Source organism: Streptomyces sp. NPDC057428 (assembly GCF_042803195.1).
Taxonomy (GTDB): domain Bacteria; phylum Actinomycetota; class Actinomycetes; order Streptomycetales; family Streptomycetaceae; genus Streptomyces.
This window is the reverse complement of the sequence record NZ_JBHVCT010000027.1, coordinates 1-56632: the sequence shown is the minus strand read 5'-3', so window position 1 is coordinate 56632 and position 56632 is coordinate 1. Positions and strand designations below refer to the sequence as shown.

Sequence of the window (56632 nt, the reverse complement as noted above, 5' to 3'; positions counted from 1 at the left end):
GTAGTCCTTGAAGGTCTGCTCGATGACCGGGTCGTCGTCGTAGACGAAGTAGCCCGGGTTGGGCGACCCGATCATGTCGAAGTTGAGATAGCCGGCGAGCTTGGAACGCTCGGTGGAGGCCAGGTTGTTGACGTAGTACTTCGATCCGACGAGGCCCAGCTCCTCGGCTCCCCACCAGGCGAAGCGCAGGTGCTTGTCGGGCGCGAGCTGCGCCCGGGAGACCGCGAGGGCGGTCTCCAGCACGGCCGCCGATCCGGAACCGTTGTCGTTGATCCCGGCTCCGGAGGTCACCGAGTCGAGGTGCGAGCCGGCCATGAGGATGTTGTCCGGGTCACCGCCCGGCCAGTCGGCGATGAGGTTGTACCCGGTGGCGCCGCCGGAGGTGAACTGCTGGAGGGCCGTGGTGTATCCGGCCGCGTCCAGCTTGGCCTTCACGTAGTCGACGGACGCCTTGTAACCGGTGCGCCCGTGGGCCCGGTTGCCGCCGTTGGCGGTGGCGATCGACTGGAGCTGGGTGAGGTGCGCCTTGACGTTGGCCAGGGGTATGTCGGGGGCGGCGGCGACCGCGGGGGCGGCCGGTTCCGCGTGGACCGCGGGGGCCGCGGCTGCCAGTAGGGCGGTCGCGGCGAGCGCGACGGCGGGCAGGGATCTGAGGCGGTGAGGTCTCATGTCAGGCTCCGGATTCCGTTGGGGAGTGACGGAACGTGCGGGGGTCCCCGTCCGTGCACGGCCCGGGGCCTGGAGCTGGCGGTGCGAAGTGCGCCCCCGATGCTCAATCAATGTCCGCGTACAGTCAAGAGCAGGATTCGGGCAGCACTGTCCGGTATACGGACATACGAGGTGAGCGTCCCGCCGCCGCGGGGCTGTACGAGGACGAGGAGCTCGTCCGGAAGGCGCTCACGCGATCCGCGTCTTCGCGGAGGAGCTCACCCCGGAACTCCTCATCGCCCTCGGCATACCGGACCCCGACCGATCCCGGGCCGCCGGCCCGATCCGTCAGGGGCGCGGATCCGTCAGGGTGGCAGCCCTCAGGGGCGCAGCGCCCTCAGCAGCAGGTCCGCCAGGTGGTCGGCGACCTCCTGCTGACTGAGCGGGCCGTCCGGGCGGTACCACGTGGAGAGGTGGTGCACCGAGCCGAAGTGGTAGTCGACGACCAGGTCGGCCGGGGTCGCCGAGGAGAACACGCCGGCCCTCTGCCCCTCCTCGATCAGGGCCCGGAAGCGTTCGTGGTAGCGGCGGCGCTCGATCCGCACCTGCTTGTTCTTCTCCGGGCTCAGGTGGTGCATGGAGCGGAAGAAGATGGAGGCGTCGTCGAGGTTGTCGATGGTCGTGACGACGACGTCGGCCGCGGCGTCCCGTAGTCGCTCCTCGACGGGCGCCTCGGCGTCGGCGAAGGCGTCCAGCCGCTCCTGCTGGAGCCGCAGCACCCGGGCGTAGACCTCCTGGAGGAGGTCCTCCTTGGAGCCGAAGTAGTGGTAGAGGGCCCCCTTGGTGACCCCCGCCGCCTCGACGATCTCCTGGACGGACGTGCGGTCGTAACCACGCTCCGCGAAGAGCCGGGTCGCGGCGGCCAGCAGCCTCTGGGGAACGGGCACACCGTTCCCCTCCGTCGCCTTGGCCATTGCCGCCACCTGTCCTCTCGTACCGTGCGTGAACCGCTCTACCGGGGGGAACGCAGTTCCCGCCTCAGGATCTTCCCACTGGCCGTCTTGGGAAGTTCCGTCAGGATCTCCACTTCGCGCGGGTACTTGTACGCCGCCGGCCGCTCCTTGCGGTGAGTGCGGTGCGGTCCGGGGCCCGCTACGGCGGCGCGGAAGGCGTGCACCACGGTCTCGGCCGGGTGGACGAGGGCGAGCTGGGCCTCGCCGAGCAGCGCTGTCCAGGGCTTCGCCGCGTAGATCGACTCGGTCATGCGCCGGTCGCCTCCCACTTCTGCTGCAGGTGGTTCATGTTGCCGATCCAATGGTCGGGGTCCTTGGCGCGGGCGCGGTAGTAGCCGGCGACCTCGGGGTGCGGCAGCACCAGGAAGCGGTCCTGCTCCATGGCCTCGAACAGTGCGTCGGCGACCGCTTCCGGTTCGATCGCGGTGGGGGCGAGGACGAGGTCGCCCGCCGATCCGGCGGCCGTGAGCATGTCCGTTCGCACCCCCTGGGGGCAGATCGTGTGGACCTTGACGCCGCGGTGCCGGTAGGTCAGGGAGAGCCATTCGGCGAAGGCGACGGCACCGTGCTTGGAAACGCTGTACGGGGCCGCCCCGATCATCGTGAGCAGTCCCGCCGCCGACGCGGTGGAGACGAAACGGCCGCTGCCACGCTCCAGCCAGTCGGGCAGCAACGCCTTGGCCGCGCGGACGTGCGCCATCACGTTGACGTCCCAGGCCGCGGCCCACACGTCCTCGTCGGCGAAGGCGTCGCCCCCCGACGCGAGACCGGCGTTGGCGCAGTAGACGTCCACGGTGCCGCCGAGTGCCTCACGCGCGGCGTCCACGACGGTGGAGGCGTCGCCGGCCACGACGGTGCCGCCGATCTCCTCGGCGAGCGCCTCGACCCGGTCCGCCGCGAGGTCGTTGACGACGACCCGTGCACCCTCCGCGGCGAATCTGCGGGCCAGAGCGGCTCCGATACCGCCTCCGGCTCCGGTCACCACTACGCCAGCGCCCTGCACCGTACTCATCGGTCCCGCCTTTCCCGTCCGTCCTACCCGGCAGACTAACCAGTCGGTATGTGATGGGGGAAGGGGCCCGGGGCAGGACTGGGAATCTGCCCAGTCCTGGGCGTTCCGTGTAGACCACACCCGCGCTAGCGTGCGTGACCATGGCAGTCGTCGCGATCATGGAGGTAGTGCAATGACCCTGTCCAGGCGTGGTGTGCTGGCAGTCGGCGGAGCGATCGGGGCCCTCGCGGCCACCGCCGCCGGGCCAGGGACGGCCGCGGCGGCGGGCCGGGGGCCAGGCGCCGGGCACGGCCGTGTCCGCACCGGTTTCGACCGGCTGGCCGCCGGCGGTTACCGGATGCTGGCCGGGGAGAAGGTCGGCATCGTCACCAACCCCACCGGGATCACTTCGGACGTCCGGCACATCGTCGATGTGATGCATCCCGACGACCGGGTGAATCTGACCGCGGTCTTCGGACCCGAGCACGGCTTCCGGGGGACGGCGCAGGCGGGCGGCTCGGAGGGGCGCTACGACGACCCCGCGACCGGGCTCCCGGTCTACGACACGTATCTGAAGAGCGGGCAGGCCCTCGCCGGCATCTTCACGGCGTCGGGCGTCGACACGGTGGTCTTCGACATCCAGGACGCGGGTGCCCGCTTCTACACGTACATCTGGACGCTGTACGACTGCATGGAGGCGGCGGCGCTCGCGGGCAAGCGGTTCGTCGTGCTGGACCGGCCGAACCCGGTCACCGGCCGCGCCGCCCTGGGTCCCGTGCTCGACCGGGCCTTCGCGTCGTTCGTGGGCCGCCGGGAGATCTCCCAGGCGCACGGCATGACGGTCGCTGAGCTGGCCCTGCTCTTCAACTCCGAGTTCCTGGCGGACCGCCCCGTGGAGCTGGACGTCGTGAAGATGTCGGGGTGGCGGCGCGGCGACTTCTTCGACGCGACGGGTCTTCCGTGGGTCCCGCCGAGCCCCAACATGCCGACCCCGGACACGGCGCTGGTCTACTCGGGTACGTGCCTGTTCGAAGGCACGCTCCTGTCCGAGGGCCGGGGCACGACGCGGCCCTTCGAGCTGCTGGGCGCGGAAGGCGTCGACCACCGCTGGGCGGCAGCCGCCAACGCGCTGGACCTGCCAGGGGTGGCGTTGCGCGAGGCCTATTTCACGCCGACGTTCTCCAAGTTCCAGGGGAAGACGGTGGGCGGGGTGCAGGTGCACGTCCAGGACCGGGAGGTCTTCGACCCGGTACGCACCGGGATCGCGCTGCTGGTGACGGCCAAGCGGACCTGGAGCGGGTTCGGCTGGCGGCCCGACAACGCCATCGACCGGCTCTCGGGCAACACCCGGGTACGCACCATGATCGACGCGGGAGCGGACACGGACGAGGTGGTGGGGGCCTGGCAGGCCGACCTCGCCGCGTTCCGGAAGATGCGGCGGGAGTACCTGCTGTACAGGTGAGTCGCCGGCGTACGGACGCGGAGGCGGGGTGGTACGGGCCGGGCCCGTACCACCCCGCCTCCGTCTCAGCTCGTTTGCGGAGCTGTCAGGAAGTTGCGGCAGAGGTCCTGTCCGGTACTGCGGGTGCTCACTCAGCGGTGCGAGGGGAACTCCACGACCTGCTGGTACGTCGGCCGGTTCTGCCAGTGGATCGACTTCTGCGAGATCCCGCCCAGCGGACGGTGGACGATCGCGTCGGTGCACCACTGCTCGCCGGCCTTGCAGCTGTCGTCACCCGGGTAGACCGTGGCCGCGGGTACGGCCGCCGCCTCCTTCAGGGTGCTGAGCAGCGCGGAACGGCAGGCGCCGAGGTCGCCGCCACCGCAGTACGTCTTCGCCAGCGGCCCCTTGACGGGCTGCCCGAGGACCTGACGCAGGTCCTTGTCCGCGAAGCCCCACCAGCCGTACTGGAACGCGGAGCCGCTGTGCGCACCGCTGGGGCCGTGGCTCGCCGCCGGGGACTCGTCCGTGGCCAGGCTCGCGGTGAGCGCGCCGTAGAGGCCGTCGCCCAGCCCCGGACGGAACTCCGCCTCGATCAGCTTCGGCCACCACGCGTCCATGATCCGTACGGCGTCCGCGTGCGTGTACGTGTGCGATCCGGGGCCGGTCTCCTTGCGCTGGGCCCCGGCGGCCCGCCAGGAGTCGAGTTGCTGCACCGCCGTGTTGAGCGCCGGGTCGGTGACCGGCTGGGAACGCAGGACCTTCAGGAGCTCGGGCAGCAGCTGCTCGCCGCGCAGGTCGGTGAGTGCTGCTTCCGCCATGGCGCGGGTGAGGGAGGCGCGGGTCACGCCGCCGTCCTCCACGAGTGCGGAGACCCGGTCGTCGAGGAGGTCGCCCCGGTGCACGGCGCCGAATCCGAACGCCGCGGTGGAGTAGTCCTTGGCCTGCCGGTTGTTCCACGAGATGTAGTAGTCCTGGCCGCTGGACTGCGGGTGTTCGGCGAACGGGGTGTAGTCGGTGGTGTTGGCCGCCGGGTCGTAGCCCCGCCACTCGTACGCCTGCTCGGCCTTGACCGGCAGGGCGGCGTCGACGCCGGCCGCGCGCACCGGGTTCATGCCGCTGTTGTAGTACGCCGCCGTGCGCGAGTCCGCATAGAACCAGTTGAAGGCGTAGTCGATGTGGCTCGCCGCCCGCTGGAAGGAGGCCGCGTCCGTCACGTACGCCGGGTCGTTGAGCAGTTGGAAACCGATGATCGAGTCGGCCTCGTGACGGTAGGTGGTGCGCAGCGAGGTGTAGGCGACGGGCTTGCCGCCGACCGTGGCGCGGTGGGTGACGATGCCGTAGTCCGTGCGCCACACCTGCATCCGGTAGGAGCCCTTGGCGGTGGAGTCGGCGACGGTGGGCTTCCAGGAGTTGCCGCGTTCGAGCTTCTCCATCGCCGCGCAGGCGCCCCGGAAGCGGTAGTGCGCGGAGTCCTTGGTGGGCGTGGAGCCGTCGGGTTCGCAGAGTTCGACGGCGTAGGTGTCCGTGATGTCCTGGGCGGCGGAGGTGGCGCTCCAGGCGTAGTCCTGGCCCCGGCCCATCTGGATGTACATGCCGACACCGGCGAAGGAGACGCCCCGGGCGCTGATGCCCGGCCCCTGGAGCTCCTGCAGCATCATCAGCTGCGGGGCGAAGTAGCCGGTCTGGGGGCCCATGACGGCGATCGGGTTGCCGCTCGCGGTGTGCTTGCCTGACACCAGCAGGGCGTTGGACATGCCCCGCTTCTGGGCGCCGTCGCCGGATCCGGGGAGCGAGCCCTCGGGTATCACGCCGTCGTCGAACACACCCTGCAGCGGTTTCAGCGAGGCCGGCGCGTCGACGGGTGCCTTGCGGTTGCTGCCCGCCGAACCGGTGCGGTCGTGGATGAGCGGTTCGGGGGTGACGGAGCCCGGGTCGGGCAGCGCGGTGCCACGGGCGTTGTCGGGCTTGCCCGCGTACGGGAACGAGGTGCCGTCGTGCACGGTGAGGACGGCCTCGGGGTCGTTGCGCTGGCGGAAGGACTCCCAGACCCGGGTGCCCTCCTCGACGCCGTACTTCTGCTGGGCGGCGAGCAGCGAGAGCGCGGCCTGGACCTCGCCGCCCCCTCCCCCGCCGAACTGCCCTCCGACGACGGAGGCGATCGAGATCAGGTCGGTCAGCTTGAACGGCTGGATCTCGCCGATGTTCGTGATCGCGTCGATCTTGCCGGTGAGGACGTACTCACCGGGGAAGTAGCGGCCGTTCTTCGACTTGACCCGGTAGGCGTTGATGCCGTCGACGTAGGCCTGCGCGTCGTCCATCGCCTGCTCGCCGAGCGCGCCCTCGGTGGTCCTGATGCGCTCGACCTGGGCTTCGAGATCCGCCTCGGTGTACGGGGCCTGCGGCCAGAACTGCTGCTCCAGGCCCTGGTTGGCCAGGGCTCCGCCGGCGAACGAGGTCAGCTCGCCGCGGCCGATGTGCCGGAAGAGGTCCATCAGCCACAGCCGGTCCTGCCCGGCGGCGAATCCCGCGCCGAACTCCGTGCCGTAGCGGGTGGTGCCCTTGATGTGCGGAACGCCGCTCTTCCTGTCGCGGGTGATGGTGACGTCCTCGCGCGGCGAGGTGACGGATTCCACCTGGTTCGCGGCGACGCCGAAGGAGGCGTCGTTGAAGAAGTCGGTGAGCTTCTGGTCGGTGAGGCCGGTGTGGCCCGCGACCAGGCCGTTGTAGCGGTCGAGTTGGTCGTCGCTGTGCGCGGGATGGGTGCCGAACGCCTTGTTGCCGAGGATCTCGACGAGCGTGGCGTTGCCGTTCTCGCCGGGCGGCAGGATGTCCGCGCACTGGCTCGCGCAGTGGTCGGTGACGGCGAGGGGCTTAGGTTGTGCCGCTCCGGCGACGGGTGCCGAGGCGAGAAGGGACGTGCCGAGAGCGAGAACGGCCGCGACTGCGGCGGCTCCGAGCGTGCGGGTGCGTGGGGGCATGCCTGCTCCTCCGGGTGGCCGATGCGCCGGAGGTTACTGGCGGTACGCCACGCCGGTAAGATGAACATCAGTCACTTTTTCCGAATCGCCACACGCCTGTGCACGGTCTCACACGGGCCGTCTCGATCCGTGGACGCATTTCACCTTTCGATGGAGCCGAATCGGGCAGTCGTACGTCCATCCCTTGACGCCGAAGTACGAGCGACGGAGGTGGCAGTGCCATGGCCGGTTTCCGGAGTCTTGCGAGACAGGTCCGCGATCCGCAGGGCGATCTGGCTTTGCGGCGGTACTCGCTGCGCAAATGCCTGGAACGATTCGCCCCGTACGGTCATCGGGCGACCTGGGATCACCTGTGCGCCCGGCACGGGATCGGGCCCGAGGACCGAGCCCCCGACCCGGCGCGACTGATCCACGCGCTGGAAGAGCTGGAAGAAGCGCGGGCCGTGTGGCTCGTGTACGAGACAGGGTTCGCCGAGCGGCGGCGACGCGAGAAGCACGACGGGCTGCGCAGGCCCGGCACATTCGACGACTGGCACCGCAGGACCTGGGGCGGCTACGGGATCGCGCACTGCGACGATCCGGGCGTCCACCCGAGCGCGCCCCTGGCCGAGGTCCTGGGACGGCTGATCTCGGCCCTCGGCTCCGAACCCGGCACGGCGTGTCCAGTCTGCACCGGGACCGGCATCGTCTGGCGGCATGACCTGGACCGCGAACCCGGGGCAGGCCCGGTCTGCACACGGTGCGGGATCGTGGTCCCCCGGCCCGTCCTGACGGCGGGCGCGCTGGCCAGGGCCCGGGGGGTGCGGTCCAGGGACCTGGCAGCGTCGGCGGCCTGAGTGCCCTCCCCGAGACAACGGCCGGCCGTGGTGCGGGCGCGTGGACAGCCCCGCGCGGGGACGTCGCGCACGCGCACCGAACACGCCCGGACGGAGAACGGTACGCTCAGGGGCGCTTCGCCGTGCCCCTTTCCGGCATGAGGCGCGACCCGGTCAGCCGGTCGCCGAACACGTCGTCGGGGTTGGACAGCACGCAGGTCTCCAGCGACAGGCACCCGCAGCCGATGCAGTCGGTGAGATGGTCGCGCAGCCGCCCCAGCTGCTTGATGCGCTCGTCGAGTTCCGAGCGCCACGCCCGGGAGAGCCGCGCCCAGTCCTCGCGGTTCGGCGTGCGCTCCTCGGGCAGTTCGGCCAGCGCGTCCCTGATGGTGGCCAGCGGGATGCCCACCCGCTGGGCCGCCCGGACGAAGGCCACCCTGCGCAGGGCGTCCCTGGTGTAACGGCGCTGGTTGCCGCTGGTCCGGGTGCTGCTGATCAGGCCCTTGGACTCGTAGAAGTGCAGGGCGGACACCGCGGCGCCGCTACGGGCGGAGAGCTGGCCGACGGTGAGTTCTTGGTAGGTCTGCGGGATCTGTGGCACTCCCCCCACGCTAGTGGCCACGCGTCCCCGCCCGCCCGTCACTTGCGGAACCCGGCCGGTTCGTCGTTGACAGGGAAGCGCGGCCCGACCATGCTGAGCAAGCGCTTAGACATTGCCCGGGCATGGCGAAGGACAGCCGGAAGGCAGGGACCAGGAACATGGCAGAGCCGAAGATCTTCACGTCCGCTCAGGAGCTGCGGGACGGCGTGGGCGAGGAACTCGGTCACAGCGACTGGCTGGAGATCGAGCAGAAGCGGATCGACCAGTTCGCGGAGGCCACCGGCGACCACCAGTGGATCCACGTGGACCCGGAGCGCGCCGCGGGCGGCCCCTTCGGCACGACGATCGCGCACGGCTACCTGACGCTGTCGCTGCTGCCGGTGTTCGTCCCGCAGATCCTGCGGGTCGAGGGCGCGAAGATGGGCATCAACTACGGGACCAACAAGGTCCGTTTCCCGTCGATCGTCCCCGTCGGTTCACGGCTGCGCGCCACGGCGGTGCTCAAGAGCGTCGAGGAGGCGGGCGGCGGCGTACAGGTGACCGCCCTCGTCACCGTCGAGCGCGAGGGCAGCGACAAGCCCGCCTGCGTCGCGGAGTCGGTGTCGCGCTACTACTTCTGAGCGGTGGGAGGCGCCGGGCCCCCGCGGGAGCCCGGCGTCACCTCTGTGCGCCCACCATCCGCAGGACCAGGTCCGCGTAGAGCGTACCGACCTCCTCGGGGGTGCGGCTGCCCTGCGCGTTGAACCAGCGCGCGACGTCGATGCAGAGGGAGAGCACGGCCAGCGTGGTGCCCGGCACGTCGGGGACGTCGAACTCGCCGGCCTCGACGCCCTCGCCGATGATGCGGCGCACCACGGCGTCGGTCCGCCGGCGCAGGGCGACGATCTCCGTGCGGTGCTCCTCGGCCAGGGCCTCCAGCTCGTACTGCACGACGCGCGCCGTGGTGTGCCGCTCGGCGTGCCAGCTGACGAAGGACCGCACCGCGTCGGCGAGCCGCTCGGACGCCGTACCACCACTGCCTGCGGCCGTCTCCAGGAGGAGCAGCGCGCGGTCGTGGCCGATCCGGCTGATGCGGTGGAGCAGCTCCTCCTTCGTCTTGTAGTGGATGTAGAGGGCGGCCGGGCTCATCCCGGCCCGGCCGGCGATGTCCCGGGTGGTGGTGGCGTGGTAGCCACGCTCGGCGAATGCCTCGACGGCCGCGACGAGCAGTCGCCTGGCCGCCTCGGGCGTGACCTCGCTCCACGGCATGTTCTCGCCGTCGGTCCCCTGCGCCGTACTCATCGCCACGTGCCCCTTTCCGCTGGCAGGACGAACACCATACCGCGAACCTGAGCAAGCGCTTAGATCGTCGGCGGACGGAGGACGGGGAGAGACCGTCAGAGCTTCTGGAAAGGATCGTGCTCGGCGAGGATCTTCTCCAGCAGGGCCTGGTCGACCCGGCTGATGATCTGGCCCGCCTCCTGCCGGTCCCTGATCACCTTGGCGAGGGTGAAGCACGAGGTGACCAGATACAGGACGCCGATGGCGAGGAAGGCCCACACCCAGGCGTCGACGTCGAGGAAGTAGATGCCGAGGGCCACGGCCCCCATCGCCACGCCGAAGGAGAGGACGGCCTGGCCATGGGGACAGCATCCGCCGCGCCACAGGGCCCCCGGTATCCGTCGGCGTACTCATCCGGTACTCAACGGGCCGGGGCGCCGGCCCCGGCCCAGGTCCGGTTCAGAATGCGGAGACGCCCGTCAGGGCGCGGCCGATGATGAGCTTCTGGATCTGGCTGGTGCCTTCGTAGAGGGTCATCACGCGGGCGTCCCTGACCAGCTTGCCCACGGGGTACTCGTCGATGTAGCCGTAACCGCCGAAGACCTGGAGGGCGTTGTTGGCGGCGCGCACCGCGGCCTCGGAGGCGAAGAGCTTGGCCGTGGACGCCGCGGTGGCGAATTCCTGACCCCGGTCGACGAGGTCGGCCACCCGCCAGGTCAGCATCCGGGCGGCGTCGACGTCCACGGAGATGTCGCTGATGAGCTCCTGGACCAGCTGGTAGCTCGCGATGGGCTTGCCGAACTGCTCGCGTTCGCCCGCGTAGCGCACCGCCGCGTCCAGTGCGGCCTGGGCGATCCCGACGCAGCCGGCCGCGACCGACATCCGCCCCTTGGCGAGGGCCGACATGGCGACGGAGAAGCCCTTCCCTTCGGGGCCCATCATGGCCGAGGCGGGGACGCGGACGTCCTCCAGCACGAGTTCGGCGGTGGCCTGGCCGCGCAGCCCGAGTTTGCCGTGGACCGTACGCCGGGTCAGGCCCGGGGAGTCGGCCGGCACCAGGAACGTGGAGATCCCCCGGTGCCCCGGGGTGTCGCCGGTGCGGGCGAAGAGCAGGACCACGTCGGCCCAGGTGCCGTTGGTGATGAACATCTTGCTGCCGTTGATGACGTATTCTCCGCCGTCGCGCACGGCCCGGGTCGTGAGGTTGCCGGCGTCGGAGCCTGTGCCCGGTTCGGTGAGACCGAAGCAGCCCACGGCGTCGCCCGCGGTGAGCGGCGGCAGCCACCGCCGCTTCTGCTCCTCGCTCCCCCAGGACGCGATCGTCTTGGCGACGAGTCCGAGCGATACGGACACGATGCCGCGCACGGAGGAGTCACCGCGCCCGAGCTCCTCGGTGACCAGGCAGTACGCGAGGTGGTCACCGCCGGAGCCGCCGTACTCCTCGGGAACGGTCAGCCCCAGGAAGCCCAGGGCACCGAGCTTCTTCACGATCGACTTGTCGACACTTTCGGCACGGTCCCACTCGACGACGTGCGGGGTGATCTCCCGCGCGACGAAGTCCTCGGCGAGCTGCCGGACGGCGTCCTGCTCCTCACTCAGCTCCAGGTTCATCCTGCGACACCCCACTTTTAATTAGCACTGCTAGTTTTTGATTCGCAGGCCCTACTATGTGCCGCATGGCCCGACCGCGCAAGCCCCTCCTGAGCAGAGACCGCATCGTCGAGGCGGCGGGCGCGCTCGTGGACGCCGAGGGACTGGGCGCGGTCTCGACCCGGCGTCTCGCGGCGGAGCTCGGGGTCAGCGGGCCCTCGCTCTACAACCACTTCCGGAACAAGGACGAGATCCTCGACGCGGTCGCCGACGCCGTCTCGGCGCAGGTCGACCTGTCGATGTTCGAGGAGTCCGACCCGCGCGACTGGCCCGCCGCCCTGCACGACTGGGCCGTCTCCTACCGGGCGGCGCTCGCCGCGCACCCGCACATCGTCCCGGTGCTCGCCCAGGGCCCGGGCCGCAGGCCGGCCGGCCTGCGGGTCGCAGACGCCGTCTTCGGCGCCATGGTCCGGGCCGGCTGGCCGCCCGCGCAGGCCACCTACATCGGCGCGCTGATGCGCTACTTCATCACCGGCTCGGCCCTCGGCTCCTTCGCGCGCGGATTCGTCGACGACGAGACCGCGTACGACCCCGCCGACTACCCCCACCTCGGCCAGGCCCACCTGCTGGCCGACCGCCGCCAGCAGGTCGACGAGGGCGCGTTCGAGACAGGGCTGCGCGCCCTGCTGGACGGCCTGGAACTGCAGTACGAGCAGGCAGCGGCCGGCCGTGCGGTTCGGCCGTCGCCGAACGGTTCCTGACGCATCCTGGACGCATGGCCCGTACGACGCACGACCCGATCGCGCCCCGGCTGGACTCCGGGTGGTGCGAGCGGGGTCGGGACCGGGAGAGCGGTGCGGGCGACTTCCCCGGGGAGGGAGGCGCTGTACCGGCTCCTGGGCGTCCAGGCGGCGTCACTTGACGCTCCCTGACAATTCGGTGGGCCCCGAAGCGTGACGGCCCTACGGTCGTCGTCATGACCTCGACACCGCCACCACCCGTGGCCTCCTCACCGGTACGCGACTGGCGCGCCCCGGCCGCAGCCTGCACCACCGTGCTCCTCTGGGCCTCGGCCTTCGTCTCCATCCGCAGCGCCGGCGAGGCCTACTCCCCCGGGGCGCTGGCCCTGGGCCGGCTGCTCGCGGGCACGCTGACCCTCGGCGCGATCCTCCTGCTGCGCCGCGAGGGGCTGCCGTCGCGGGCGGCGTGGCCCGGCGTCATCGGATCCGGGCTGCTGTGGTTCGGGCTCTACATGGTGGTGCTCAACTGGGGTGAGCAGCAGGTCGACGCGGGTACGGCGGCCATGGTCGTGAACATCGGGCCGATCCTGATGGCGCTGCTGGGCGCCAAGCTCCTCGGGGAGAGCCTGCCGCGCCGGCTCCTGACGGGGATGGGCGTCTCGTTCGCGGGCGCCGTCGTCGTCGGTCTGTCGATGTCGGGCCACGGCGGTTCCTCGGTGCTGGGCGTGCTCCTGTGCCTGCTGGCCGCGGTGGCGTACGCGGGAGGGGTGGTCATCCAGAAGCCTGCGCTCCGGCACGGATCCCCTTTGCAGATCACCACGTTCGGCTGCCTGATCGGTACGGTCGCCTGCCTGCCCTTCAGCGGCGTACTCGTCTCCGAGGCGGCCCACGCGCCGCTGTCCGCCACTCTGAACATGGTCTACCTCGGCGTGTTCCCGACGGCTCTGGCCTTCACGACGTGGGCGTACGCCCTGGCGAGGACCACAGCGGGGCGGATGGGCGCGACGACGTACGCGGTACCTGCCCTGGTGGTGCTGATGTCGTGGGTCCTGCTCGACGAGGTTCCCGCGCTGCTCACTGTGGGGGGCGGGCTGCTGTGCCTGGCCGGGGTGGCGGTGTCACGGACCCGTGGGCGGCGCGGCGGCGCGTCCGGCGGCATGGCGGTGGCGGCGGAGCAGGTGGCGGTGGAGCCGCCCGCCGAGGCCGGGCAGGTGGCGGTGGACCGGCCCTGAGGACCGGCGCCGGGAGGACCGGAGTCCTTCCCGCAGGTGCGCCCCGAGGCGTGCGGCGGGAGCTGGGCGGCGGATCGCGGCCCCGCTCCCGGATCCCGGCTAGTGCCCCTCCCGGCAAGCTTTGCCCCGTCGCGCCGCCCAGCACGCACGCTCCTACCGGGCAAACATTGCCGGTCGCGGCACTAGAAGACCACCAGCGCGCGGCCGCCCTTGCCCGCGACCATGTTCTCGAAGGCCGCCGGGATGCCCTCCAGCGCGATCCGCTCGGTGACCATCATCGAGAGGTCGAAACGGCCCGCGCGGATGTGCTCGGCCAGCACCGGCAGGTCGCGCTCGGGAACGCTGTCGCCGTAGACACAGCCGGTCAGCGAGCGGCCCCAGTGGAAGATCTCCAGGGCGTTGAACGACACCGCCTGGTCCTTGCCGCCGATCCCGACGACCGTGGTCCGTCCGCCCCTGCGGGTCGACTCCCAGGCACCCCGGATCGTGGTGGGCCGCCCCACGCATTCCACGGCCACGTCCGCACCCTGGCCCCCGGTGAGCTTGCGTACGGCGCGGGGGGTGGTGTCGGAGGCGACGACGTAATCGGTGGCGCCGGCCCGGCGGGCCAGTTCCTCCTTCTCCGGCGACACGTCGACGGCGATGATCCTGGACGCTCCGGCGATCCGGGCCGCCTGCAGGACCGCGAGGCCGACGCCGCCGATGCCGAAGACGACGACGCTCTCGCCCTCGCGCACCCGCGCGGAGTGGTGCACCGCGCCGTATCCGGTCAGGACGGCGCAGCCGAGCAGGGCGGCGTCGTCGAGCGGGATGCCGGCCGGGGCGGGCAGCACGCAGTTTCCGGCGACGACCGTTTCCTGCGCGAACGCGGCGACGTTGAGCCCCGGGTGGAGTTCGGTGCCGTCCGCCGTACGGGCGTGGACGCGGGCCGCGCCCTTCAGCGCGTCGGCGCAGAGCCAGACCTCGCCGATCCCGCAGTGGAAGCAGACCCCGCAGGACGGGGCCCAGTTGAGGACCACGGGGTCGCCCGCGGCAACGTGGGTGACACCCTCGCCGACGGCGAGCACCGTGCCGGCGCCCTCGTGGCCGAGGACCGCGGGGACCGGCAGCCGCATGGTGCCGTCGGACAGGGACAGGTCGGAGTGGCAGACCCCGGCGGCGGTGAGCCTGACGCTCACCTGGCCGGGGCCGGGCTCCGGGAGTTCGATGTCGGCGATCTCCAGGGGAGATCCGACGGCTGGCAGTACGGCGGCGCGGACCACGAAATGACTCCTCGGCGGATCGGCGTGGGACTCAGAACTGGAGGGACTTGGTCTGGAGGTACTCGGAGAGGCCGTGCGGGCCGAGCTCACGCCCCACCCCCGACTGCTTGTAGCCGCCGAAGGGGGCGAGGGGGTTGAAGCGCCCGCCGTTGATGTCGACCTGCCCGGTGTCCATGCGGCGGGCGAAAGCCACCGCCTCTTCGTCGTCAGCGCCCCAGACCGCGCCGGCGAGCCCGTACACGGTGTCGTTGGCGATCCGCAGGGCGTCGTCCACGTCCTCGTACCGCAGGATCGAGAGCACCGGGCCGAAGATCTCCTCCTGCGCGATGGTCATGTCCGGGGTGACGTCGGCGAAGACGGTGGGGCTGACGTAGTAGCCCCGCTCCTTGGGTGCCTCTGGGCCGCCCGCCACCAGGCGGGCCCCTTCCTCGACACCCTTCTCGATGTAACCCCGCACCCTGGCTTGCTGCTTGGCGTTGACGACGGGGCCGACGCGCTCACCGGGCACGTACTTGGCCACGGCCGCCGCAGCGAGGGCCACGGCCTCCTCGTAACGCTCCGCGTCGACCAGCATCCGGGCCCAGGCGCTGCACGTCTGGCCGGAGTTGGACATCACGTTGGCGACGCCGACGTTGACGGCCTTGGCGAGGTCGGCGCCGGGCAGGATCACGTTGGCCGACTTGCCGCCCAGCTCCAGGGCGACGCGCTTCACGGCGGCTCCCGCGGCGGCTCCGATCTGCCTGCCGACCGCGGTGGACCCGGTGAACGACACGAGGTCGACGTCCTCGTGCCCGGCGAGCGCCTGGCCCGCGACGGCGCCGGTCCCGGTGACCAGGTTGAAGACACCGGCTGGCAGGCCGGCCTCCTGAGTCACCTCGGCGAAGAGCTGCGCGGTGAGCGGGGTGTCCTCGGCGGGCTTCAGGACGACGGTGCAGCCTGCGGCGAGCGCGGGGGCCACCTTGGCGACGATCTGGTGCAGCGGGTAGTTCCAGGGCGTGATCGCCCCGACGACGCCGACGGGCTCCAGCAGGACGGTGGAGTTGCCCAGCTTCTCCTCGAAGACGTGGGAGGCGGCCAGTTCGGCGTACGAACCCGCCACGAGCACCGGGACGCCCGCGTGCACTGTGCGGGACAGCGGGAGCGGTGAGCCGAGTTCGGCGGTGACGGTCTCGGCGAACTCGTCCGTGCGGGCAACGAGCGCGTCACGCAGGGCCGTGAGCCGGGCGGCGCGCTCGGCGGGCGGGGTGGCGGCCCAGCCGGGGAAGGCCGCGCGGGCGGCGCCCACCGCGGCGTCGACGTCCGCGGCGGTGCCCGCAGGGACGTGCCCGATGACCTGCTCGTCCGCCGGGTTCACGACCGCGATCGTGTCCCGTCCGGCGGCGGGCCGCCACTCCCCGCCGATGTACATCCCGTCATGCGCCTTCATGGCTGATCCTCCCGGGCTCGCTGTGCCTGCCGCCGAAGCCTTGCGTCGTACGGACGGATGCCGTCCCGGGCCCAAACTAGCGCTGTTAGTTTTTCGGCGCCAGGGAACGGCCGGAGACGCAGATCACGCGCGACCGTGCCAACGGTCGCACGGCTCACCGCGAATGTCCCGGGGCCGTGCTCCGCCGAACGCCCACGCGGGTGCGGGCACCCGCGGGGCCGTGCGTCAGCCGGAGCTCCGCCCGGCCCGCGCCCGCCCGCCGGGTGCGGGCGCCACGGGGCCGGGCACGTCCCTGGCCCCGCCGCCCCGCAGACCGAGCCCCGCGGCCACGACGAGCAGGGCGCCCAGCATCACGAACGGCGCCGCCGTGCCCGCGAGTCCGGCGACCAGGCCGGCCGACGCGGGGGCGGCTACCTGGCCCAGCCGGTTGCCGGTCAGCCTGAGCGCGAGCGCGGTTGAACGGGCCGCCGCGGGAGCCGACCGGACGACTGTGGTCATGGACAGCGGCTGACCGACGCCGAGGCAGAAACCCAGGGCGCCGAGTATGACGGCGAGCGCCCACACGGGGACGGGCAGTGCGACGGCGGCGCAGAGGAGCCCGCCCGCCAGACAGGTCGCGAAGAGCAGGGCCGGGCGCCCGACCAGACGCAGCATCGGTGTCATGACCAGCCTGCAGGCGATGGTCGCGGCGGCCCGCAGGCTGAGCAGCAGCCCCACGGTGGCCGGTGCGATGTGGCGGGTCTCGCCGACGACCGGCAGGTAGGCGGTGAGGATGTCGGTGGCACTCAGCACGGCGAGGCTGATGAAGATGCCCGCCGGGACGCCTCGGGTCCGCAGGATGCCGCCGACCGGCACCTTCGCGGACGCGCGCCGCGGTGAACCCGTGGCCCGTACATGCTCGATACGCCACAGCGAGGTGAAGGAGACCGCGGCCACGGCCGCCGAGACGAGCAGCGCGAGAGCGCTCGTAGGGGCCATGGCCCCGTCACGCTCGGAGACGAGGTGGCCGGCGGCGATCGGCCCGATGAGCTGGCCCAGCGAGGCGCCGATGGTGAAGTGGCCGAAATTGCGGTCCTGTTCGGCTGGAGCCGACTGCCGGGCGACGAGCGACTGGGCGCCGATGACGAAGCAGAGGTGACCGAGGCCCATGACCCCGCTCCAGGCGGCCAGGACCGGGAGCGAGCCCGCGGTGCCGCTCAGGGCGCAGCCGCCGCCGATCAGGGCGACGCCGAGGGGCAGCAGGGGTGCGCGGCGGCCGTGGTCGGTCCGCCGGCCGAGCGGTACGGCGGCGAAGAGCGGCAGCAGCGCGTACACGCCCGCGATGACGCCGACGGCGCGTTCGTCGGCGCCGAGTGAGAGGGCCCGGTAGGAGACGGCGGGCCGCGCCATGGACACCGCCCCCTGCGCGAAGGCGAAGGCGATGACGAGGCGCAGCAGCCAGCCCCTGCCGGGCCGTGGTTGGTCGGGCATCAGATGATTCCGAAGAGGATTCCCGAGCCGAGGACCACGAGCGAGGTCAGCGCGGCCCACTTGACGGTGAAGCGGGTGTGGTCGCCGAACTCCACCTTGGCCATGCCGACCAGGACGAAGACGGCGGGTACGAGCGGGGACGACATGTGCAGGGGCTGGCCCGTGATCGACGCACGGGCGATCTCCAGGGAGGAGACGCCGTGGGAGGCCCCGGCCTCCGCCAGCACGGGCAGGACTCCGAAGTAGAAACCGTCGTTGGACATGAAGTAGGTGAGCGGGACGCTCAGGAGGCCGGTGACGAGGGCCATGTGCGGGCCCATCGCGTCGGGGATCGCGCCCACCAGCCAGTCCGCCATGTGGTCGACCATGCCGGTGCCGGTGAGCACGCCGGTGAAGACGGCCGCGGCGAAGACCATGCCCGAGACGTTGAGGACGTTGTCGGCGTGCGCGGCGACCCGTGCCCGCTGGTCCGGCATGTGCGGGAAGTTGACCGTGAGGGCGAGGGCCGCGCCGAGCAGGAAGAGCACCGGGATCGGCATGAGCTCCATGATCATCGCGGTCAGCAGGGCCACCGTGAGACCGGCGTTGAACCAGTAGAGCCTGGGCCTCAGGGTGGGCCTGTGGGGGTCCAGCCCCTGGAACTCCTCCTCCTCGGCAGCGGGTTCGGAGCCACCCGCGTCCCTCGTTCCGGCTTCGGCGCCCCGCACGTCTCCCGTACCTCCGGTGCGCGTCGGGGTGGCACCGCTCTTCGTGAGCCGGTCGCCTCCGGCCCCGGCGAGGACGGTCCCGGGTTCGCCGACGAGCACCTCGTCGAGGGTGAGGGTCCCGAGCCGCTCGCGTTCGCGGCGGCCCAGGACGCAGGCCAGCAGGATGACGGCGAGTAGGCCGACGGCGAGAGCCGGGATCATCGGGACGAAGATGTCGGCCGCGTCCACCTTGAGCGCGGTGGCGGCCCGGGCGGTGGGGCCGCCCCAGGGCAGGGTGTTCATGACCCCGTTGGCGGTGGCGGCGACGCCGGTCATCACGACCAGGCTCATCTTCAGCCGCTTGTAGAGCGGGTACATCGCCGAGACCGTGATCATGAACGTGGTGGAACCGTCGCCGTCCAGCGACACGACCGCGGCGAGCAGCGCCGTACCGATGACGATCCGCATCGGGTCGGCCTTGCAGAAGCGCAGGATGGCCCGGACGATCGGGTCGAACAGGCCGACGTCGATCATCACGCCGAAGTAGACGATGGCGAACATCAGCATCGCCGCGGTCGGCGCGAGGGTGCCGACCCCTTCGATGACGTAGTCGCCGAGCTTGGCGCCCTGTCCTACGGCTACGCAGAACAGGGCGGGGATCAGGACCAGCGCCGCGATGGGCGACATCTTCTTCATCATGATCAGGACCAGGAAGGTCGCGATCATGGCAAAGCCGAGGATTGTCAGCATGTGGGATACCTAACGTTCACCTTTGAACTCTCACCGGTACCGGCGGTCCGGATGACGTTAGGGGCCCCGAAGTAGCGTTAACAAGATGTTGACGTATGAGCAATACGAGCAAAACCCCAGGTCAACGACTTGGCGTGACGGACACCGGGACGGCGTTGAGCACCGAGGTCCCGGACAGCGGGTCCAGCAGCGTGCCGTCCAGGAGCTGGTTCACGTTGACACCCGGCTCCGACCCCGCGACCGCCGTGCGCGTGCCCGGACGGCTGTGGCCCCAGCCGTGCGGAAGGCTCACGACCCCGGTCCGGACCGAGTCGGTGATCTCGGCGGGAGCCTCGACCTCCCCGCCTGCCGCGGTGATCCGGGCGATGTCGCCCTCGGCGAGCCCGATCCGGGCCGCGTCGTCGGGGTGGATCTGCAGCGTGCAGACGTTCGAACCCCCGCGGAGCGCGGCGACGTTGTGCATCCAGCTGTTGTTGGACCGCAGATGGCGCCTGCCGACGAGGACGAGCCCCTCGGGCCGCGCGCCGAGCGACGCGCGCAGCCTGGGCAGGTCGGCGGCGATCGGCGCCGGGAGCAGCTCGATGCGGCCGCTGCGGGTCCGGAGCACCTCGGGGAGGCGCGGCTTCAGCGGGCCGAGGTCGATTCCGTGCGGGTGCGCGAGGACCTGTTCCAGCGTCAGCCCGTAGGGGCCGAGCCGCAGCATCAGGTCGAGGCGCCGCTCGGCCCCCGTGGTGCCGGTCAGGTCGGCCGCGAGGGAGTCGGGGGCTCCCGCCCTCGCGAGCGCCGTGGAGACGGCCAGGTCGTCGACGGCCTCGGGCGGCGCCCCGTGCATGCCTCCGACGGCGAGGATCAGCCGGGCGAGGATCTCGCTCTCGGACATCCTGTCCGCTTCCAGGGGCACGGCCGGACGGCTGTAGCGGACCTGGTTGCGTACGGCCAGGGAGTTGAACGCGAAGTCGAAGTGGGCGCTCTGCGAGGGCGGCGGCGGAGGCAGCACCACGTCGGCGTGGCGCGCGGTCTCGTTGAGGTAGGGATCGACGCTGATCATGAAGTCGAGGCCGTCGGTGAGCGCCCGGTCCAGCCGGTCGCCGTCGGGGGCGGACAGGACCGGATTGCCCGCGATGACGATCAGGGCCCGGATACGCCCCTCCCCCGGGGTCTCGATCTCCTCGGCCAGCGCGGCGACGGGCAGTTCGCCCTTGGCCTCGGGATGTCCCGAGACCCGGCTCTTCCAGCGCCCGAGGGCGAAGCCCTTGCCCGGGGCGGCGGCGCGGGGCGCGCGTCCGGTCGCGGAGAGGGGGAAGAGCGCGCCACCCGGGCGGTCGAGGTTGCCGGTGAGGACGTTGAGTACGTCGACGAGCCAGCTGGCCAGGGTCCCGTGTTCCACGGTGCAGCTGCCGATGCGCCCGTAGACGGCGGCGGCGGGGGCGGCGGCCAGTTCGCGGGCGATCTCCCTGATGGTGTCCGGGTCCAGGTCGCACGCCCCGGAGACCGCCTCGGGAGTGAAGTCCGCGATGGCCTGGGCCAGTTCGTCGTAACCGTCGAGATGCCCGGCGAGCACCCCCGGGTCGGCGAGCTTCTCGTCGAGGAGGACCTGGGTGAGCGCGGCGAGGAGGAGGGCGTCGGTGCCGGGCCGGATGGCGGCGTGCCGGTCGGCCAGCCGTGCGGTACGGGTGCGGCGGGGATCGATGACGGTGAGGGTGCCGCCGCGCCTGCGCAGCGCCTTGAGCTTGCCCGGGAAGTCGGCGGCCGTGCACAGGCTGCCGTTGGATTCCAGGGGGTTGGCACCGATCAGCAGCAGGTGCGCGGTGCGGTCCAGGTCGGGTACGGGGATGGCCTGGGCGTCGCCGAAGAGCAGTCCGCTGGAGACGTGTTTGGGCATCTGGTCCAGGGTGCTCGCGGTGAAGACGTTGCGGGTGCCGAGCGCGGAGAGCAGCAGCGGCGGATAGAGCGCGCCCGCCATCGTGTGGACATTGGGGTTGCCGAGGAAGACCCCGGCCGCCTGCTTGCCGTGCTCCTCGATCAGTGCGGGGATCTTCGCGGCGATCGCGTCGAAGGCCTCGGACCAGGTCGCCTCGCGCAGGACCCCGTCGGTGCGGACGAGCGGGGCGCGCAGCCGGTCGGGGTCAGCGTCGAGACCCCCGAAGGACGCACCCTTCGGGCAGATGAAGCCGTGGCTGAAGACGTCGTCCCGGTCACCGCGGGCGCCGGTGACGGTCGTCCCCTCGATGGTGAGGGTGAGCCCGCAGGTGGCTTCGCAGAGCGGGCAGACACGCAGAGCGGTGCGGGATTCGTGGGACATGGGCCCTCCCCGGGGCGGCGACGGTGGCACGCGGGCGTCATCCGGCGTCCCACGACGCGCACGGCGGGCGCGGGTTCCCGGCGGAACCGAGCATACCGACCGGTACGGATGGTGGCGAGGTGTTCGCGCCTCCGGTTGCCTCGCGGGGCGGAGTCAGGCGAGAACCCTGGCGAGATAGGCCTGGAGCAGAACCCGGGTCTCCTCTATGAGGTCCGGGTCCCCCTCCGGGTCGGCCCGGAAGGCGAGCTGGAGCAGCGCGTCGGCGGCCTGCACGCAGACCAGGGCCGTGCGGAGCAGCCCGGGATCGTCTGCGGCCCCGTCGCGCCCCCGGCCGAGGTGTCCTGAGAGCAGTTCCGCCAGGCGGGCCGCCACGAGCCGGTTCACGTCGTCGAGCGGACCGCTGACGGGCACGGGAAGCCCGAAGTCCACCAGGGCGAAGCCGGGCACGGAGCGCTTCATGGCCAGGTACTCGTCGAGCACGGCGTCGATGGCCAGACGCCACTCCTGCGGCGGGATGTCCGCGAGGCTGCCGGTGACACGCTCGGCGTAGACCTGCAGATTGCGTTCGGCCAGGGCGTCGACGAGCGCTCTCTTGTTGGGGAAGAAGCGGTAGACGGAGCCGATGGGCACCCCGGCGCGGTCGGCGACCGCCCGGGTGGACAGCTGCTCGTAGCCGCCCCCGTCGAGGAGTTCGGCGCCGGCGTCGAGGATCCGGGCGAGACGGTCGGCGCTGCGCTGCTGCACGGGGACGCGTCGGAGGTTCGTATGAGCACGGGACACGGCACCCATGATGCCGGTATGCCGTTGACGGGCCGCCTCTCGATTCCTACGGTGATCCATAGGAATCTTCGTCAGGGAATCCGTCGGGGATCCACGGGGTCCTTATATCAACCGGGAGCGCATGATGAGCGGCATCGAGCAGGCGAGGAAGACGGCGGACGGCCTCGGCTACGCATCCGGCTTCGGCAACGAGCACAGCTCGGAGGCCGTGCCAGGGGCTCTGCCGCACGGTCACAACTCCCCGCAGCGCGCGCCCCTCGGGCTGTACGCGGAACAGCTCAGCGGATCGGCCTTCACCGAACCCCGGGCCCGCAACCGCCGGTCCTGGCTCTACCGGATCCGCCCCTCTGCCGCGCATCCCGCCTTCGTCCGTGTCGACGACGGCACGCTGCGCACCGCCCCCTTCACCGAGACGGTCCCCGACCCCAACCGGCTGCGGTGGGACCCGCTCCCCGACCCCGCGCCCGGCACGGACTTCCTGACCGGCCTGTGGACACTGGGCGGCAACGGCGACGCCGCGCAGCGCTCCGGCATGGCCGTCCACCTGTACAGCGCGAACGCCTCCATGACCGACCGGGTGTTCAGCGACTCCGACGGGGAGCTCCTGATCGTCCCCGAGCGCGGCGGGCTGCTGCTCCGCACCGAGCTGGGCCTGCTGCGCGCCGAGCCGGGCCACGTGGCGCTGATCCCCCGCGGTGTCCGCTTCCGCGTCGAGTTGCTGGACCCCACCGCGCGCGGGTACGTCTGCGAGAACTACGGGCAGCCGTTCGTCCTGCCCGACCTGGGCCCGATCGGTGCCAACGGCCTCGCGAACGCACGCGACTTCCTGGCACCCGTCGCCGCGTTCGAGGACCACGAGGGCCCCGTCGAGGTCGTCAACAAGTTCTGCGGGAGCCTCTGGTCGGCGACGTACGGTCACTCACCCCTCGACGTCGTCGCCTGGCACGGCAACTACACGCCGTACGTCTACGACCTGCACCGCTTCAACGTCATCGGCACCATCAGCTACGACCACCCCGACCCGTCGATCTTCACCGTGCTGACCTCGCCGTCCGACACCCCCGGTCTGGCCGGTGTCGACTTCGTGCTGTTCGCCCCCCGCTGGCTGGTCGGCGAGGACACCTTCCGGCCGCCGTACTTCCACCGCAACGTGATGAGCGAGTACATGGGCCTGATCGAGGGGGCGTACGACGCGAAGGCGGGCGGGTTCGTACCCGGCGGCGGATCGCTGCACAACATGATGTCGGCACACGGCCCGGACCGCGAGACCTTCGACCGGGCGAGTGCGGCGGAGCTGAAGCCGCAGCGCATCGACGACGGCCTCGCGTTCATGTTCGAGACGCGCTGGCCGGTCACGGCGACCGCGCAGGCGGTCGGCGCTGGACACCTCCAGCGTGGGTACGACGACGTGTGGCAGGGTCTGAGCAGCAACTTCCGGCCGTGACCAGACGACCGGGCGACCGCGCAGAGAGCCCAGGTGAACCGGATGAATCAGGTCAACGAACTGCCTCGTACCCCTGGCTTCGCCCCCGACTCCCTGGTGCTGAACCGGAAGCTGCCCCTCTGGTACCAGGTCTCGCAGTCCCTGAGGGCCTCGATACTGGGACGCCGGCAGGACGCCTCGACGCGGCTGCCGACCGAGGAGCAGCTTGCGGTGCACTACGGGGTCAGCGTGCTCACGATGCGCCAGGCCCTCAAGGAGCTGGAGAGCGAGGGACTCATCAGCAGGCACCGGCGGCGCGGCACCTTCATCGAGCCGCGCGCCCGGCGGGTGTCGCCGGTCCAGCTGATGGGTTCCATCGACGCGATCGTCGCCCAGCAGTCGGGCGAGCGGACGACCGTGCTCGGCCACGGCCGGACGGCTGTCCCCGGCGATATCGCCGAGTTCTTCCCCGACTGCCCCGAAGTGGTCAGCTACCGGCGGCTGCGCTGCGACGACACCACCGGCGAGCCCACCAACTGGGCGGAGAACGCGGTACGGCCGGAGATCGCGGCCGGACTCGATGTGGCCGATCTGGAGCGCTGGCCCATGACCAAGGTCCTGCGCGACGCCGTCGGCGTGCGGATCTCCCGGATCACGGACACCGTCGAGGCCCGCCTCGCCGACCCCGAGACGGCGGAGTTGCTGCAGGTCCCGCTGCTCAGCCCGATCCTGCACTACACCGGGGTGACGTACGACGAGGAGGGCACCGTGGTGGACGTGGCGCGCATCCGGTACCGGGGCGACCGCTTCTCCTTCTCCGTGACGGTCGACGCGCACTGACGGCCCGCGGCCGCCGGTCGCTACGATGCCGGGGGCGGCGGACGCGGGGACGGGGAAGGACGACACGGTGGCAGCTCGGGTGGCGGCCGGAGCCGGCGGGGGCGACGGGCCCCCGCTGCTGGACGACCTCATGCCCTGGTCGGTGCGGCCCCTGAGAACGGGGCGTCCCTGGGTGACGGCCCCGGACGCGGCCTCGCTCCGGGCCCGGTGGGATCTTCTGGTGAGGGCGGAGGGCGCCGAGCAGGAGCGCCTGTTCCGGTCCAGCCCCTCCCGTACCCCGCTGACCCCGGCCGCCGCGCTGCCGGGCCGGTTCACCGGCACGGGCGGCTTCGCCCGGGACCCGGGGCCGTATCCGGAGCCGGTACGGATTCTGCACGGCCCTTTCGACGAGCACTGGATGATCCCCGACCACCGGCTGCTCGACGCGGCCCGCCCCGAGCTGTGGCGGGTCGCCGACGCACACCAGCTGTTCGCCGTCGAGCACGGGTACGTGCCGCGGGGCGGCGGGCCCGCCCTGTCCGTGACGGCCTTGCTGCCCGACGGCCACTCACCGGCGGGCCGCCCAGGCCGGATCCGGCCGCTCTACCGGCGTCCCGGCGCGCAGGAACCCAATCTCGCACCGGGTCTGCCGGATCTGCTGCGCTCCCGGTACGGGGACGCCGCCGGCGCGGAGTCCGTGCTCGCCTGGGTCCTGGCGGCCGCCCGCCCCTCCCCGTCCGGACCCGTCGTACCCCTGCCCGCGAACGGCGACCTGTGGGCGGAGGGGGTGGCGCTGGGCCGGGAGGTAATGCGGGTGCAGCTGCGCGGGGCACACGGCGGGGGGCGCCCGCGGCTGCCTGGCGGCCGTCGCCCGTATGTGCGGATGGCGATCCCTCCGCGGCCCGACGGGCTGGACTACGACCCGGGGACCGGGACACTGGCCCTCGGCACCGGTCGTATCTCCCCCGTTCCCGCGGGGGCCTGGGAGTTCCGGGTGAACGGGGTGCGGGTGCTGGACCTCTGGTGGGGGCGCCGCACCACACCGTCCGGAGCGGAGGGCCTGGCAGCGCTGTGTCCGCCCGGCTGGCCGCAGGAATGGACCTCCGAGCTGCTGGAACTGATAACGGTCCTGGCCCTGCTCGACGAGCTGGCGCCCCAGCAGGAGGCGCTGAGGGACCGGCTCGACGCAGATCCGGGCCTGACGCGGGACGGGCTACGCGGGGCCGGGGTACTCCCCGCACCCAGGTCCTCGCGACGGCCCGCCTCCGTGCTGGACCACCACGAGGAGGGTCCGGAAGGGCAGTTCGTCCTGCTGTGACCCCTCGGGCGGCGCAGCGGCTCCGGGCAAACGCCGGCGGCTACCTGTCGAACGAGTCCAGCACACGTTCGAGAGCCCGGTCGAATACCCCCTCCAGGTCGATCGGTCCGGGGTCCTCGGCGAATCCGGCCGCCATGCGCGGATACTTGCCGGTCGCGATCCGGCCGATCAGATAGCGGGTGCGGATCTCCTGCTCCTGCGCCTCGGACCAGGGGAGCGAGCGGCTGCGTTCCGCCGTGGCGATCTCGTTGGACACATACGTGGTGACGACACCGTTGACCATGGCGATGAGTTCCATCTTCTCGCCGAACCGGGCGTCGAACCCGTCCAGACAGCTGAGCGCGTACTCGAGGTAGAGAAGCGAGTTCGGACTGAACCCGTAGACCGGGGACATCAGCCGAGGCACCCAGGTGTGACGGTGCATCATCGCTCGCGACTGGTGGGCGAGGGCCAGGATGTCGGCGCGCCAGTCGCCGGAGGGTTTCTCCGGCAGGTCGTAGCCAGCGCTGACCGCGTCGAACATCAGCTCGTACAGGTCCTCCTTGCGCGGGACGTAGTTGTAGAGCGACATCGTGCCGCAGCCGAGCTCGGCGGCCACCTTGCGCATCGACACCGCGTCGAGGCCCTCCGCGTCGGCGATGCGCACGGCGGCGGCCGCGATGTCGGCACGGCTGAACGCGGGCTTGGGCCCACGCCCCGCACGCTCGGGGCGCGCCCAGATCACTTCGGGTACAGCGGGTCGCCCCACCATCGGTCATCACCTCTTCCACCATCGTAGTTACGTACACCGTACGTAGTGCGCTACGGTGGTCGCATGACAACTACGTACGCCGTACTTAGTGAAGGTCTGGAGAAGCGTTACCGAGACGTCCACGCACTGCGCGGGCTCGATCTCGCAGTGGCCGAGGGCACCGTGTGCGGAGTGCTGGGGCCGAACGGCGCGGGCAAGAGCACCGCCGTCCGGGTGCTGACCACACTGACCGGACCCGACGGCGGCAACGCCCGGGTCGCCGGTCACGACGTGGTCCGCGAAGCGGCGGCGGTGCGCGCGGCGATCGGCGTCACCGGACAGAGCACCTCGATCGACGGCGAGCTCTCCGGACGGCAGAATCTGCGGCTCTTCGCACGCCTGCTCCGCTTCCGGGGTACGGCGGGCCACGCACGCGCCGAGGAACTGCTGGAGCGCTTCGGCCTGACCGAGTCCGCCGACCGCCCCGCCCGTACCTACTCCGGCGGCATGCGCCGCCGGCTGGACCTCGCGGCGGGCCTGCTCACCCGCCCGCAGGTGCTCTTCCTGGACGAGCCGACGACCGGGCTCGACCCGCACAGCCGCAGCCAGATCTGGGCGGCCGTGCGCGAACTGGCGGGGCGGGGCACCACGGTCCTGCTCACCACCCAGTATCTGGAGGAGGCCGACCAGCTGGCGGACGACATCGTGCTGATCGACCATGGCCGGGCCGCACACCGCGGCACCCCCGCCGAACTCAAGGCGCTCATCGGCGGTTACGCGGAGGTCGTCGTCGCCGACACCTCAACGCTCCCTGCCGCGGCCGCGGTGCTCGACCAGTTGACCGGGGCCGAACCGGTGCTCGACCACGAGCGGCGCACCGTCCGCGTCGTCGCGTCCGACCCGGCTCTGACCCTGCCCCGCATCGTTCGCGAACTGGACACGGCGGGCGTCCCCCTGATCGACGCGAGTCTGCGTGCACCCACCCTCGACGAGGCCTTCCTCCGGCTGACCGGCCGGGCGGACGCCCACACGGTGAAGGAGCCGGCGGCGTGAACACGATCCTGGTCCCCGAGCGCGACCCGGCGCCCGCCACGGGCTCCACCCTGATCGCCGACGGCCTGGCGATGACCGGCCGCCACCTGCAGAAGACCAAGGCCGCGCCCGGCGTCCTGATCCTGACCCAGACCATGCCGATCACCATGCTGCTGTTCTTCGGCTACGTCTTCGGCAGCGCGCTGGCGGTGCCGGGGCAGGAGTACCGCGCGTTCCTGGTGCCGGGGCTCCTCGCCGCGACCGCTGCCAACGGCCTCATGACCGGCATGTTCCAGGCGGCGCAGGACTGCCACCGGGGAGTGATGGACCGCTTCCGTACGCTGCCGATGAGCCGGGCCGCCGTGCCGCTCGGCTCCACCGCCGCCGAGGTGCTGACCACCGCGGCCGGCCTGGTCCCCCTGATGCTCGTCGGACTCGTGGTGGGCTGGCGGATCGAAGGCGGTGCGGCCGGTGCCGCGGGCGCGTTCGGACTGCTTCTGCTCTTCCGGTTCAGCACCTCCTGGGCGGGCTACTGGCTCGGTCTGCTGATCCGCGACGAGGAGGCGGCGGGCCAGCTCGGCAGCGCGACCTTCGTGCTTCCGCTGCTCTCCAGCGCGTACATCCCCACCGGCGGCATGCCCGGGTGGCTGCGGACGATCGCCGAGTGGAATCCGATCAGCGCGCTGGCGGCGGCCACCCGCGACCTCTTCGGCAACGCGGCCCCGGCGGCCGGCGCCGCGTGGCCGTCCGCGCACCCCGTGGCCGGGACGCTGGCGTGGTCGGCGGTCCTGCTCGCGGTGTTCGTCCCGCTGACGGTGCGGCGGTACGCCCGCGACGGCGCGTGACAAGGGCGCCGCGCGCACGGTAAGCACGCTGCTCATGAGCAGCACACAGCCCCTCCCCCTGGACGGCGTCACCGTGGTGGCCGTCGAGCAGGCCGTCGCAGCCCCCTTCGCGACCCGGCAGCTCGCGGACCTCGGCGCGCGCGTCATCAAGATCGAGCGTCCGGACGGGGGTGACTTCGCGCGCGGTTACGACACGGCGGCACGGGGGCTCGCCTCCCACTTCGTCTGGTGCAACCGCGGAAAGGAGTCCGTCGCGATCGACCTGAAGGATCCGCGCGGTCTGGACGTGGTGCTCAGGCTCGTCGCCGGAGCCGACGTGTTCGTGCAGAACCTGGCACAGGGAGCGGCCGCCAGACTCGGCCTGGACGCGGCCTCCCTGTGTGCCGCGAACCCCCGGCTGGTGGCGGTGGACATCTCCGGTTACGGCGCCGGGGGGCCGTACGCGCACAAACGGGCCTACGACATGCTCGTCCAGTGCGAGGCGGGCCTGGTGTCCGTCACCGGGACGCCGGAGCGGCCCGTCAAGGCAGGGGTGCCCGCCGCCGACATCGCGGCGGGGATGTACGCCTTCTCCGGTGTGCTCGCGGCCCTGCTGAGGCGCGCCACGACGGGACGCGGGGGCCCGGTGGAGATCTCCATGCTGGACTCGCTGGCCGAGTGGATGGGCCATCCGCTGCACCACGGGATGCACGGGGGCCCGGCCCCGGCCCGTACGGGGCTCGCACACGCGGTGATCGTTCCCTACGACGCATACGCCACCGCCGACGGCGAACAGCTGCTGCTCTCCGTACAGAACGACCGGGAGTGGCGCCGGCTCGCCGAACAGGTACTGGAGCGGCCCGGTCTGGCCGATGACCCGGACTTCGCGACGAACGCCGCACGGACGGCCAACCGGGAGCGGACGGACGAGGTCGTGGGCGGCGTGCTCGCGGGACTGACGGGCGAGGAGGCCCTGGCAAGACTGGAGGCGGCGGGAATCGCCTGCGCCCGGCTGAACACGGTCGCGGACGTGGCCGCCCACCCCCAGCTGGCGGCGCGGGACCGGTGGCGGGAAGTGGACACACCTGTCGGTGCGTTGCGGGCCCTGCTTCCCCCGATCACGCTGCCGGGCGGAGCGCCGACGCCGATGGGTGCCGTACCGGCGCTGGGGGAACACACCGACGCAACGCTGCGGGCCCTGGGGATGACGGACGGGCAGACAGCAGCACTGCGCCGGGACGGAGTGATCGTGGACGCGGCCCTGAGCGGAGGGCCGGACCGTTCGTGACAGCCGTCGGTCAGCGGCGGCTGCCGAAGAGCGAACGCCGCAGTCGCCGCAGCGGTGCGAAGAGCGAGACACGCGCGCTCCTGCTCCTGCGGGTGTGCGCCGCGTCGCGCGAGGTCAGCTCGAGCATCAGCAGCGTCGCCTCCGCGGACTCGCGCTGCGGGACGGCGGGGCCGCCCAGCACTGCGAGATGGCGGTCGAGGCGCGAACTGGTCGCACCGCTCCCACATGTGATGGCAGGCACACGCGGCCTGCTCCGCATCGTTATCTGTTCCATGTCACTCCCCACCCGTACGAGGGCACCCGGCCCGGGCAGGTTAACCCTATCGTCCCGTGACGACACTCGTGTATCCCGGCCGCAGGATTGCATACCCGTGCACGGGTGTTGACGGGCCGTGACCGCAACCCCGCCGTTTCCGCCACGGGTTGGGCCGGCTTGGCGATGAATCACCGAATTCCGGCAGTACAGCGGCGGAAGGGCTCCCCGCCCGCTGTCCCGGGTGGACCGGTCTGCCGACCGGATCGCCTAGCTCACGAGCGTACGCCGGGCGCGTCCGGGAACCTCCGCCCGGCCCCGCTGCGCCCTGCCGCTTCGGCGCGCCGGTCGCTGCCGCGCCCCGCCCGGGGGATGCGCGACTCGATGTGCGAGGACGCCGGGGAGGAGACCACGAGGACGGAGTCTCCTCCCCGGCGGACGGCCGGGGACACGCCGGGTTGCCCTGTGGGGGTCAGGCCTTCGCGTTGAGGACGGGCAGGTAGCCGCCCGACTGCCCTGCGGCGGTCGGGTGGTAGGACTCGCCGATGTTGAGCCAGTTCACACTGTGCAGCCATGCGCTGCCCGAGCAGATCTCGTGCCCGGTGAAGGTCGAGGTGACGTCACCGAAGGTGAAGCCGTGGTCGGCGGCACGCTTGGCGGTGGCGGCGTTGAGGTAGTCGGCCGCGCCGTTGATGGCGGAGCGTTCGTTCTCGCTCAGACCGGCGATGCAGCTGCCGCCGAGCTTGTAGAAGCGGGGATAGCCCAGGACGACGACGTGGGCCGAGGGCGCCTTGGCGCTGATGGCCGAGTACACGGCGTCCAGCTTGCCGGGCAGGGTCGAGTCGACGTACGCGCGAGCGGTGGCGATCCGGCTGAGGCAGGTGGCCTCGGACTGCAGGACACAGGTCGTCATGACATCGGCGAAGCCCGCGTCGTTGCCCCCGATGGAGATCGAGACGAGATCGGTGGCGGAGCTGAGCGGACCGAGCTGACCGGCCGTGACGTCGCCGGTCCTGGCTCCCGAACACGCGGTGAAGGCGAACGACGCGGGGTTGTTGGCCGCCTTCCAGAGAGCCGGGTAGGCGCGGGTGCTGCGCTTGCAGTCACCACTCGCGCTGTCGTAGCTGCCCGCGCCCACTCCCGACGAGTACGAGTCACCCAGGGCCACGTAGTCGACGGCTGCGGACTCCTTGGCCTGAGCGACGCCGGCACCGGTCAGAGCGAGAACGGTGCCGAGCAGGAGAGAGGACGAGAACGCCACGAGTCTGGACATTTTCATGGAACCTCCTTGGGCAGGATCTCTGCCTACTCCGTGGTAGCAGTACCGGCCTCAGTTTCGGAAGTGTCCATGCCAAAATGCTTCAACAGCCCCTCACCCGAATCTTTATGACGGCGCCCCATGCCGTGCGGGACATCTCGCTCGCCGAGGGGCAAATCCGCCCGGCGGCCAGGCCGGGCGGGCCACCGGGCTCCCTCCCTCGCACACGTGCGGCGTCGCCGGGCAGGTCACGAAACCCGGGTGCGCGGACCGCCTCCGTGCCGGATCATGGGCGCCATGTCTGCCAACCCCGAGTCCGCCCTGCCGATCCGGCTCAACGTGGACGACAGCGATTCGCCGTCCGACGTCGTGGACGCGCTGTTCCTGGGCCGCTTCGCGACGGGTGAGCAGCCTTATTCGCACAGCTCCTCCCTCGACCGGGTGAAGTCGGGCGCGACCCTGCTCCCCCCGACTGCCAAGGTGCTGCGATCCGCCCGTGACGACGACCGCAATGCGACCCTCGCCGAGGGTGACGGGTGGACCGTGCTCGTCTCCCGCTGGAACCGCGGTGCCGACGTCACGGTGACCGCGGCGACACCCGAACTCGCCGAGAAGATCCTGTCCGAGGCGACCGACGGCGCGCACGACGAGCCGGAGCCGCAGCCGGAGAACGTGACCATGGGCTTCTGGTACGTCTCCCCGCGCCGCGGCCCGCACCGCACCACCCGGCAGATCGCCGCGGGCACCTGGGACGAGGTACGCCCCAACTACACGGCCCCGGTCGCCGATGCCATGGACCGGCTGATGAGGGTCACGCCCGACGACATCGCCGGCCGCCTGCTCCTGCTGCACGGCCCGCCGGGCACGGGCAAGACCTCCGCGCTGCGCACGCTCGCCCGCTCCTGGCGGGACTGGTGCCAGGTCGACTGCGTGCTGGACCCGGAGCGGCTGTTCAACGACGTCGGATACCTGATGGACATCGCGATCGGCGAGGACGACGGTTCGGCGAAGGGCCGGTGGCGTCTGCTGCTCCTGGAGGACTGCGACGAGCTGATCCGCGGCGAGGCCAAGCACACCGCCGGTCAGGCGCTGTCCCGGCTGCTGAACCTGACGGACGGCCTGCTGGGCCAGGGCCGCAACGTGCTGGTCGGGGTCACGACGAACGAGGACCTGGAGCGGCTGCACCCCGCCGTCGTGCGGCCGGGCCGGTGCCTGGCCCGCCTCGAGGTCGGCCCCCTGACCCGTCGGGAGTCGGTGTCCTGGCTGGGCACGGAGGAGGGGCTCGGCAGGGAGGGCGCCACACTCGCCGAGCTCTACGCGCTGCGTCGGGGCAGCGGCCCCGCGTCCGTGCCCAAGCAGGAATCCGGGGCGGACGCCGGGCTGTACCTCTGAGCGGGAGGGCCGGCGACGGACACCCGGCCCTCCAAGGCCTCGGCGCCGCACGGCGCCGGGCTCGGACGGGCGTCCGGTCCCGTGGTCTCAGCGCGCGTAGGCCGCCCGCACCGCGTCCTCGGCCAGGGCGAGCGCGTCGGCCTCCGGAAGTCCCAGGCGCCGCGCCTGCTCCGCGTAGTCCTGCGCAGCCGTCGCCGCGTGACGGGCGGCCGCGTCGCCTGCCGCGGCGACGAACGTGCCGTTGCGGCCCCGGGTCTCGATCACCCCGTCGGACTCCAGCGCACGGTAGGCCTTGGCGACGGTGTTGGCGGCGAGGCCGAGCTCCCCGGCGAGGCCCCGTACGGTCGGGAGCCGGTAGCCCACGGGCAGGGCGCCTGAGCGGGCCTGTTCGGACAGCTGGGCGCGCAGCTGCTCGTACGGGGCGGTGGCGGAGTCCGGGTCAACGGCGATCTTCAGGGTCACGCGCCGATTCTCTCCCACCGCCGGTCCGGGCACCGGCCCCGCGGCCGTAAATTCGGAGGCGGCCCGCCCGGTGACCCACGTACGGTCGCGCACATGACGGTATCCGTGCGCGACTTCCTTCCTGCCGACGCCGAGGCCTGGGTACAGGTGCGCCGTGCCGCGCTGCCGTACATGGTGACGACTCCCGAAGGGGTGCTGAGCGACCTGGCGGCGTCCCATCCCGACCGGCGTTTCCGGCTGCTGGTCGCAGAGGAGGACGGCGAGCTCATCGGCACCGCCCAGGTGGGCATCGCCCACGAGAGTCCGACTCCGGGCCAGGGTTTCTGCAATCCGTACGTCCGTCCGGACCGGCTGGGACGGGGCGCGGGGTCGCTGCTGCTGAGGACCGCCGAGGAGCATCTCGCCGCCGCGGGCGCGACCGACGTCTACTCCTGGGTGCTCGACGAACCCGCCAACCGCGCCTTCGCCGAGAAACGCGGGTACGAGGCGCGCCGGTCGGCTCACTTCCTCCGCCTCGGCCTGGCCGGCGGCTCACTCCCGCCGCTCCCGGAGCTGCCCGCCGGGGTCGAGCTGCTGAGCGCCGCCGACTTCGCGGACGATCCGCGCCCGCTGTTCGAGGCGGACGCCGAGGTGACCGCGGACGAACCGAGCGACGTCACGGCGGAGTTCACCGACTACGAGGACTGGCTGGCCACGACGTGGCGGCGGCCCGGCTTCGACCACGCGCTCACCACGGTCGTGACGGTCGACGGAGAGGTCGCCGCGTTCAGCGCGGCCGAGACCGACGGGCTGAACCGCTACTGGTCGGCCATGACGGGCACGCGGCGCGCCTTCCGCGGCCGCGGGCTCGCGAAGCTCGCCAAGAACGCCTCGCTGCACCGGTCGCGGGCCGCCGGCTACACGGACGCGTACACCGGCAACGACGCCGGCAACGGTCCGATGCTGGCGGTCAACCGGTGGTTCGGCTACGAGATCTGCGCGACGGAGGTACGTCATGTCCGCAGCATCGGCTGACCCCGCGGGCGCATTGACGGTGGCTCTGGTCAAGGCGGGCCGCACCAAGATCCGGTACCCGGCGGTGCGGGTCCGCGACGACGGGTGCCGGATCACGGTCCGGGCTCCGTGGGCGGCCCCGGGGGTGCGGGACTTCGGCTTCGTGCGCTTCGAGCCGGGGAACGTCCTCACCGAGCACTACTGGCGCGACCGGTGGTACGCGGTCAAGGAGGTGCGCACCGGTGGCGGGGAACTCAAGGGCTGGTACTGCGACATCACGAAGCCCGCCGTGCTGCGGGGCGCCGAGCTCGTGGTCGAGGACCTCGACCTCGACCTGTGGGTGTCCGCGGACGGCTCCACCGTGCTCCGGCTGGACGAGGACGAGTTCGAGGAGAGCGGTATCGCCGGCCGGGACCCGCAGGCGGCCGGAGCGGCCGTCCGGGCACTGGACGAGCTGGAACACCTCGCCCGGACCGGGGGTCTGGCGGGTCTCCTCGGCTGAGGGCCGTACCGCAGCACGGGGCGAGGCTGGGTGATCGCTCACGAGCCCCGTGGCCCGGCCCTCGGCGCGTCGGGGGCGCGTCGAAGGTCAGGGAACGCGGCCAGGCTCAGGGGGACACCAGCTCCACCTCGAAACCGGCGGTGTTCTCCAAGTACACCGCGTGGTGACCGCCTCCCACGGCGTGGGGATCGCGGTCCGGGAACAGCGGTCGCCAGCCGTGCACGGGGGCGCGGCGCACCAGTGCGTCGAGCGTCTCGCGGTCCCGGACGTGGAACGCCAGGTGGTTGAGGCCGGGTCGCAGCCTGTCGTGCGTGTCCCCGGTGAGGTCCGGGGACTGTTCGACCACCACATAGCTGTCACCGCGCCGCCAGCTGCGGCCCCGCGCCCAGCGCTGGTACGGGACATGGCCCAGCTCTCCCAGCAGCCAGCCCCAGTCCGACTCGGCCTCCGCCAGGTCGGGCACCCACAGCTCGATGTGGTGGACCCCGCCGGTGGGGGGCGCCGCCACCGGCAGCGGGACGGCACGCCGGATCCCCTCCGGTGCGTACGCGACGGGGTCGGCGTCCTCGTGCCAGTGGATGAGGAAGCGCTCCCCGGCGCGGTAGCCTTCGAGGCCCGCGCGGCAGAACGCGACCATGTCGTCCGGCAGCGCGTCCAGTGGGAACCAGGCGAGTTCGGAGCACTTCTCCGGCTCGGCGTTGCGGGGCGGGTGCGCGGGGTCGTACTGCGCCTCGAAGAACCAGCCCATCCGCGGATTCCCGCCCGGACCCTTGTGCTGCATGACCAGCGCCGTCCGGAGTTCGTCGGGGTCCAGGACGACTCCGATCTCCTCCGCCGTCTCCCGGATCACCGCCTCCCGGACGTCCTCGCCGTCCTCGGCGTGGCCGGAGGGGGCGTGCAGCAGGCCGTCGGCGTATCCCGTGCCCGCCCGCCGGGCGAGCAGGACGTCCGGCCCCCTGCGCAGGATCAGGTGGACATCGACGACCTCGCGGTGCCGGCGAGGCGGTTCGAGGCGGGCCACCAGGGCGTACCGCTCGTCGTCGACCTCCTTGCCCCAGAGCCGGGCGTCGCCGGAGAGCGGCTCGTACCGGACGCTATCGGTGTGACGGCTGAGCAGGTTGGTGAGGTGGTCCGCGGCGAGGCCCACTCCGCCCCACACTCCTTCGATCAACACCAGCCGCCCGCCCGGCCGCAGCAGCGAGAACCAGTGCCGCAGGGCTGCGTCGGGATCAGGTATCAGCCACACCATGTGGCGGGCGAGGATGACGTCGAAACGCCGGTTTCCGACCGGGGGAAGCCCCGCGTCCCCGACGAGGATCTCGGTGCCGGTCCCGGCCAGCTTGGCCCGCGCCTGCTCCACCATGCGCGGCGACCGGTCCACAGCGGTCACCCGGTGGCCCTGCCCCGCGACGAGGAGGGCGAGGCTGCCCGTGCCGCACCCGAGGTCGAGCACCTCGGAGCGCGTGGTGGGCAGCCAGGTCTCCATCCGCTGCGCCCAGGCGCTGCGGACCACCGGGTCCAGAAGCCCGTGGTCGGGTTCCTCGTCGAAGGATTCGGCGGCGGCATCCCAGTCGATCGTCGTCATGGGAACCATCTTGGCAGCCGCCACCGACAGTCCCTCACGTCCGCATCATCCCGGGCGCCTTCCTCACGAGGGGGCGCGGGAGCCGCTCCGGCCGCATAGCTGTGGTGTTCACGTATCGCTCGGCCACCGGCCATCCACTACGCGTGAGCATGACATCAACTCCCGGCAGTGTATCCCAGGTTGGCGCAGATCGACCGAGGAGGACCCGTGGTCGCACAATCCGTGTCCCGCAGGCAGATGTTCGGATACGGCGGGGCGGCAGCCGCCGCGCTGATGCTCGGGACGGGGGCGTGGGAGGCACAGTCCGCGTTCGCCGCGCCACCGCTGAAGGGGGACCCGTTCACCCTGGGTGTCGCCTCGGGCGACCCGGCGCCGGACGGCTTCGTGCTGTGGACACGTCTGGCTCCCGATCCCTTCGCCCAGGACGGTCTCGGCGGCATGCCCGCGAGACCGGTCCGCGTGCAGTACGAGGTAGCGCTCGACGAGCTCTTCCGCCGGGTCGTACGCCGGGGCAGCGTCGTCGCGAGCCCTGCGCTGGCCCACTCCGTCCACCCGGAGGTGCACGGGCTCGCTCCCGACCGCACCTACTGGTTCCGCTTCAGGGCAGGCTCCTCGATCTCCCCCGTGGGGCGTACGCGCACCACCCCCGCCCCCTCCGACTCACCCCGCGAGCTGAAGTTCGCCTTCGCGTCCTGCCAGGCCTGGCAGGACGGCTACTTCACGGCCTACCACCACATGGCGCAGGAGGACCTGGACCTGGTGGTGCACCTCGGTGACTACCTGTACGAGCACGGGGTCCGGACGAACAGACGCGGCGTGGTCACCGACCCGAAGTTCCACACGGAGACGATCGACCTCGCCCGTTACCGCCTCCAGTACGGCCTCTACAAGTCCGAGGCCCCGCTGCGCGAGGCGCACGCCGCCTTCCCGTGGATCATGACGTTCGACGACCACGAGGTGGAGAACAACTGGGCGGACGAGACCTCGGAAAACAACGAGGACCCCGCGACGTTCCTGCTGCGCCGCGCCGCCGCGTTCCAGGCGCTGTACGAGCACGCGCCGCTGCGCCGCGCGCAGCTGCCGAAGGGACCCGACGTACAGATGTACCGGCGGCTCCGCTACGGCCGGCTCGCCGACTTCACGATGCTGGACACCCGGCAGTACCGGGACGACCAGGCCTGCGGCGACGGCGTATCGGCCGACTGCGCCGAGCGCTTCGACAAGGACCGCACCCTGCTCGGTGCCCGCCAGCGGTCCTGGGTACTCGCGGGCTTCAGCCGCTCGCCCGCGCGCTGGCAGATCCTCGGCAACCAGGCGCCGATGGGCCAGACCGACCAGGACCCGGGCCCCGGCACGACTGTCTGGACGGACCCGTGGGACGGATACGTCGCCGAGCGCAACCGTCTGCTGGCACAGGCGGACAACCGTGGCGTGCGCAACCTGGTCGTCATCACGGGTGACCGGCACCAGAACTACGCGTGGGACCTGAAGCGCGACTACTCCGACCCGGGGTCGCCGACCGTGGGTTCGGAGTTCGTGGGGACGTCGATCACCAGCGGCGGCGACGGCGCCGACATGACGGCGCAGGGCGAGACGTTCCTCGCGGCGAATCCGCACATGAAGTTCTTCAACAACCAGCGCGGCTACGTCCGAGTGGCGGTGGAGCGCGACCGCTGGACGAGCGACTTCCGGGTCCTGCCCTTCGTGACGAAGCCGGACGCGCCGATCAGCACACGCGCGAGCGTCGTGGTGGAGGACGGCAGACCGGGGGTCCAGGTCTGACTTGCGGTCACCGCGTCGCCCGGACGGCACCGTCAGGGAGCGGCGGGTGCCGCCGGGCCGTGTCCCGATCAGCCCTCGCCGTCCGGTCCCGCCGCCCACTCCCGCTCTTCCTGAGCCCCCTCTCCGTACGCCGGCGGGCCGCCGGTGGCGCCCACCGCCGCTGACCGCACGACGGACGGCTGCCGGACCCCGGTGCGGGGTCCGGCAGCGCGTCTCAGCCGATGACCGAGGCGCAGGTCGTCGGTGTGGCGTGCGCGGGGTCGAGGGCGTTCTCGACCTCGTGGAAGGCGATCCGGTCGATGGTGCCGATCGCGACGTGCTCCGAGAGGTCGACCGGGCACAGGTCCTGGAGCAGGACGTTGCGTACGTTCGGACCGCTCAGGTACTGCGTGCGGTACGGAGTCACGACCTGGTCGAACTTGGTCGCGATGACGGTGTAGCGGACTCCGGGCACGGTGTCGCCGCCCGCGTTGAGCTTGGTGATGAAGGCGGATCCGGCGATCTGGTCGGCGAGTCCGGGGGTGTTCATGGTGAGGAGGTCCTCGATGCCGGGGAAGTACGGCAGCAGCCGCGTGAGGCCGAGGAGCGTGGTGCCGTGGTTGTCGGGGGCGATCCCGACGAGGGCGTTCACCTTGGCGGCGCCGCCGAGGAACTTCAGGTAGTAGTTGGGCATCATGCCGCCCTGGGAGTGGCCGACGAGGTCGGCCTTCGGGGCGCCTGTGGCCCCGAGGACCTTGTCGACGAACACGGCAAGCTGTCCGGCCGACGCGTCGATCGGGCCGAGGCCGTTGAAGAACGGCACGCCGGGGAGCTGTCCGTAGTCGAGCGAGAAGACGCAGTAGCCCCGGTTGACCAGGTACGGCGCGAGGACGAGCCAGTTGTCGACGGAGTTCCCGAAGGTTCCGTGGACGAGGACGACGGGGCGGGGGTGGGCTGCGGAGGGCTTGCAGGAGTAGTCGTTCCAGCCGCGGGAGGGTGCGGCGACACCTGCGGTGGCCGCACCGGCTGTCGCTGTGGGGGCGGCGACGAGCGCGGTCAGGGTGAGGATCAGTGCGGCGAGCGTACGACGTGCGCGTGGGGAGCGCCGAGGGCGGGTCCAGGGCAGCATCGGTTGGTCTCCTTGCGGCTCAGAGGAGGTGCGATGTCGGTGCGCCCTGCGGTCCGGACCACAGTGAACTGCATGTTCTGCGTGCTCATGCCAAATTACGCATGAGTAAGGTAGCGGGGGAAGTTACGCGTCGGTAAAAAAATCCGGGGCACCGGTTGACGCGGGATCAGGCCGCGAGCCGCCCGGGCTTCACGGCCTGCGGGCCGAACCTGGCGCGCAGCCGGTCGGACACCGCCTCGATCCGCCGCGCCCGTTCGTCCACCGGGTCGAAGGTGAGCTGACGGGAGGCCCGTTCGGCGTCGTGCAGCCCTTCCGCCCGCAGCCCGATGCCCCGCACCCGCGCCCGTTGCAAGGCGAAGGAGTCCTGGATGCGGTAGGCGAGCGAGGTGAGCGCCGCCGAGTGGGCGGTGGGCTCCTGGAGCGTGCGGCTGCGGGTGAGCGTCGAGTATCCGCTCCGGTCGGCGTAGCGCACCGACACCGCGAGCGAGCGGCACACCTGCTCGTCACCCCGCAGCCTGGCACCCAGCTCCTCGGTCAGCGAGAGGAGCGCGCGGCGATGCTGCTCCGGGTCGAGTTCGTCCCGGGGAAAGGTGCGTTCGGCGGCGACGGACCGGGCGGCGGCGTTGGGCACGACCCGCGTGCGGTCGATGCCGTTGGCCCGCTCCCACAGCTCGCGCCCGGCCCGCGCCCCGGTGATCCGCTGCAGGGTGGCGAGCGGCGCCGCGGCGGTCCGCCCGATGGAGTCGAGCCCGTATCCGCACAGGGTGCGCGCGGTTGCCGCCCCGACACCGTCCAGGGCGGCGACGGGCATGGGTGCGAGGAAGCCGGCGGCCTCACCGGGAGGCACCACGAGGGTCGTTCCGGCCGTCGCCCGACGCGCGGCCATCCGGGCCAGCATGGGGTTGGCGGCCGCCCCGATCGCGCAGTCCACCCCGTGCAGGGCGAGGGCGCGCACCCGGATCACCGAAGCCAGGCCCGCCGCGTCCTGCCCGAAGTAGCGGAGCGCCCCGCCGATGTCGGCGAGCGCCGCGCCGGGCGGAGCCGCCTCGACGACCGGGGTGAACGCCCCGAGGAGGGCGAGCAGCCCTTCGTAGTCCGCGCTGTCCGGCGGCCCTCCGCCGATGCGGCGGAAGCGCAGGTACAGGACGGCCGGCTCGTCGCTCATCCCGCGCTCCCGGGGCTCTGGTGCCACAGTTTCCTCCCGGTGGGCGCGCCCTCGCCCGCCGGCTGGAGGTCGGCCCAGGGATTCATCTCGTAGCCGGTCGGCATCTGGATGCGGCGGCCGGGCTCGGCGCTCTCCTCGCCCTCCTCGGTGCCGGGCACCTCGGCGAGCCGTGCGGCGACCGCGTCGAGGCCGCCGGTGCGGCGCAGTTCGGCCAGCTCCGCCAGGTTCCAGGCCGCCGACCCGACCACGCTCATGCTGCGGGGGCCCCGCCGCTGGACCACCCCGCGCACCAGCAGCAGCCAGGAGTGGAAGACGGTGTGCGCGCAGGCGGCGTGGCTGTCGTCGAAGAAGGCGAGGTCGACCAGGCCCGTGCCGTCGTCCAGGGTGGTGAAGATGACCCGCCGACCGGAGCGGACCGGCGGGGTCTGGGTGGCCGCCTTGGCGCCCGCGACCAGCACGGTCTCCCCGTGCCTGGCCTCCCGCAGCCGCTTGGCGGAGACCGCGCCCAGCTCTTCGAGGAAGGCGTGGTGATCGCCCATCAGATGGCGTGAGACGTCCATGCTGAGCACGCCGAGCTCGGCGCTGAGGCGTTCGGCGTCGTTGAGGTCGGGCAGCCCGATGCTGCCGGTCCTGTGCCCGCCGCCGAGCGGGAGCTGGGCTCCCGCCGAGCCGGAGCCGGAGCTCCGCTGGGCACGGTGGAGCTCGGACAGGTGCAGCAGCAGATCCCGCCGGTTGGCGCCGAAGGCGTCCAGCGCGCCGACCTGCGCGAGCCGTTCGGCGGCGGGCTTCCCGGGCCTGGCCCGTTGCCAGAAGTCCAGCAGCGACGCGTAGGGCTGCCCGGCCTCGATCCGGGCGACCTCGGCCCCACTGATGCCGTGGACGTCCGAGAGTGCCAGCCGCAATCCCCATTTTTCGCCATTGTCGCCAGACACCAGTTCGATCCGATGAGTGGCTGCGGACCGGTTCACGTCCAGCGGCAGGACGGGGACCCCGCGCCGTCGCGCGTCCGCGAGCAGCAGGCGCTTCGGGTACATCCCCGGATCGTGCGTGAGCAGTCCCGCGTAGAAGGCCGCCGGATGGTGCGCCTTGAGCCAGGCCGACTGGTAAGTCGGCACGGCGAAGGCGACCGCGTGCGCCTTGCAGAAGCCGTAGCTGCCGAACGCCTCGATGATCTCCCAGGCACGGGCGATCACCTCGGCGGCGTACTTCCGCTCCGCCGCCCGCCCCGCGAACCAGACCTTGATCCGGTCCTGCGACCCGGGGTCGGAGAGTCCGCGCCGCACCCGGTCGGCCTCGCCCCGGCCGCAGCCGGTCATGATGTCCACCATCTCGATGATCTGTTCGTGGAAGACGACCACGCCGTAGGTCTCGCGGAGCGCGCCCTCCAGGTCGGGGTGCGGGTAGCGCACGGGTGCGCGTCCGTGCCTGGCCTCGATGAAGGGCCGCACCATGTCGGCGGCGACCGGGCCCGGCCGGAACAGCGAGATGTCGACCACCAGGTCGTGGAAGGTGGCGGGCTGGAGCCGGCCGACCAGATCACGCTGGCCGGGTGACTCGATCTGGAAGCAGCCCAGCGTCTCCGCGCTCCTGATCAGCCGGTACGTCTCCGGGTCGCCCTGCGGCACGGCGTCCAGGTCGACCTCGCGCCCCGAGGCCCGCTTGACCTCGGTCACCGCGTGCGCCATCGCCGACTGCATCCGTACGCCGAGCACGTCGAGCTTGAGCAGCCCGAGGTGCTCCACGTCGTCCTTGTCGAACTGCGCCATCGGGATGGGGGCCCCTCCCACGCCTCCGGGGCTGTGGGGGACCTCGCCGCTGGTGGGCATGACGGGCGTGCGCCGCAGCAGCGAGTCGTCCGAGAGGAGCACCCCGCACGGGTGCATGGCGATACCGCGCGGCAGCGCGTCCAGCGCCTCCACCAGTTCCCAGAGGCGGCCGTACCTCTCCTTCTGCCCGGCAACGGCGCGCAGTTCGGGCAGTTCCTCCATCGCGGCGCGGGCGTCCCTGGCCCGGATGTGCGGGAACGCCTTGGCGAGCCGGTCGGTCTCGGCCGGGTCCATGGAGAGCGCGGCACCGACGTCGCGGATGGCGTGGCGCACCCGGTAGGTCTCGGACATGGAGACGGCCGCGACCCGTTCGACGCCGAAGCGGTCGATGATCGCGCGGTAGACGTCGAGCCGCCGGGCCGATTCCACGTCGATGTCGATGTCGGGCAGGACGAAGCGCCGCTTGGACAGGAAGCGCTCCATGAGCAGCCCGTGTTCGAGCGGGTCCGCGTCGGCGATCCCGAGCAGGTGGTTGACCAGGGAGCCGGCACCGGAGCCGCGCGCGGCGACCCGTATCCCCATCGCCTTCACGTCGTCGACTACCTGAGCCACCGTCAGGAAGTAGGAGGCGAAGCCGTGGTGGGCGATGATGTCCAGTTCGTGGTGCATCCGCTCCCAGTGGCCACGCCTGCGGTCGTAGCCGCGCCGCACCATTCCGGCGGCGGCGCGGGAGGCCAGCACCCGCTGGGCGGTGCGCAGCCCGGCCCCGACGAGGTGCGGCTCGGGGAAGTGGACACTGCCCAGCCCCAGGTCGCCTGCCGGGTCGACGCGGCAGGCGTCGGCGGTGTCCCGGGTCTCCGCGAGCAGCCGTTCCCCCGCGTCCCGCCCCAGCCCTGCGGCGGAGGCGATCCGCCCGGCGGTCTCCCGCATCGCGCGGGCGTCCTTGAGCCAGCGCTCCCCGCTGTCGAGGGGGGAGCGCCGCGGGTCGACGGGGACGAGCCTGCGGGCGGAGTCGAGTACGTCGGCGACGGGGCCCTGACCGGGATCGGCGTACCGGACGGCGTTGGTCAGCACCGCCCGCACCCCCTGCTCGGCGGCGAACCCGACGGTACGCGCGGCGAGCCGCAGCGAGCCGGGCCCGGTGCCCTCGCGGCCGTGATGGACGACTTCGAGACGCAGGGCGTCTCCGTAGATCTCCCGCCAGGGGGCGAGCAGCGCGGCGGCACGGTCGGGACGGCCCGCGGCCAGCGCCGCCCCGACTTCGGAGGCCGGGCCGAGCAGCACGGTGAGCCCTTCGCCGGACAGCGCGGACCTGGCGAGCAGCGGCTGCCCGGCGTCCGAGGCACCCTCGTCGGGGGCGTGGGCGGCGGTGACCAGCCGGCACAGTCCGGCCCAGCCGAGTGCGCCGTCCCGGGCGAGGAAGGTGACCCGGGGTGCGGATTCATCGACAAAGGCGCCGCCACGGGCCGGGGTGCGCGACCGGTGGGCGCGCCTCTCCCCCTCCCCCTGCCGTGCCACCGCGAGCTCGGCGCCGAAGAGCGGGCGTATCCCGGTCTTCTCGCAGGCCCTGGCGAAGCGGACCGCGCCCGCGAGGCTGTCGCGGTCGGTCAGCGCGAGGGCGCCCATCCCCCGCTCGGCGGCACGCTCGGCCAGCCGCTCCGGATGCGACGCCCCGTACCGCAGGGAGAACCCGGAAACGGTATGCAGATGCGTGAACCCGGGCATCCGCACCTCCTGGACCGATCCGTACTCGCCACCCCCTCGCTCTCCACCATAGACCAAGTTTCGAACGTTCGTACGATAATCGAGGTGCGGCCGCCCTTCCGCCATTCGGCCCGGTCCCGCCTGCGCGAACGCCGCACCCGCCGGACCGTGGGGGCATGAATTTCGCTGACGAGGTGAAGAGCGCCGTCACCGTACGGGCCGCACTGCTGGTCATCGGCGTACTGGGACTGCAGCTGCTGTTCATCGCCTCCTACGTCGGCGCGCTGCACAGGCCCGACCCGACGGACGTCCCCTTCGGGGTCGTCGCCCCCCAGCAGGTGTCCGGACAGCTCGTCACCCAGCTGGACGGCCTGCCCGGCGGCCCGCTGGACCCGCGGGCGGTGTCCGACGCGGCCGAGGCACGCCGGCAGATCCAGAACCGCGACATCGACGGCGCCCTGATCGTCAGTCCCACCGGGTCGGCCGACACCGTGCTCGTCGCCTCCGGCGGCGGCACCGTGCTGGCGGCCTCACTGGACAAGATCATCAGGGAAGCGGAAGGGCCCGGGCAGCGCATGGTGAGGACCGTGGACGTGGCTCCGGCCTCCCCCGACGACTTCGACGGGCTCTCGTCGTTCTACCTGGTCGTGGGCTGGTGCGTCGGCGGCTACCTCTGCGCCTCCATCCTCGCGATCAGCGCGGGCGCCAAACCGGCCAACCGGCAGCGCGCGGTGATCCGCACCGCGGTCATGGCGCTGTACGCGATCGCGGGCGGGATCGGCGGCGCTGTCATCATCGGCCCGATCCTCGGTGCGCTCCCGGGCAGCGTGTGGGCCCTTTCCGGCCTGGGAGCCCTGGTCGTCTTCTCGGTCGGCATGATCACACTCGCCCTGCAGGCACTCACCGGCATCGTCGGCATCGGCCTGGCCGTCCTGATCATCGTGATCGCGGGCAACCCGAGCGCGGGCGGCGCCTTCCCGCTGCCGATGCTGCCGGACTTCTGGCGGTCGATCGGCCCCGCCCTGCCACCCGGCGCGGGGACCTGGACGGCCCGCTCGATCGCGTACTTCAAGGGGAACGCGGTCACCGGCCCCCTGCTGGTGCTCTCGGCCTGGGCGGTCGCCGGCACGGCCTTGACCCTGCTCCTGTCGATGCGCCGGCGGGACGCGGACGGATCGCGGCAGGCGGCGGCTCCCGGAGGGGCGGCAGCCTCCCCCGGGGGCGGCTCGAGCCTCGCCTGAGGCCCGGCGTCTCCTCCACGAGGCTCGCGTCCCGGCCGGAGCGACGCGGAGAAAACCTCTGGCCGTGGTCATCGCGGAGCGCTACGCTCCTCCGCGATGACCACATTCTCCGTGAACAGAATGGGGGACCCGTCCGCGCAAGGTGAGTGCTGATGCTCACTCGGATCGCGAACAGGGACACCCTCCCGTCCTTCTGGCCGCGCGTACGCGAATTCGCCGTACCGGCCTCCATGATCGAGACCGCGACCGCCCGGCGTCGTGCCGGGGACTGGGCAGGAGCCTGCGCCGCGGCGGGCATCGATGTCGATGTCGCCCCACGGTCCGTGGCGCGGACCCACGGCCGTGAACTGGCGGCCCTCCTCCGGGACGACCTGCGCCACCTGGCTCCCGACCTGCTGCGCTGGCACATGCCGAGGATCGCTCCCGACGGACTGCTGCGCCCGGGCCTGACGGTCGCCCTGGCCCGCTACGACGAGGCGGGACGGGACGGCGTACGCACAGTGCACCTCGTGGCCCGGACTCCTCCGGCCTGGGCGGACGCGGGCCAGCGGATCAGCCTCGCCCTGTGGGACGGTTCCCGGCGGGCGGAGGCCTCGGCCCGCCGTCATCCGCATCCCCACCCCGACCGGCGGTTCCGCCTCGACCTGCACCGGCACTTGTGGGACGTCCGCAGGACCGCCGAGCTGCGTATGCGCTCCGGGGCCGACCTGCCGCCCGCAGCGGACCCGCCATCGGCGGAACAGGATTCCCCGGACACCGCTGCCCAGCAGGGCACTTGGGCCGTGGGCCGCTGGGCGGCGGAGCGTCGAGGGGCTGGCAGCGATGGGCCGAGGAGGCGTTCCATCCGCCCCAGGCGTGGCGGGATCTGCTGGGCTCGGCGGTCCGTTCGGCCGCCTCCGCGGCCGGTGCGGGCGAGGACTACACGTACGGCCGCCCGTCGCGGCGCTCGGCCGGGGTGCCGGGCGCCGTCCTTCCCAGCCTCCGGCGCAGGCCACCACGGGTCACCGTGGTCATCGACACGTCCGGCTCGGTCAGTGACGCCGAACTGGGCAGCGCGCTCCTGGAGGTCGCAGGCATCTCCCGCGCGGTGGGCGGGCGTCGCGATCTGGTGAGCGTCCTCTCGTGCGACGCCGCCGCCGGGGTCGTGCACCCGCTGTGCCGCGCCGAAGGCATTCCGCTGGTGGGCGGCGGGGGTACGGACCTGCGCGCGGGTTTCGCGCGGGCGCTCCGGTCCCGTCCCGGTCCGGACGTCGTCGTGGTCCTGACGGACGGCCAGACACGCTGGCCGTCCGTGAAACCGGCGTGCCGGACGGTGGTGGGCCTGTTCCCCCGGGTACGCCGCTCGTCGTGGGACGAGGACGATCCCGACTACGTCCCGAGGTCACCACCGGAGTGGGCGCGGACGGTGGTCATCGGGTAGGCCCCGAGATCACGGGCCGGTCATCCGAAGGCAACAGAATGTTCCTCCTACACAGGCTATGCATGGCAGGTTCATGGCGTCATTCTGGAGCGGCCTCGTGAGACCCACGAGGAGCACGGCTGCCTCGACCCCCTTTCATCCCACGGAGGTTGTTCATGCGTCGCCGCTTCGCCGCTCCCCTCACCGCCGTCGCCCTGTCGCTCCCCCTGGCCCTGATACCCGCCGCGTCCGCCTCCGCCGCCCCGTCGGACAAGCCGCAGGTCCTCAGCTCCTGGACCCAGACGAGCGCCTCCAGCTACAACGCCTGGAACTCCGCCCGCAACAACCAGGGCGCCTGGTCGGCGTACGGCTTCGACTGGTCGACGGACTACTGCAGCTCCTCCCCCGACAACCCGTTCGGCTTCCCCTTCCAGACCGCCTGCGCCCGGCACGACTTCGGCTACCGGAACTACAAGGCGGCGGGTACGTTCTCCGCGAACAAGTCCCGCATCGACTCCGCGTTCTACTCGGACCTCAAGCGGGTGTGCGCCGCCTACACCGGCGCGACGCTGACCGCGTGCAACAGCACGGCGTGGACCTATTACCACGCGGTGGACATCTTCGGCGTGGCACCGGCCAAGGCGACCGCCGGCAGCTCGGCACGGGCCGTCTGACCGTCGCCTCCGGAGCGCCTGGCCGGGCAAGGCCGACCTGACGGGCGAACCGCCGGTCACCGCATGAACCGAGGGCTTGAGGGTCCTCGGTTCATGCGAGTACCCCCGACAGGGGCAGCTGATCATGCCACTCGGTTCCCGGAAAGCCAGACGCCGCTTCCGGTTCCCGGCCCGCCAGAAGACCGCGCGCACCTGCCAGCGTCGTGAACTCCTCGGCCTCGGCGAGAAAGCGTTGTCCGGCGAAGAGGCGGATGCCGCGCGGGTCCGCTAGATCTTCGGGACAGCCTGATCGGGCAGTGGCGTGCGCTCCGTCCGGGCGACAGGCACCCGGGGATCGACCGGACGGGGCGGACCTGTGGTGGTGAACGTGACACTGTCGCGCGTGTGCGCACTCCTGAAGTGCACTTCGAAGTCGAGCTCTCCGGCTGTTCCGGCCGGAATGCTGTACGCCCAGGTGACCGAGAGCCGCCGCCTGCCGGATCTTCGAGTCGATCAACAACACGGGTGTCGGCCTCAGTCAGAGCGACCTGCTGCGCAACTACGTCTTCATGCTGCTGCCCCAGCGGGGCGAGCGGGTCTACCGGGAGCTGTGGCTGCCGATGCAGCAGAGCCTGGGCCCCAAGAACCTCGAACTACTGGTCTGGCTGGACCTGGTCGTGCGCGGTCACTACAAGACGAAGCAGAGCGAGATCTACCGCGAACAGCAGAAGCGGTTGCATCCGCTCACCGGTGACGAGAAGGCGCTGCAGCACGAGATCGCGCAGCTGTCGGAGCGCGCTCAACGATTCCTTCGCATCGTCGAACCGGCCCGCGAGCAGTCGCCGCAGCTGCGGGCCGCGCTCGAACGACTCGCCGCATGGGGCGGTCAGACGCACTATCCCTTGGCCCTGCATCTGCTGGATCTGGTCGACGCCGGCAGAACGAGCCCGCAAGGCGCAGCCGAGGCCCTGCTGTACGTCGAGTCGTATCTGGCCCGGCGCCTCATCTGCCAGACACCCACATCCAACCTGAACCGCATCTTCATGGAGGCTCCGAAAGACCTGGAGACCGACCGTCCGGCGGCCGAGGCCGTCCGGCGGTTCCTGTCAGGGAGGCGGCGCCGGTGGCCGAGCGACGAGGAGCTGCGGTCCGCGATCCGCAGCAAACCCTTCTACTGGAGCGGGCGACCTCCGCAGCGCAGTTTCATCCTGCGCCGCCTGGAGGAGAGCTACTCCCCCACCGAGCCCGTCGACTTCGCCAAGGCGTCCCTGAGCGTCGAGCACGTCCTTCCCCAGAAACCGGCACAGGCGTGGTTCGACCTCCTGTCCGACGAGACGGAGGAGGGCCAGTCACCCCAGGAACTGCATGCCTGCTGGTCCACACCCTCGGTAATCTGACGTTGACCGGCGACAACTCCAAGCTCTCCAACCACCCGTTCGAGCGCAAGCAGCAGATCCTCGACTCCAGCGCCCTGCGGATGAACCTGGAGATCGCCTCGTCGAAGCGCTGGGGCAAGGCGGAGATCACGGCCCGCGCCGACCGTCTCTGGGAGCGTGCCGCGAAGCTGTGGCCCGGCCCGATCGGAGGATTCCGCCCGGTCGGCGAGGAGTCGTCGAGCTGGGCGCAACTGCGAGCGGCGCTGGTCGCGATGCCCAGCGGCACATGGACGGCGTACGGCGATGTCGCCGAGCTCATCGGCAGCCATCCCGTACCCGTCGGCGCATACCTCTCGGCCAACCCGACGGTGATCGGCGCCTACCGGGTCCTGAGCTCCGAGAAGGTCTCGGCCGGCTTCCGCTGGGCAGAGGGCAGCGACCGGCTGCCGCCCCAGGACGTGCTGGAGAGTGAAGGCGTACGGTTCGACCGGTACGGCCGGGCCAACCGGTCTCAGCGCCTGACCGCCGCGGAGCTGGCCACCCTGCTGGGCAAGGACGTCACACAGCAGCCCGCGCACGACCCCCTGCCGGACAACGAGAACACCGAGGCCGCCGAGCGGTTCCGCAACCAGTTGCGCGAACACTGCCCGGACGCTGTGCCTGGGGTGACCGCGGCCCTCGATTTCTGGCGTCATCAGGGCGGCTACCTCAACTACGGGCGCCACGAGGAGACCAGCTGCTTCCCCGTGCTCGACGCCGGCACGAGCACCCGCCCGCACCTCGTGTGGCCGTTCGGCCTGTACCCGGTCAGCGGGACCGTGGAAGTCGTCTTCCAGTACCTCAAGGACCGCGCGCCGTTCGACGACACGGAACAGCGCCGTGAACTGTTGCGCCGGCTGAACGAGGTCGACGGCATCGACCTGCCCGAGGCCAAGCTGGAGCTACGCCCCTCGTTCCCGCTCCAGGTCTTCGCGGCACAGAGTGAGGCGATCTGCGAGGTCCTGGACTGGTTCGTTCACACGGCGGCCCTGGATCTGGCCCGGCGGGCCTGAGACATGGGTGCGGCGGCCTGAAGCGGGCCCCTCGGCCGTTCGGCAGGATCCGCCCTGCCCTTCCGCTGCGGCCCGCATGCTGTCCGACCCCCGCTGCTCTGCACCGGTAACCCCTCGGCCAGTTGGTCTCAGCGAAGAATTGACTGCGCAGGTCAGAGCCGAGCGAGGCGTCACCCTGGTGGTGTGCACAATGAGCGAATGACGCATACCGAGGATGCGGCCACCGCACACGCCTGGGCGGCCCTGGGGGGCCGGAGCCAACTGGTTCAGAGCGTGTCCTTCGAGGAGGCGGGCGCTGTCCTGCCGTCGCGTCTGCCAGTGAGGGAACTGGCGCGGGCCAGCGTCGGAGTGTCCTCGCTGGCGGCGGCGGAACTGCTGGCGCTGCGCAACCGCGTGCCGGTGCCCACAGTGCGGGTGAACGAGGCCGCGGTGGCCACCGCGTTCGTCAGTGAACGCCACCTGCGAATCGACGGCCGGGCCCCGACGTCCTTCGCCCCGCTGTCCGGGTTCTGGCCGGCGGCCGACGGCTGGGTTCGCACCCACGCCAACTACCCGCACCACCGAGCCCGGCTGCTCAGCGCCCTCGGTATCGCGGACACGGGAGGGGACCAGGCGCTTGTGGGTGCGCTCTCGAAGGAGTTGGCATCGCGTCCGGCCGGGGAGGTCCAGGAGACCATATACGCGGCAGGCGGCCTGGCCGTGGCCTTGGCTTCCGCACCCGCTGCGGCCGGGCCCGCCCTGGTCGAGACGCGGCACGTGGGGTCGGAGCAGCCCTCGGCTGCTGGCGCCCGCGTCCGTACCGGCCCAAGACGTGCGGGTCCTGGACCTGACCCGCGTCATCGCCGGCCCCGTCGGCACACGAACCCTGGCGCTGCTGGGCGCCGACGTGCTGCGCGTGGACGCCCCCCAGCTCCCCGAGGACGCAGATGCTCACGCCGACACCGGCGTGGGCAAGCGCTCCACGTTGCTGGACCTCAGCAGCCCTGGCGACCGGCACGCCTTCGATGACCTTCTCAGGCAGGCAGATGTCGTGGTGACCGGCTACCGCCCCGGTGCCCTGGACCGGCACGGACTGACCCCCGACGTGCTCCTGGACCGGTACGCCGGCCTGATCGTGGCCCAACTGTGCGCCTGGGACTGGTCCGGCCCCTGGGCAGAGCGCCGCGGCTTCGACAGCCTGGTCCAAGCCGGTACCGGTATCGCCGCGATCGAGGCCACGGCCGACGGCCGCCCCGGTGTACTGCCCGCACAGGCGCTGGACCACGGAACCGGGTACCTGCTCGCCGCCGCCGTCCTGCGTGCACTGAGCGACCGCCAGGCCACCGGCGGAGGGCGTCACCTTCGCCTCTCCCTGGCAGGCACGGCGTCCTGGCTGCTGCACGACATCCGCCCCACCCCCGCACAGGGCGAAGCCGACACCTACGATCCCGGATCCTGGCTCACCGAGACCAAGTCGCCCTACGGGCTGCTGCGTCATGCCCTGCCCCCGGTCCACTACAAGGGCGCACCCGTGAACTGGGACCATGCACCGACCCGGTGGGGCACCGATCTGCCGAACTGGGCGATCTGTCGCAGTGAAGGTTGAGCATTCTCGTCGAGTGCGTGAATAGCGGTGAGCCGTGGATGTCCGAAGCACTCGTCAGCCATGCGGCCGAAGGTATGCGAGGCTCGGACGATCTCGTGGTTGCGGTGCTGTCAGGGTCGTTTCACCCCCAGTACGGTGTCGATGTCCTGGCCGGCCCAGGTCTGCTGCGGGGTGCGCCACAGGACGTCGACACCGAGAACGCCGCGAACGGTGTCGGCGGACCAGTCCTCGGCCGGAGGCCCGGACAGGACGAGGCAGAGGTGGTCGGCCGACGTGGGCAGGACGTGGTTGACCTCGCGGAGGCGTACCGCTCCCGAGCGGAGGTCGGCATACGAGCAGAGGCCGGCGCCGAGCACCTCGAAGAGCACCTGGCCGTTCTCCGTGACGCAGGTGACGTCGGCGACCGGATGCTCGGGCTCCAGTTCCCGGCCCGCGCGGAGAAGGGCTGCCTTCAGCTCGAAGCGCACCGCCTCATGGGTCTTACAGGTGCGGTCCGTCGCGGCCGCGGCCGCGAGGACGTCGAGGAGGCCCGTGGGCTGCGCCGCGTGGTCCGCTGCGGTGGGGACGTAGGTGGTGGCGGACATGGGCTCTTCCCTCTTCGGCTCGGGTGCTTCGGTTGGCGACGTGGGTGTCTCGGGTGTCTCCGACGGCCGTGTGGAGCCCCCGCCGCCCTGCTCGCTCTCCGCCACCGGGCCGGCTCCGTCCTCGAAGCGGCGCTCGATGGTCCGCCGCGCCTCGGCCAGGTCCCCGGCCAGGCCGCTGAGCTCCAGTTCGGCCCGGAAGCGGACCAGATCCGGTGCGCCGGAGGAGGAAGCGCGATTGGCGTGGGCCGCCAGGTCCCGCAGGAGGTTCAGGCGGGCCCGGTCCGGGGAGCCGAGTACGCGCCACACGTCCAGCCAGTCGGGCTGGTCCAGGCGCAGACAGCGGTTGGCCATGCCCTTGAGCTCCGAGAGGCGCGCGCGGAAGTCGTCCGGGACGCTCCCGTCGGCCAGGTCCTCGACAACGGCGAGCGCGTCCGCGTAACGCCGGGCCATGGTGGGCGAGATGGGCCGGCGGCCTCGCTCATCGGCGGTGACGAAGCTGACGCTGGAGGCATGACGGAGCACCCAGGCGTCCAGCTCCGCCCCCCGGGCGGGAGGCGTGGAGCCGTGGCGCACGGCCATGAGCAGCGGACGGTCCGTGGCCGGGGAGATCGCCTCGACCTTGTAGTTGCCTCCGGTGGTGTGGCCAATCACCCGGACCCGGATGTCGGTACCGATCTCGGGGACGTCTGCTTCCGCCACCGGCGCGGTACCGGGATCGACTTCGGCCCCGGCCTCGGGGATCGGCTCCCGCACGACCCCTGCGGTGTCCGTCAGTGCCTCCGGCAGGGGGGCGGTGTGCAGGACGGTCAGGCTCTGGGTGCTGCGGGTCAGCGCGACGTACAGCTGGCGCAGGCCGGACGGGCCGCGGTCGGCGATGGTGGCGGGCTCGACGACGAGGACGTGGTCGTACTCCATGCCCTTGGCCTGCGCGGCGGCCAGCACGGACACCGCCTCGCGTTCCTGCACCGTGATGCCGTCGGACTCGTCCAGGTGGCGGCCGATCGCGTCGAGCCAGCCGGAGTCGTCGGGGACAATGACGGCGACGGACCTCAGGGTGCGCCCGTCGCTGCCGCCGACGAGGCGGACGGCCTGGGTGACGGTGTCGCCGAGCAGCTTCCACGGCTCGGTCGCGATCGTCCGCACGGCGTCGGGACCGGCCTCCCGGACGGCCCGCGGATACGGCAGCGACGGGGCGACCGTGCGAGCCAGAGGGGCGACGAACTCCATGATCTCGGCGGGCACGCGATAGCTGGTGGTCAGTTCCTCGACGCGCCAGTCACCGTGGTCGGACAGGAGCGCGCCGATGCGGTCCCATCCGGTGTACGGAACCGGGCCGGTGGCCTGGGCCAGGTCGCCGAGGACGGTCATCGAACCGCCCCGCGCGACGCGGCGGCGCAGGGCACGGGCCTGCATGGGCGTCAGGTCCTGGGCCTCGTCGGCGACGATGTGGCCGTAACGTCGCGGGGCCTCACCCGTGATGAGGTGACGGAGCTCTTCGAGGCAGACCCGGTCGTCCAGGGACCAGGGGTCGTCCTCGGCCCGCTCCGCCCTGGCCCGGTGCAGGGCGGCCTGTTCCGTCTCGTCGAGGATTCCCTCGGCACAGGTGCTCAGCAGGTCGGGCGAGTCGTAGAGGCTGCGCAGCGCCTCCCTGGCGCCCGGCGAGGGCCAGGCACGGTCGAGGAGGCGCTCCACCTGGCGGTTGCGTTCGAGGCTGCGGCGGATCGTGCCGTCCGCGCCGCGGCGCGGGGCCAGCGTGGCGAGTTCGCGCAGGAGGCGGTCGACGAGCAGGCTGCGGAAGCGGTCGCGACGCTCGCGGTGGGCCCCGTCCCCGCCGCGCGCCCCCTCGAACAGGGCCAGGACCTCGGAGCGCGGGACGCGCAGGGTCGTGCTGCCGGCGGTGACGGTGAACGCCGGCTCGTCCCCGTCGAAGGACGGCGCGGTGAGGAGGCCGTCGATGGCCTCGGGACGGCACTCCTGCTCGACGCGGCGCCGCAGGACGGCGGCCATGCGCTCGTCGGACTTCACCAGCCGTGCCGCCGGGGTGTCGGTGCCGAGGATGTCGCCGTCCCACAGGCGGGAGAGCTGCACCGCGTTGACGTCACGGGTGCCGAGGGTGGGCAGGACCTGGCCGACGTAGTCGAGGAACCGCTGATGCGGGCCGATGACCAGCATGTCCTGGGCCTTGAAGTGGTTGTTGTTGACGAGCCAGGTCACGCGGTGCAGACCGACCGCGGACTTACCCGTTCCGGGGCCGCCCTGCACGACCAGGATGTCGGAAGGAGTACCCGTGACCAGGTCCATCTGATCGCGGCGGATGGTCTCGACGATGTCCCGCATGCGGCCGCCGCGGGAGCGCTGGAGCTCACGGAGCAGCAGGTCGTCCGGCTGGAGGGGCTTGCGGCGCTGGAGACGGGCCACATCGGCGGGGGTACGGACCGGCGGGCTCGCGCCCTGCCTCTCCTCCTCAGCTCCGTCGGCCTCGACGGACTCCGGGACCACGGCGTCGTCCCCGGCCGTCCGGGGCGTCGGGACGGCCGGAAGCGCGGAGTCGGGAGCGGCTGCGGGCACGACTACGGGAACAGCCGAGGCGATGTCGTCGAAGTAGTCCTCGACGACGCGCTGCACACACCGCAGTTGGCGCCGCAGGGTGATGTCACCGGGCGCGTCCGGCTGCGCCGCGAGCCACTTGGTCGCGGCCGGGCTGGTCCACAGCACGACGACGGGTTCACGGGTGCGGATGTCGGAGACCGCACGCCGCCCCACGTACCAGGGCCGGCACTCCTCCCCCGTCGCTTCCGGCGCGTCGACGCGGACGGTGACCAGCGATTCGTCTCCCAGCCCGCCGTACGCCGCCGCCTTCTCCTCGGCGTCGAGCCGGTTGGCGATGCCGTCCTTGTTGCTGGCGGCGGCCGTTGCCGCCGAGGTCCCGGTCATCTCGGCCAACCGCTCGGCGTAGCAGTCGTACGCCCGGTCCACGGCCTTCTGCTCATCGCCGATGATCTGATCGCGTGTGATGGTGTTCATCCGCTGTCCCCCCTGGCAGCGCCCAGCGGAACGCCGCTACGGGCATGCACCCGCACTCTGGCCAACTGGATTACCGCGTAGCACCCATGAGTGCCGGTCAGCACCACCACGCAAGCATTGCACCCATTGACTCAGTTCACAAGTGCTTCGATGGCCAGGGGTTGACGGGCCAAACAACACCTCTTCTCGCCGGGTCCGAGGCCCCGTGGGACTTCACCGTCACGGGCACCGTGCGGCTGATGGCCGGGCTCGGCGTGGCAACCGAACTGCCGGCCGCAGCTCTCACGGCGGTATTCGTCGCGCTGGTGCGTCTTCGGCGGTGGTGGCACGTGATCACCGCTGCCCTGATCCTCGTCGCGGCCGTGCGGATGATGTTCGCGCCGGCTCCGTGACGGACGGCGGAGTTGTACCCGGAGTGCCCGGAAGCAGTTCCTGTAGCTCGCGGCCACCGGTGTGGACCGCTGGACGGCGAGGTCCGCGGAGGAGGAGTTCGAGGGACATCCAGGCTGTGAGCCGGCCATGGTGGTGAAGGGGCCAAGTGCAGTGTCGGCAGTAGGCCCCTCGGAATCAACGCCCGCGACGCTCGTCAGTACGCGCCGATCGGCTCGGCCAGCCGCCGCGCGAGCCGGGCACCTCGCGGGGTGCTGCTGAGGCGGATGACGAACTCGGCCGGCTCGGAGCGGAGTCCGGCGGCGACGCTTCTCGGTGACATGCGGCCACCGTGCCGCCGCGCCCTCTGCGTCGGCCAGGGCACTCCGCCGTAGAACGGCGCACGGTACGGCCGTTGTACGGACTGCCATGGGGCGACAGTCGGCAAGTGGCTGACGATCGCAACAGCGTCGTCTCGCCGCCTGTCGCACACGGGTCCGTCAGTCGTCGATGCCCAGATCAGCACGCATCGACTGCTTCAGTGCCCCCAGGTAAGGCCAGACCTGCGCACGGAACGCATCCTCCAGGGCCGCCAGTTCTTCGGCATACGCGGAGGGTGTGGCTCCGTACTTCCTGAGGGTGCTGTACGCGGTGTTCAAAGCCGTCTTGGCCGCGCCGGCGGCACGCAGCACCGCGTCCGGGAAGACCATCTGGGATTCCGCGTAACTGTCCCGAAAGCCCAGCCGGGCCACTTCCAAGGTGTTCAGCGCCGCATCGACGTCCTGTCTGCCTCGCAGCGCATGCAGGTAATTGGTCATCTCCGTCAGGTACTGGCGTGAGGCGGTGTTCAGTGCGATGTAGCAGGCTCGCCGCCGTTCAAGGTTCTCGCTCTGCCACTGCCTGGCCTGCTCCGCCTGGAGCAGCGCCTCGGCGTGCCCACGTTCCTCGCGCCGCTGTTCAGCGGCGGCCTGGAGTTCCATCCGCTTGGTGCGGTCGGCACGGTTCTGCGTCAGTAGCGCGGCCCCCAGCGTTCCCGCCACGCCCACGACGGCGATCAGCAGACCCACCCAGTTGGAACCCATGATCATTCCCCCCTTCGCGAGGCCGAAAGACCCCTCGGCGGAAGCCCGCCGCTCATTCAGTCTTCCCTGTCACGCTCCTCGGTGTCCCCGCGCCGAAGCTCTGCGGCCCCCCGCACCCTCCCGCCCGTACCCGAAGTCCCCCCGCGACTACGGCAAGCGATCCGCTCCGGACCAACGCCCGCCGCACGGAGGTGGCTGCGGCCCTGGACGCCATGGCGCGGGACGAGACCGTCCCGCCGACGCAGACCGGTCCATTGGGTCTGCGACTGCGCAAGGTGATCGCCGAGTCGGACACGCACCGGGACGGCCTGCGCCGCTGGGCGGCGCAGGCCATGGTGACGGCGGTGTGGGGCGGGCCGCACGAGGCGGTGCGCAAGACCGCGACGACCCGCAGTCGCCTCAGCTCCGACTGGCGTACCGAACTGCTCGCCGACCTCGGCGGCCCGCCTGTTCCGCCCGCCCCGGACCAGCTGTTCTGGGCGAAGCTGCGGAACCCTGACATCGATGCGAGCTACTACGCGAGCGCTTACGCCCAGGACCAGGGCCAGAGCTGAGGGCTCGGCCACCGGCGCCACGGCCCGCAGGACGTGGCACGCGCAGCAGTGCGCCGTGAGGAGTTGGCGGATTACGGCGCTCGGTATAGACACTTCGAACGATAACCCGGGTCTTCGAATTTGATGGGGGTGCGGCGGTGACGGGCGGGCTCGCCGGTCACGCTGTGTGAGGTAGCTCGGGTGGTGGTACCCCGGACGCAAGGAGCCCGCGGGCCTTCGTGATCATGGAAGTTCTCTACGCAACCGATCATGAAACCCCACGGGCTTGGACATCGACGATACCGGGATCAACGAGGCGGCAACGCGACTTCTGGCGCTGGA

46 protein-coding genes and 4 pseudogenes (1 of these 50 cut by a window edge) are annotated in these 56632 nt (G+C 71.7%); 23 read left to right on the top strand and 27 right to left on the bottom strand.

The features are described 5' to 3' along the window. The 4 genes from ACFU5K_RS13715 to ACFU5K_RS13700 form a co-directional block, all read right to left on the bottom strand. Window positions 1-669: the 5' portion of a M28 family metallopeptidase gene (locus ACFU5K_RS13715; protein ID WP_384060302.1), read on the bottom strand. It extends 645 nt beyond the left edge of the window; the window shows 669 of its 1314 coding nt (coding positions 1-669); the start codon lies at window positions 667-669; the stop codon falls past the left edge of the window. 359 nt (window positions 670-1028) lie between these two features. After that, the gene (locus tag ACFU5K_RS13710) at window positions 1029-1622 is read right to left on the bottom strand and encodes a TetR/AcrR family transcriptional regulator (protein ID WP_384060300.1); all 594 of its coding nucleotides are present in this window, start codon (window positions 1620-1622) and stop codon (window positions 1029-1031) included. Window positions 1623-1660: 38 nt separating this feature from the next. After that, a complete protein-coding gene (locus ACFU5K_RS13705; RefSeq protein WP_384060365.1) occupies window positions 1661-1912 on the bottom strand; it encodes a hypothetical protein in 252 nt (83 codons plus the stop codon). After that, window positions 1909-2673 carry an SDR family oxidoreductase gene (locus ACFU5K_RS13700; protein WP_384060297.1) on the bottom strand — a complete coding sequence of 255 codons (765 nt, stop codon included), beginning with the start codon at window positions 2671-2673 and terminating at the stop codon, window positions 1909-1911. The genes ACFU5K_RS13705 and ACFU5K_RS13700 overlap by 4 nt, the downstream gene beginning before the upstream one ends. A gap of 172 nt (window positions 2674-2845) precedes the next feature. Here ACFU5K_RS13700 and ACFU5K_RS13695 point away from each other — a divergent pair, with 172 nt between their 5' ends. Further along, on the top strand, window positions 2846-4114 hold the full coding sequence (locus ACFU5K_RS13695; RefSeq protein ID WP_384060294.1) for an exo-beta-N-acetylmuramidase NamZ domain-containing protein: 1269 nt from the start codon (window positions 2846-2848) through the stop codon (window positions 4112-4114). 131 nt (window positions 4115-4245) lie between these two features. On the opposite strand, the gene ACFU5K_RS13690 is transcribed toward ACFU5K_RS13695, so the two are convergent. Beyond that, window positions 4246-7074 (bottom strand): penicillin acylase family protein, encoded by a 2829-nt coding sequence (locus tag ACFU5K_RS13690; protein ID WP_384060291.1) that lies wholly within the window; start codon window positions 7072-7074, stop codon window positions 4246-4248. A gap of 221 nt (window positions 7075-7295) precedes the next feature. Here ACFU5K_RS13690 and ACFU5K_RS13685 point away from each other — a divergent pair, with 221 nt between their 5' ends. Beyond that, window positions 7296-7910: a hypothetical protein gene (locus ACFU5K_RS13685; RefSeq protein WP_384060289.1), complete on the top strand. Its 615-nt coding sequence runs from the start codon at window positions 7296-7298 to the stop codon at window positions 7908-7910. Between the two features lie 106 nt (window positions 7911-8016). Here the strand turns inward: ACFU5K_RS13685 and soxR are convergent, their stop codons facing one another. Continuing rightward, on the bottom strand, window positions 8017-8490 hold the full coding sequence (soxR, locus tag ACFU5K_RS13680) for a redox-sensitive transcriptional activator SoxR (protein WP_384060286.1): 474 nt from the start codon (window positions 8488-8490) through the stop codon (window positions 8017-8019). A gap of 158 nt (window positions 8491-8648) precedes the next feature. Here soxR and ACFU5K_RS13675 point away from each other — a divergent pair, with 158 nt between their 5' ends. Next, complete coding sequence (locus tag ACFU5K_RS13675) at window positions 8649-9110, top strand: MaoC family dehydratase (RefSeq protein ID WP_384060282.1); 462 nt, start codon at window positions 8649-8651, stop codon at window positions 9108-9110. Window positions 9111-9147: 37 nt separating this feature from the next. Here the strand turns inward: ACFU5K_RS13675 and ACFU5K_RS13670 are convergent, their stop codons facing one another. The 3 genes from ACFU5K_RS13670 to ACFU5K_RS13660 all read right to left on the bottom strand — a co-directional run bounded on the left by ACFU5K_RS13670 (window position 9148) and on the right by ACFU5K_RS13660 (window position 11361). Then, complete coding sequence (locus ACFU5K_RS13670; RefSeq protein ID WP_384060281.1) at window positions 9148-9771, bottom strand: TetR/AcrR family transcriptional regulator; 624 nt, start codon at window positions 9769-9771, stop codon at window positions 9148-9150. Window positions 9772-9866: 95 nt separating this feature from the next. Then, window positions 9867-10148, bottom strand: a complete 282-nt coding sequence (locus tag ACFU5K_RS13665) for a YiaA/YiaB family inner membrane protein (protein WP_384060358.1) — start codon at window positions 10146-10148, stop codon at window positions 9867-9869. 61 nt (window positions 10149-10209) lie between these two features. Continuing rightward, window positions 10210-11361, bottom strand: a complete 1152-nt coding sequence (locus ACFU5K_RS13660) for an acyl-CoA dehydrogenase family protein (RefSeq protein WP_384060278.1) — start codon at window positions 11359-11361, stop codon at window positions 10210-10212. Window positions 11362-11426: 65 nt separating this feature from the next. On the opposite strand from ACFU5K_RS13660, the gene ACFU5K_RS13655 reads away from it, so the two are divergent. Together ACFU5K_RS13655 and ACFU5K_RS13650 are read left to right on the top strand one after the other, a co-directional pair. Beyond that, window positions 11427-12101 (top strand): TetR/AcrR family transcriptional regulator, encoded by a 675-nt coding sequence (locus tag ACFU5K_RS13655; RefSeq protein WP_384060275.1) that lies wholly within the window; start codon window positions 11427-11429, stop codon window positions 12099-12101. A 215-nt stretch (window positions 12102-12316) separates the two neighbouring features. Then, window positions 12317-13312, top strand: coding sequence for a DMT family transporter (locus ACFU5K_RS13650; protein ID WP_384060272.1), 996 nt, complete (start codon window positions 12317-12319; stop codon window positions 13310-13312). A 182-nt stretch (window positions 13313-13494) separates the two neighbouring features. On the opposite strand, the gene ACFU5K_RS13645 is transcribed toward ACFU5K_RS13650, so the two are convergent. From ACFU5K_RS13645 to ACFU5K_RS13620, 6 genes are all read right to left on the bottom strand, one after another. Next, the gene (locus ACFU5K_RS13645; protein ID WP_384060269.1) at window positions 13495-14574 is read right to left on the bottom strand and encodes a Zn-dependent alcohol dehydrogenase; all 1080 of its coding nucleotides are present in this window, start codon (window positions 14572-14574) and stop codon (window positions 13495-13497) included. A 31-nt stretch (window positions 14575-14605) separates the two neighbouring features. Next, window positions 14606-16000, bottom strand: a complete 1395-nt coding sequence (locus ACFU5K_RS13640) for an aldehyde dehydrogenase family protein (protein ID WP_384060267.1) — start codon at window positions 15998-16000, stop codon at window positions 14606-14608. A gap of 225 nt (window positions 16001-16225) precedes the next feature. Beyond that, window positions 16226-17470: an MFS transporter gene (locus ACFU5K_RS13635; protein WP_384060265.1), complete on the bottom strand. Its 1245-nt coding sequence runs from the start codon at window positions 17468-17470 to the stop codon at window positions 16226-16228. Beyond that, the gene (locus tag ACFU5K_RS13630) at window positions 17470-18906 is read right to left on the bottom strand and encodes a CitMHS family transporter (RefSeq protein WP_384060263.1); all 1437 of its coding nucleotides are present in this window, start codon (window positions 18904-18906) and stop codon (window positions 17470-17472) included. Before ACFU5K_RS13630 ends, ACFU5K_RS13635 begins: the two co-directional genes overlap by 1 nt. A gap of 121 nt (window positions 18907-19027) precedes the next feature. Beyond that, the gene (locus tag ACFU5K_RS13625; protein ID WP_384060260.1) at window positions 19028-21208 is read right to left on the bottom strand and encodes a molybdopterin oxidoreductase family protein; all 2181 of its coding nucleotides are present in this window, start codon (window positions 21206-21208) and stop codon (window positions 19028-19030) included. A 153-nt stretch (window positions 21209-21361) separates the two neighbouring features. Next, window positions 21362-21997 carry a TetR/AcrR family transcriptional regulator gene (locus ACFU5K_RS13620; protein ID WP_384060258.1) on the bottom strand — a complete coding sequence of 212 codons (636 nt, stop codon included), beginning with the start codon at window positions 21995-21997 and terminating at the stop codon, window positions 21362-21364. A 115-nt stretch (window positions 21998-22112) separates the two neighbouring features. Here ACFU5K_RS13620 and hmgA point away from each other — a divergent pair, with 115 nt between their 5' ends. The 3 genes from hmgA (at window position 22113) to ACFU5K_RS13605 (ending at window position 25548) form a co-directional block, all read left to right on the top strand. Then, window positions 22113-23432, top strand: coding sequence for a homogentisate 1,2-dioxygenase (gene hmgA / locus ACFU5K_RS13615; RefSeq protein ID WP_384060255.1), 1320 nt, complete (start codon window positions 22113-22115; stop codon window positions 23430-23432). A gap of 42 nt (window positions 23433-23474) precedes the next feature. Further along, window positions 23475-24251 carry a GntR family transcriptional regulator gene (locus ACFU5K_RS13610; RefSeq protein ID WP_384060253.1) on the top strand — a complete coding sequence of 259 codons (777 nt, stop codon included), beginning with the start codon at window positions 23475-23477 and terminating at the stop codon, window positions 24249-24251. 67 nt (window positions 24252-24318) lie between these two features. Then, window positions 24319-25548 (top strand): type ISP restriction/modification enzyme, encoded by a 1230-nt coding sequence (locus tag ACFU5K_RS13605; RefSeq protein ID WP_384060250.1) that lies wholly within the window; start codon window positions 24319-24321, stop codon window positions 25546-25548. A gap of 40 nt (window positions 25549-25588) precedes the next feature. On the opposite strand, the gene ACFU5K_RS13600 is transcribed toward ACFU5K_RS13605, so the two are convergent. Further along, window positions 25589-26299: a TetR/AcrR family transcriptional regulator gene (locus ACFU5K_RS13600; protein WP_384060248.1), complete on the bottom strand. Its 711-nt coding sequence runs from the start codon at window positions 26297-26299 to the stop codon at window positions 25589-25591. A 63-nt stretch (window positions 26300-26362) separates the two neighbouring features. Between ACFU5K_RS13600 and ACFU5K_RS13595 the strand changes: the two genes are divergently transcribed. The 3 genes from ACFU5K_RS13595 (at window position 26363) to ACFU5K_RS13585 (ending at window position 29422) form a co-directional block, all read left to right on the top strand. Beyond that, the gene (locus ACFU5K_RS13595) at window positions 26363-27331 is read left to right on the top strand and encodes an ATP-binding cassette domain-containing protein (RefSeq protein WP_384060246.1); all 969 of its coding nucleotides are present in this window, start codon (window positions 26363-26365) and stop codon (window positions 27329-27331) included. Between the two features lie 71 nt (window positions 27332-27402). Next, on the top strand, window positions 27403-28155 hold the full coding sequence (locus tag ACFU5K_RS13590) for an ABC transporter permease (protein ID WP_384060356.1): 753 nt from the start codon (window positions 27403-27405) through the stop codon (window positions 28153-28155). A gap of 34 nt (window positions 28156-28189) precedes the next feature. Beyond that, window positions 28190-29422, top strand: coding sequence for a CaiB/BaiF CoA transferase family protein (locus ACFU5K_RS13585; protein ID WP_384060244.1), 1233 nt, complete (start codon window positions 28190-28192; stop codon window positions 29420-29422). A gap of 10 nt (window positions 29423-29432) precedes the next feature. On the opposite strand, the gene ACFU5K_RS13580 is transcribed toward ACFU5K_RS13585, so the two are convergent. Beyond that, entirely contained in the window at window positions 29433-29696 is a 264-nt protein-coding gene (locus ACFU5K_RS13580) for a hypothetical protein (RefSeq protein WP_078598324.1), read from the bottom strand. Window positions 29697-30147: 451 nt separating this feature from the next. After that, on the bottom strand, window positions 30148-30954 hold the full coding sequence (locus ACFU5K_RS13575) for an SGNH/GDSL hydrolase family protein (protein ID WP_384060241.1): 807 nt from the start codon (window positions 30952-30954) through the stop codon (window positions 30148-30150). 276 nt (window positions 30955-31230) lie between these two features. Here ACFU5K_RS13575 and ACFU5K_RS13570 point away from each other — a divergent pair, with 276 nt between their 5' ends. Next, the gene (locus ACFU5K_RS13570; protein ID WP_384060239.1) at window positions 31231-32325 is read left to right on the top strand and encodes a DUF5925 domain-containing protein; all 1095 of its coding nucleotides are present in this window, start codon (window positions 31231-31233) and stop codon (window positions 32323-32325) included. 87 nt (window positions 32326-32412) lie between these two features. On the opposite strand, the gene ACFU5K_RS13565 is transcribed toward ACFU5K_RS13570, so the two are convergent. Then, entirely contained in the window at window positions 32413-32787 is a 375-nt protein-coding gene (locus ACFU5K_RS13565) for a GntR family transcriptional regulator (RefSeq protein ID WP_384060237.1), read from the bottom strand. Between the two features lie 93 nt (window positions 32788-32880). Between ACFU5K_RS13565 and ACFU5K_RS13560 the strand changes: the two genes are divergently transcribed. Continuing rightward, on the top strand, window positions 32881-33801 hold the full coding sequence (locus ACFU5K_RS13560; protein WP_384060234.1) for a GNAT family N-acetyltransferase: 921 nt from the start codon (window positions 32881-32883) through the stop codon (window positions 33799-33801). Continuing rightward, complete coding sequence (locus ACFU5K_RS13555; RefSeq protein WP_384060231.1) at window positions 33782-34282, top strand: DUF402 domain-containing protein; 501 nt, start codon at window positions 33782-33784, stop codon at window positions 34280-34282. The genes ACFU5K_RS13560 and ACFU5K_RS13555 overlap by 20 nt, the downstream gene beginning before the upstream one ends. Window positions 34283-34388: 106 nt before the next feature. On the opposite strand, the gene ACFU5K_RS13550 is transcribed toward ACFU5K_RS13555, so the two are convergent. Further along, window positions 34389-35867, bottom strand: a complete 1479-nt coding sequence (locus tag ACFU5K_RS13550; protein WP_384060229.1) for a trifunctional class I SAM-dependent methyltransferase/NUDIX hydrolase/VOC family protein — start codon at window positions 35865-35867, stop codon at window positions 34389-34391. 207 nt (window positions 35868-36074) lie between these two features. Between ACFU5K_RS13550 and ACFU5K_RS13545 the strand changes: the two genes are divergently transcribed. Further along, window positions 36075-37649 carry an alkaline phosphatase D family protein gene (locus tag ACFU5K_RS13545; RefSeq protein WP_384060226.1) on the top strand — a complete coding sequence of 525 codons (1575 nt, stop codon included), beginning with the start codon at window positions 36075-36077 and terminating at the stop codon, window positions 37647-37649. Between the two features lie 214 nt (window positions 37650-37863). Here the strand turns inward: ACFU5K_RS13545 and ACFU5K_RS13540 are convergent, their stop codons facing one another. The 3 genes from ACFU5K_RS13540 to ACFU5K_RS13530 form a co-directional block, all read right to left on the bottom strand. Next, on the bottom strand, window positions 37864-38757 hold the full coding sequence (locus ACFU5K_RS13540; RefSeq protein WP_384060223.1) for an esterase/lipase family protein: 894 nt from the start codon (window positions 38755-38757) through the stop codon (window positions 37864-37866). A 166-nt stretch (window positions 38758-38923) separates the two neighbouring features. After that, a complete protein-coding gene (locus ACFU5K_RS13535; protein ID WP_384060221.1) occupies window positions 38924-39922 on the bottom strand; it encodes a hypothetical protein in 999 nt (332 codons plus the stop codon). Next, a complete protein-coding gene (locus ACFU5K_RS13530; RefSeq protein ID WP_384060219.1) occupies window positions 39919-43413 on the bottom strand; it encodes a DNA polymerase III subunit alpha in 3495 nt (1164 codons plus the stop codon). The genes ACFU5K_RS13535 and ACFU5K_RS13530 overlap by 4 nt, the downstream gene beginning before the upstream one ends. Before the next feature lie 155 nt (window positions 43414-43568). Here ACFU5K_RS13530 and ACFU5K_RS13525 point away from each other — a divergent pair, with 155 nt between their 5' ends. The 5 genes and pseudogenes from ACFU5K_RS13525 to ACFU5K_RS13505 all read left to right on the top strand — a co-directional run. Then, window positions 43569-44633, top strand: a complete 1065-nt coding sequence (locus ACFU5K_RS13525) for a DUF3533 domain-containing protein (RefSeq protein ID WP_384060216.1) — start codon at window positions 43569-43571, stop codon at window positions 44631-44633. A gap of 152 nt (window positions 44634-44785) precedes the next feature. Further along, window positions 44786-45442, top strand: a pseudogene (locus tag ACFU5K_RS13520) (hypothetical protein); the annotation flags it as partial. After that, window positions 45430-46053: pseudogene (locus ACFU5K_RS13515) on the top strand (VWA-like domain-containing protein); the annotation flags it as partial. The pseudogenes ACFU5K_RS13520 and ACFU5K_RS13515, both read left to right, overlap by 13 nt. Before the next feature lie 155 nt (window positions 46054-46208). Continuing rightward, on the top strand, window positions 46209-46706 hold the full coding sequence (locus tag ACFU5K_RS13510) for a phospholipase (protein ID WP_384060214.1): 498 nt from the start codon (window positions 46209-46211) through the stop codon (window positions 46704-46706). 476 nt (window positions 46707-47182) lie between these two features. Beyond that, window positions 47183-49113 (top strand): annotated as a pseudogene (locus ACFU5K_RS13505) (DUF1524 domain-containing protein); the annotation flags it as partial. 266 nt (window positions 49114-49379) lie between these two features. Here the strand turns inward: ACFU5K_RS13505 and ACFU5K_RS13500 are convergent. Beyond that, a complete protein-coding gene (locus tag ACFU5K_RS13500) occupies window positions 49380-49661 on the bottom strand; it encodes a hypothetical protein (protein ID WP_384060362.1) in 282 nt (93 codons plus the stop codon). Here ACFU5K_RS13500 and ACFU5K_RS13495 point away from each other — a divergent pair. Next, window positions 49543-50698 (top strand): annotated as a pseudogene (locus tag ACFU5K_RS13495) (CoA transferase). The gene ACFU5K_RS13500 and the pseudogene ACFU5K_RS13495 sit on opposite strands and share 119 nt — an antisense overlap. A gap of 110 nt (window positions 50699-50808) precedes the next feature. Here ACFU5K_RS13495 and ACFU5K_RS13490 read toward each other — a convergent pair. Next, entirely contained in the window at window positions 50809-54306 is a 3498-nt protein-coding gene (locus ACFU5K_RS13490; RefSeq protein ID WP_384060211.1) for a HelD family protein, read from the bottom strand. A gap of 161 nt (window positions 54307-54467) precedes the next feature. Here ACFU5K_RS13490 and ACFU5K_RS13485 point away from each other — a divergent pair, with 161 nt between their 5' ends. After that, window positions 54468-54698: a hypothetical protein gene (locus tag ACFU5K_RS13485; RefSeq protein ID WP_384060209.1), complete on the top strand. Its 231-nt coding sequence runs from the start codon at window positions 54468-54470 to the stop codon at window positions 54696-54698. A gap of 194 nt (window positions 54699-54892) precedes the next feature. Here ACFU5K_RS13485 and ACFU5K_RS13480 read toward each other — a convergent pair whose 3' ends face one another. Together ACFU5K_RS13480 and ACFU5K_RS13475 are read right to left on the bottom strand one after the other, a co-directional pair. Then, window positions 54893-55018, bottom strand: a complete 126-nt coding sequence (locus tag ACFU5K_RS13480; RefSeq protein WP_384060207.1) for a hypothetical protein — start codon at window positions 55016-55018, stop codon at window positions 54893-54895. 157 nt (window positions 55019-55175) lie between these two features. After that, window positions 55176-55757 carry a hypothetical protein gene (locus ACFU5K_RS13475; RefSeq protein WP_384060205.1) on the bottom strand — a complete coding sequence of 194 codons (582 nt, stop codon included), beginning with the start codon at window positions 55755-55757 and terminating at the stop codon, window positions 55176-55178. A gap of 191 nt (window positions 55758-55948) precedes the next feature. Between ACFU5K_RS13475 and ACFU5K_RS13470 the strand changes: the two genes are divergently transcribed. Beyond that, the gene (locus ACFU5K_RS13470; RefSeq protein ID WP_384060202.1) at window positions 55949-56311 is read left to right on the top strand and encodes a hypothetical protein; all 363 of its coding nucleotides are present in this window, start codon (window positions 55949-55951) and stop codon (window positions 56309-56311) included. Window positions 56312-56632: the final 321 nt, after the last annotated feature.

Bases quoted from the DNA above. Each gene is read 5' to 3' on its own strand.
- ACFU5K_RS13710 (WP_384060300.1), bottom strand. From the start codon at position 1,622: ATGGCCAAGGCGACGGAGGGGAACGGTGTGCCCGTTCCCCAGAGGCTG.
- ACFU5K_RS13705 (WP_384060365.1), bottom strand. From the start codon at position 1,912: ATGACCGAGTCGATCTACGCGGCGAAGCCCTGGACAGCGCTGCTCGGC.
- ACFU5K_RS13700 (WP_384060297.1), bottom strand. From the start codon at position 2,673: ATGAGTACGGTGCAGGGCGCTGGCGTAGTGGTGACCGGAGCCGGAGGC.
- ACFU5K_RS13695 (WP_384060294.1), top strand. From the start codon at position 2,846: ATGACCCTGTCCAGGCGTGGTGTGCTGGCAGTCGGCGGAGCGATCGGG.
- ACFU5K_RS13690 (WP_384060291.1), bottom strand. From the start codon at position 7,074: ATGCCCCCACGCACCCGCACGCTCGGAGCCGCCGCAGTCGCGGCCGTT.
- ACFU5K_RS13685 (WP_384060289.1), top strand. From the start codon at position 7,296: ATGGCCGGTTTCCGGAGTCTTGCGAGACAGGTCCGCGATCCGCAGGGC.
- ACFU5K_RS13675 (WP_384060282.1), top strand. From the start codon at position 8,649: ATGGCAGAGCCGAAGATCTTCACGTCCGCTCAGGAGCTGCGGGACGGC.
- ACFU5K_RS13670 (WP_384060281.1), bottom strand. From the start codon at position 9,771: ATGAGTACGGCGCAGGGGACCGACGGCGAGAACATGCCGTGGAGCGAG.
- ACFU5K_RS13660 (WP_384060278.1), bottom strand. From the start codon at position 11,361: ATGAACCTGGAGCTGAGTGAGGAGCAGGACGCCGTCCGGCAGCTCGCC.
- ACFU5K_RS13655 (WP_384060275.1), top strand. From the start codon at position 11,427: ATGGCCCGACCGCGCAAGCCCCTCCTGAGCAGAGACCGCATCGTCGAG.
- ACFU5K_RS13650 (WP_384060272.1), top strand. From the start codon at position 12,317: ATGACCTCGACACCGCCACCACCCGTGGCCTCCTCACCGGTACGCGAC.
- ACFU5K_RS13640 (WP_384060267.1), bottom strand. From the start codon at position 16,000: ATGAAGGCGCATGACGGGATGTACATCGGCGGGGAGTGGCGGCCCGCC.
- ACFU5K_RS13635 (WP_384060265.1), bottom strand. From the start codon at position 17,470: ATGCCCGACCAACCACGGCCCGGCAGGGGCTGGCTGCTGCGCCTCGTC.
- ACFU5K_RS13630 (WP_384060263.1), bottom strand. From the start codon at position 18,906: ATGCTGACAATCCTCGGCTTTGCCATGATCGCGACCTTCCTGGTCCTG.
- ACFU5K_RS13625 (WP_384060260.1), bottom strand. From the start codon at position 21,208: ATGTCCCACGAATCCCGCACCGCTCTGCGTGTCTGCCCGCTCTGCGAA.
- ACFU5K_RS13620 (WP_384060258.1), bottom strand. From the start codon at position 21,997: ATGGGTGCCGTGTCCCGTGCTCATACGAACCTCCGACGCGTCCCCGTG.
- hmgA (WP_384060255.1), top strand. From the start codon at position 22,113: ATGAGCGGCATCGAGCAGGCGAGGAAGACGGCGGACGGCCTCGGCTAC.
- ACFU5K_RS13610 (WP_384060253.1), top strand. From the start codon at position 23,475: ATGAATCAGGTCAACGAACTGCCTCGTACCCCTGGCTTCGCCCCCGAC.
- ACFU5K_RS13600 (WP_384060248.1), bottom strand. From the start codon at position 26,299: ATGGTGGGGCGACCCGCTGTACCCGAAGTGATCTGGGCGCGCCCCGAG.
- ACFU5K_RS13595 (WP_384060246.1), top strand. From the start codon at position 26,363: ATGACAACTACGTACGCCGTACTTAGTGAAGGTCTGGAGAAGCGTTAC.
- ACFU5K_RS13590 (WP_384060356.1), top strand. From the start codon at position 27,403: ATGACCGGCCGCCACCTGCAGAAGACCAAGGCCGCGCCCGGCGTCCTG.
- ACFU5K_RS13585 (WP_384060244.1), top strand. From the start codon at position 28,190: ATGAGCAGCACACAGCCCCTCCCCCTGGACGGCGTCACCGTGGTGGCC.
- ACFU5K_RS13580 (WP_078598324.1), bottom strand. From the start codon at position 29,696: ATGGAACAGATAACGATGCGGAGCAGGCCGCGTGTGCCTGCCATCACA.
- ACFU5K_RS13575 (WP_384060241.1), bottom strand. From the start codon at position 30,954: ATGAAAATGTCCAGACTCGTGGCGTTCTCGTCCTCTCTCCTGCTCGGC.
- ACFU5K_RS13570 (WP_384060239.1), top strand. From the start codon at position 31,231: ATGTCTGCCAACCCCGAGTCCGCCCTGCCGATCCGGCTCAACGTGGAC.
- ACFU5K_RS13560 (WP_384060234.1), top strand. From the start codon at position 32,881: ATGACGGTATCCGTGCGCGACTTCCTTCCTGCCGACGCCGAGGCCTGG.
- ACFU5K_RS13555 (WP_384060231.1), top strand. From the start codon at position 33,782: ATGTCCGCAGCATCGGCTGACCCCGCGGGCGCATTGACGGTGGCTCTG.
- ACFU5K_RS13550 (WP_384060229.1), bottom strand. From the start codon at position 35,867: ATGACGACGATCGACTGGGATGCCGCCGCCGAATCCTTCGACGAGGAA.
- ACFU5K_RS13540 (WP_384060223.1), bottom strand. From the start codon at position 38,757: ATGCTGCCCTGGACCCGCCCTCGGCGCTCCCCACGCGCACGTCGTACG.
- ACFU5K_RS13535 (WP_384060221.1), bottom strand. From the start codon at position 39,922: ATGAGCGACGAGCCGGCCGTCCTGTACCTGCGCTTCCGCCGCATCGGC.
- ACFU5K_RS13530 (WP_384060219.1), bottom strand. From the start codon at position 43,413: ATGCCCGGGTTCACGCATCTGCATACCGTTTCCGGGTTCTCCCTGCGG.
- ACFU5K_RS13525 (WP_384060216.1), top strand. From the start codon at position 43,569: ATGAATTTCGCTGACGAGGTGAAGAGCGCCGTCACCGTACGGGCCGCA.
- ACFU5K_RS13510 (WP_384060214.1), top strand. From the start codon at position 46,209: ATGCGTCGCCGCTTCGCCGCTCCCCTCACCGCCGTCGCCCTGTCGCTC.
- ACFU5K_RS13490 (WP_384060211.1), bottom strand. From the start codon at position 54,306: ATGAACACCATCACACGCGATCAGATCATCGGCGATGAGCAGAAGGCC.
- ACFU5K_RS13480 (WP_384060207.1), bottom strand. From the start codon at position 55,018: ATGTCACCGAGAAGCGTCGCCGCCGGACTCCGCTCCGAGCCGGCCGAG.
- ACFU5K_RS13475 (WP_384060205.1), bottom strand. From the start codon at position 55,757: ATGGGTTCCAACTGGGTGGGTCTGCTGATCGCCGTCGTGGGCGTGGCG.